This is a genomic window from Sessilibacter sp. MAH3 (genome assembly GCF_054658275.1).
In genome coordinates, this window is the sequence record NZ_BAAGIE010000010.1 from 60001 (window position 1) to 117099 (window position 57099).

Here is a 57099-nt window from a genome sequence, read left to right on the forward strand (position 1 = left end):
CTTCCCCGAGGTGAACCATTGAAGTTCCCGCAGGGTGATCCCGGTACACTTGGCAATCTCTGCTGGCGAATTGGGCCAGCACGCCACGAGGTTCTTGGCGATTTCGGCCGCGTTGTCATAGTCACTGTCGGCCCAGAAATTATCATCCTCGACGATATCCTCCGGTGCCTTCTCACCTGTCAGTAGCCAGGTACAGCCATCAAAGCCATCGTGGTTGAAATATCGGGGCTGATCGGGCGGCAGAGAGGTCTCCCAGGATGACAGCCATGGACCGGGTTCCCAGTCGAGTCCACCGGTCACTGTTGGCACCGGCACTTGCGCCGATAAGGTCAGCCACTGCTGGATTCTGTCTTCAATCTCGCGGCTGTTCACGCCTCTGTGACCATCACTGACACGAAAATCGTGGTCAACTTGAGCGTACCGGCAAAGGGCCTGGATGGACCCGGTAAGAGATCGGTCATTTCCGTCGTGCTTTCTCAGCAGCCACCGGCTGGAGTCCTGGGCTGAGCGCAGGGAAGCTGGAAGGGATTTCTCCCTGGCATCGGCGACCTCGACCCGGACTCCGATCTTTGCCATTTCCCCTCCCAGTCCAGGGCTGGCAGTCGCGAGGTGGCGGTTGATCCGCAGGATGTCGGGGTGGCCACGCAAGCCTTCGGCGTTACGCCACGCATCCAGGAGAACATCCCGGAAGGCCTGGGGTTGATCGACTGGTGTGAAGGTCATCCACCGAATGGGTAACCCGGCAACGGTCAATCCATAAAGTATGAGCGGGCTGAGCCCGTATCGCTCTGCATCCTTGATCTTGATCGGGTCCCCCACCGACACAATGCCATGCTCCGGATGATGGAAAAGGAACTTGGCAATCGAAACGTAGAAATGATGCTCTCTTGCTGATGGCTGCGTCTGTTGATTCATGCCCCCTCCTGGGGAAATGCGAGCTTCCCCGAGAACTATCGTAGGCCTCCCGCTCTGCCAACAGCCGGGCCAACAGCAGGGAGCTTGATAGTTCGGATCGATGATCTGGATTTCTACTGCAGGAGTTCATTCATCCTCTCCTGAAAATAGGCTGGGTATTTCTCCATCACCGCCATAGCTCCGTCCCGATCTTTTTTCAGCGCCTTCACGAGATCCTTCTTTTGGGTCGCTGCCAGGTTCAAGGATGCGGCGAGATCCTGAGAGATGACACGGTCCGAAAAGCCAAGCTCATAAAGGGCAATGGTGGTTTCCGTGGGCAGACCATATTTCAGTCGCTTTTGAAAAAGCTGCAGACGATTGATCAGGTCTCCGGTGCCATCTTGGGCAAGGGTTTCGATAAATTCAGACACAGCGCCTACAACAAGCGCTCCGTCATATGCGAGCGTCCCTTCGCAGACGTCGACGACATGGTCGATCTTGAACTCCCTCCGGCGGGTGCCCCATATCATCTTGGCTTTTCGCTTACGGATGATTTTCAGGAGATCGCTGAAGCGCTTTCCACTGATCCATCCATGTGAGATTTCTTTAAGCACCTCCGGTTTATCGAACTTGGTGAATATGCCACCGTTGATATGCCGGGTAAGCAATGGCCAGGCAAGATCGAGCACTTCTGTTTCATCAACAATCGGAAGTAGGCTGTCAGCGTTGGACTGAACCCATCCCTCAATGGCTTGGGCATCCTGAATTCCGTAAAGCGTCCTGCCGTAGATTTTGCGGCGAGCTGGATCGGTGATGTTTGCAGAGATGTTCCCAGCGAGAAGCTGAAACAACTCGCGGATATGCTCCTTTTTCTGATCATCAGCCAGGAAGAAAGCCAGCGTCCCTTCGGCCAGGCGGGTCACATCAGCTTCCGAAAGACCATCCTCGGATTCATCCCAATGGGACAGCAGAAAGCTCTCGATGGCACAGATGAGGCTGATTCTCCAGGCGACTTGCCGCTCGACACCGTCTCGTGAGAAATTTTTGTCTCCATGTTGTGCAGCTATCCCGGCAGCCAATTTGGCGACTTCATCAGGATCGTCGATATAGGCCTTGGCAAAATCCAGAGCCTCCATGGTGATGGTGTACTTCTCGTCATCGCTCTTGATGGGGTCAAAGATCGATAGAAGATTGCTGATGCATGGCTCAGAATTGCGCGGTTCCAGAAGCTCTTTCACCTGGTCCCAGCGCCATTTGTCGTTACGGGCCTTCCGCTTGTCAAAGATCACCGGATCGGCAAACAGGATGCTGCCTTCGGTATGCATCCCGGCTCGGCCCGCTCGGCCAATGAGGTTATGGAAATCGCGAACCTTGATGCGCTCCATGCCCTGGTAGACGCTGGTCACGATGAGGTATCGAATCGGAAGGTTTACTCCCTGCGCCAAAGTGGATGTACAAACGACGAATCGCACAAGGTCGTCACGCATGGCATGCTCCACAGCCAGCCGGATACCATGCGGTGTATTGCCATGATGGGAAAAAATCCCGTGTGCCGCGCTCTGAGACGCCGGGGCGTCAGCGCCAAGATTCTCGACATGCAGATGTGTCAGCCGCGCAACTTCCTGGGCGTCTGAAAAATCTGACGGCAAGGCCAACGGTGCGCCTCGCTCGATAATGTCGACGGCCTTTTCACAGACGCTGGCCGCTGTCGACTTCCGCCCGCAGAAAACAGCGATACTGCCATTCGGGACCAATTTCAGACCGAGGTAAAGTGCGATAGCCTGCCCGTCAGTCTTTTCAGGGAAAAAACGGTCCGTCCTTTCCCGCTTCTTCCTTCCGAGATTGAATCTTTCGATCACCCTCGGAACGAAAAACTCGCCTTGTTCGGCGTCACGGCTGTCGACGTACTCGATCTTTCCCAACTGATCGAGCCAGCTCGCGAATCCGACCGACCTGAAAGTCGGAATCAGGGTTGTGCCTTCGATGACATTGGGCACCCCGTTGAGCCATTCTCCAACAGCCTCGGCGTTGCTGATGACCGCTGAGATCAGCACCTTCTGAGTTCCTTCGGGAATCATGGAGCGCAGCGACGTCAGGAGCAGCTCGTATGTGATGCCTCGGGTGCCGCTGTCGAACTGGTGGCCTTCATCAAAAACCAGCAGGCCAACGTGGGCAGCCAGTTCCGGAGCATGCCGAAGGACGTAGAGTAGCTTCTCGGGGGTTACGACCAGGATTTGTTGGTGCCCCAGGAGTTCGGCAATCTCGAAGTCGGTCTGTAGGGCATCGGACAATTCATCCACCTTGGTGGGTTCGTTGTGGAATGCCTCCACAAGGCTGTTCTTGATCTCATGGCACAGCGCCCTGAACGGGGCGATGATGATGGCCAGAGACACGCGCTCGGCCAGAAACGCGCTTCGAAGGATCAATTCAGTTGCCTTCGTTTTGCCAGCGCTGGTGGGCATTTGAACGATGGCAGACTCGCCTTTAAGAACATCCGCCTTGCCCAAAAGGTGTTGGGCAGGCCACAGTTCCTTGATGAACGAATCCTTTTGCAGCGCGTGGAGCCATTTGTCTCGGGGCAGCCCGGAATATGACGGCAAAGCCTTCCAGGCAGAATTTTCGAGCTTTTTCCTCAGAACCGCCGCGATCACATCGCCAAACAGAAGCTGCCTGGGTGTGCCGAATTCATAGGCGGCGTCCCTCAGCTTCGTGGCGAGAACGAGAAGATTTTCTTCGCCATTTCCATCCTCGAAAAACTGGAGAATCCATTTTGAAATCCCGTCGATGAATCCGCCGAATGGTCCCTCAGCTCCATCAAAATAGGTTTCCAGATCGGCCTGCAGCAACCAGAGCAACAGGTCCTCCAAACTATCGCCATCCAAGTCCGGGCAGTCACCATCGATGCGCTTCGCCAATACCGACGCGCTTCCGGGAAGATCGCACAGGTAATAGGAGGCGGAGCCCAAAATCACGAGGTATGGATCAAGTGTCTCGTTCAGCTTTGACTGGAGGTAGGAGTCAAAAAAGCGGGCGGAAAACAGCAGATTGGTTCTCAGCTCCGAGAGGGAATCGGGATCTGGCTCGTTCCGGTTGATAGCAGCGGCAAGGTCGCCCAGCAAACCAATTGAGATAGTGAACAGCTTATTTGGATGTAGTGATAAATCTATCTCCTGATATTCTTCAGGTACATGGTACTCGATCATCTTAGCTTTTGATCGAGTAACACCCAAAAGACGATTGGATTTTCTATCAGGCCTCATCCGCAGCCCTCCGGTAGAGCTCGTGGACAAGGTCCATCATGTCGGGTCCCTTGATAACCAAGAGGACAAGGCTGTCGCCATTAGGATGAGGAAAGACCTCCTTGGATTTTGCTGACTTGGGAATTTTCCTGCAGTCTGCCGAAGCCAATTCTTCGGCGTCGAAACATTCATCTGAAATGATGGCTGCAGCGCCGTAGGTTTCCTTGTAGGGCATATCTACAGGGCTTTGAAATCTCTCGATCCTTTGAGCCTGTTCGATTTCCTTTTTTTCAAAGAGCTTTTGCTTGATGAAGTTCAGCGATTCATCGATTCGAATGTGATCCTTGGCTGAATCGTTGATGGCATCCTGCAGGCGGTTGATTTTAGAGGCGGAGAATTTTGTCTTGGATTCAAAGACAAACAACACGTCCTTGGTGGAGGCTTCGCCGTTTTGTTTATGAAATCGGAATCCAATGACATCGCTGCCCTTGGGCGATTCATCTCGAACAACCTTTGATGACCACCGTACCCTGGGTACCCAGTAACCGAGAAGCCATTGCAGGTAATCGGAAACCAGAATTTCCCCAAAATCTCCTGCTCTGATTCCTGGGCCGAGTTTGGATGTTCTGCAAGGGAACTTGATATTGGTCAGATAATCCGGTCGCGGACGTTTGCCCCGAAGGAAATCGATATCTGTATCCAGACAGTAATGATTCCGGAAGTGTTTCGCCCAGGCCGAAAGCACTTCCTCGTCGTTCTCATGACGGAACTCCCAGACCTCGACCTCCTTGCCATCAGCGGTCTTCAGTCGTTCGCCGGTGTCGACCAGCCATTTAGTGTGTTCCGAAGTCCAAGGCATTCACGTCCCATCCCTGATTTAGTTGCCCTTCAATTTCAACAGCTCATCGTCCAGTCCATAGCGAACCACGTCGATCCGGTCGCTGCGTTGGGAAACAAAATCACCGGTCATCACTGGGAGCTGAAATGGGAAGAATGCCGGGTTATTCAGGAGCAGGCCCAATGCGCCCTTGGCCTCCGGGGTGGCCAGGAGTGCGGATTCGAACATCAGGATGGCCAGGTTTGGCTCGGCAATGTTCACCGGGGCGGCTTTCTCATAGCAGCCTTTGGCCTCGGAATCCTTCAGGGCTCCCCAGGCGACAAAGGAACGGATGACAAATCTCGCATATCGGCTCACGGTTTGCCGGTCGCCGTACTGTTCCTTCAGGCGGTTGATGATCTGCGTCTGGGTCACCTGATCCTGCAAGGCCAGCAGACGGCCGGTCTGCCGGGCCACGTTGAACCAGAACGGATAGACCGCTGAGATCATCCCCCAGTGGACCGCCAGGGCCATGGACGGGTTCTCCCGCAGGAAGGCAAGCGAGGCATCCCGGAATGGAATCAACTCGGGGTCAGGAGAGACCCAGATCTTCATCAGGTTGTTGACCACAAAGGTCCGGGTCTGATCGCTGCGTTCGCCCTCGGAGCCGTTGCCTTTCCTATCAGCGAGGAACTCATGCAGCTCCTGGCGGATGGTTTTGGCGTCGAGCCCCGCCAGCAGCAGATTGGCTGCTTTCTGCATCCACTCGAAACGGATCGCCTGCTTGATGCCAATGGCTTCATGTCTTTTACCCATCACCGTGTTCTCCTTTCAAACTTCACAAGGGGCACGATGACTTCTTCGATGGCTACACCGCCGTGACCTACGATGGCATCTCCCGGATTCACGAATGCGTCGCGGCCACCGGCCACCAGGGGGAAATAATCTGCGGGCAACCCGACCGGCTGCCACTCGTGGGCAAACGGGAAGGCCCCAGCCACCTGAGCGCGGAGTTCCGGCGTTGGATAGACACGAACCCGTTCGCCGCGAGTTTCAGCAATCACACCTTCAGACGGGCGGCCTTTGCCTTCGCATTGGATGTTGCCGTGATCGGCCGTCAGCCAGACCTCATAGCCGTATTCCAACAGTTGGCCGACCAGAGCAGCCAGGAACCCGCCCTGGCACCACTGCTTGATCTGGTTGTGCATCCCGGCCGAGCCGAGCTGCATGCCGTGCATGATCTTGTCGACCTTGTCCACGACCAGCCCCACCACCTTGGTCTTCCCGGGGTGGATTGCGGAGTCGAGGACGCCCGCAGCATCACCGTCGCCAAGGCCGCGCTGGTAAGCGACGTCGAGACGGGACAGACCATGGCCTTCCCAGAACTGCTTCCAGAGCTTCTCTTCGCTGTTGGTCGAGTTGATGGATGACGGGAAATAGAGCGGCGGCTTGCCCGAGAAGATCGATTGCCTCGATACCGAGGTCAGCGTCGGAATCCAGGCGAAGGTCGCAGATTCGCGCATGACCAGATTGGCGTCCCGCTTTTGCAGAAGCTGGCGAATGGTCACCCACTGGTCCAGGGCCAGGCCATCGACCACGATCAGCGCAGCACGGCTACTACCAGAGTCCTCGATGTCCCGAGCCAGGCGGCGCGGCACGTGGTGGAGCATGGCCGGATTGGTCGGCGGAAGATTGATCAGGCTGGAGTAGTGATCGGCCAACCAACCGGCAAAGGTCGTGTTTAATGCATCGCCGATTTCCCTGAGACGGGTCTGATGCTCGGTGCTGTTGCCGCAATGAACCAGCGCAGAGAGTTCGGCCCATTTCAATGCGAAGGCTGTCCAGTCCGAGTAGCGCGCTTCCGCAGTGGGCAGATCCTTCTCGACAAGGTCAAACAGGCGGGAAATCCGCAGCTCGTCATCGTCCACGCCGGAGGTGGCGATGCCGCTTCGTACCCACGACCCGGCGTCCACTTCAATGTCCTTGGCCTCGACTGGGGTGAGCTTCCCCTCCAGGAACAAGTTGTCGATGTAGACCTTGATGTCCTGATGCTCGAACGGCAGACGGTCAGGGCCGGGATACTTGAGGCCGTATTCCGGCGAATCTTCCCGTACCTGATTGGCGCTGCCGAGCCTGGAAAGAAAGAGCGGCCAGCGTTCCTGCAAAAAGGCGAAGAAGGCCTCATCGTCCGGAACGATCTCGGAGAGCGGCCAGGCTTTGAACCCATCATGGCCTTTGAGAACCTGGATGAGCCGCTCGGCCAGCATCAGTGGAATTTGGAGCTTGCCGTAGTGCAGACGGAGCAAGGCGCGAAGCAGCTCCACCTCGTTGGCGATCAGTTCCGCCGCAATGCCGAACACATGTCGAAGAATGAAATCCTTGGTGGCGTTGTCGCCCATGCGATCCGGCGGCGACTTGCGCTGGGCTTCAAAAAGCGAATCCAGCAAGCTCCGGTCGAGCTTCTCGATGACCGGGTAGCTCAGATTGGGAAAGAGATCCCCCAGGTTGAATGAAAGCTTCCGGCCAGCCTTGAGCAGATCGTAAGGCAGGTACTCCAGCTCCGCATCCTGCAAGCGGAGGACCACCACCAGATCGGTGTGCTCACCCCGGTCCCAGATCGAGCGGTATTTGGACTCATAGGCGTATCTGAATTCGACCGGGTCACTGAACTCGATCAGGTCGAAGCCGCGCCCGCGAAGTTCCAAGGCCAGCTTTTCCTCGGTCAGCAGGCAATCCGGGTCTGCGACCAAGGTCAGTTTGCTGACGTTGGGTACAAGGTCGTTCAGGATGGCGTCTCGCCAACTACTCATTGAGCGCCTCCTTTGACGATCCGTAGCATCAGCAGCGGCCGGATTTCCGGCACGATCTGCCTTGCCGATTGCAGTTCATGCCGCCACTCGGATTCGTCCGCATCACAACGGGACAGTCTGAATTGCCGCACCTCCGGCAATCCAACCCGTTCGATGGCCTTGCGGCGCGAGGCAAAAGAGACGACTCCGCGTTCCTCCTCGCGAGCCACAGAGGCGAGATGCGCCTGCTGCAGGGCGTCGAACAGCTCCTGTCCGGCTTGTTCGGCAGCAATCTGCAAGCTCTCATGGGCGGTGATGGATTCATCCTGGCCGAGTGTGGTCTGCACCTGGGCTTCAGCAGTCTGCAGCGCATCCCAGATATGCCGAGCCGTGGGCAGAAACAGTTTGCCTTCCTCGCTCAAGAACACGCTGACATAGCCGCGCCGCACCATGGGGATGCGCAGGAGTTGTGTCTTCTGGTGCATTCCAGCCTGAAGGCGGATCTCAAAGAGCCCCCAGAGTCCGGAGATGCTGGCTGGCAGCCCGCTTACGCTAACACATGGCAAGGGCTGGCCAGCCGCGATCTGTGGCAGGTTCAGGGCCAGCCCACGGACACGGCTGTTTTCAAGATTGAGCAGGGTTGCGTCGGTCAGACGGTCCGCTTCCCGAGCATTGAACACGGCCTTGCGATGCTCCTGGCCGTCCGGCCAATTCAGATCCCACCAGGAGCGCTTGCGACTGGCCGCGCCGCCGTGAGAGTTGAGGTAGCCCACCGTCATCCGTTCCACCCAATGGGGCAGAGGATGGGAACGCAGACGCTCAGCCGCCTGCACATCCGGCTCTTCGGAGATGCCATAGATGGCGGAGGACTCGCGCACCTGCTGAATCTCATCGCGAAGCCGAGCCACCGTGTGATCGACGGAGGTTTCGATACCATCAGGATTGAGGATGGCCGAGGCGAACACATCCTCGAACAGCTCACCGGCTTGGGCGGAGTCGAGTACGTCGCCGGTCTTGTCGATGCCGAACTCGTCGAAGATTACCGAGAGCTTCTGCTCCAACACTTCGCGGACGCGGAACTCGACCGAGTCCTCAAACACGAAGTTGATTGCCCGCACCTTCTTGGGCTGTCCGATACGGTCCACACGCCCGATTCGCTGTTCCAGCCGCATCGGGTTCCAGGGGATGTCGTAGTTGATGATGACATGGGCGAACTGCAGGTTCAGACCCTCACCACCCGCGTCGGTGGAAACCAGCACACGGTGCGATTTGCGGAAGGCATCCTGGGCCTGCTTGCGTTCTTCCATATCCATGGAGCCGTTCAGGGTGACCACCGAGATCCCCCGGGCTTCCAGAAACTCCTTCAGCATCTGCTGGGTGGGCACGAACTCGGTGAAGATCAACACCTTCAGGTCCGGCTCGTTTTCCTCGGCCTGCAGTTCGTAGATCCACTCGATCAACGCCTCGGCCTTGGCGTCCGGTCCAGCTTGTTCGCAGCGAACCGCCGCATCGAGCAGGGTCTCGACATGGCTGCCTTCGCTCTGCAGAGCCGACACATGGGATTTCAGCAGCTCATCGAGCAGCTCCTGGCCGTCCATGTCGTAGAGTTCGGCCATTTCATCGTCTGGGCTTTCCGATCCCTCCGCGCCGTTTTCCAGCTCCGCCAGGCGCAGGCTGGCCTGCTGTTCGCCTTCCTTGAGCGCGGCAAGTCGCCGTTCCAGCGTGGTGCGGATCGCCTGGGTGCTGGAGACCACCAGACGCTGCATCAGGATCATCAGAAAGCCGATGTGGCGCTTCTTCTCGCGCAGGGCCTGGTTGTAACCCTCGCGCACGTAGTCGGTCACCGCTTCGTAAAGAAGCTGTTGCAGGTGATGACGGCTCTCCCAGGCCACCGGGGCCATCTGCGTGCGCCGGGGTTTGAAGAGCGGCTTGCCGTCGGCATCGATGGCCTTGCGCTTTTCGGTACGGATGACATACGGGGCCACCCGCTCACGGGAGACGCTGTCCATGTCCGGGAAGGCGTCATCATCCAGCAGGCTCATCAGGCGATGGAAGGCATCGGTCTTCCCCTGGTGGGGAGTCGCCGAAAGGAGCAGCACATAGGGCGCGGCCTCCGCCAGGCCTTTGCCGAGTTTGTAGCGGGCGACCTGATCGGTGCTGCCGCCCAGCCGGTGCGCTTCGTCCACCACCACCAGATCCCAACCGGCGGTTATCAGATCCTCGAACCGGCTGCGGTTGTATTCGGCGACGCGCTCGGCGGTCCAACCGCGCCGCTTGTCCATGGGTTTGACCGAATCCAGGGAGACGATGACCTGATCGAACATCGACCAGGCTGAGTTCCGGTGGTCCGCGCTCTTTCCAAATTGGGGGGCCAGACGTTGCAAGGTGCCGATGTCGTCGCCCAACACGAGCTGGAACTGCTCGTTGAAGTGGGTCTGCATTTCCGCCACCCACTGGGTAGCGATGCCTTTGGGAGAGACGACCAGGATTCGCCGAACCAGCCCGCGCAGCTTGAGCTCGCGCATGACCAAACCGGCCTCGATGGTCTTGCCGAGACCCACCTCATCGGCCAGCAGATAGCGCACGCGGTCTCCGGAAATGGCCCGGGACAAAGCGTGGATCTGGTGCGGCAGTGGGATGACGTTGGACTCCATGGGAGCCAGCAATACATGACCCTCGGTGGCGCTGGTGGAACCTTCGAGCACCTCCGCTACCTTGGCCGCTGCGGCCACATAGGCAATGCGTCCGGCCTCGATCTCCGGCTGCAAGTCGGCACTCAGCGGCCGCAAGGCGGAGCGGGGCACGCGCACCACCGCGTCCTGGTTCGGCAACCAGACACGGCACACCGTCTGCCCCCACAAGGTCTGTTCTTCGATGACCTTGCAGGCGCTGTTATGAACGGTGCTGTATTGCCAAACATCCTGCATCGGCATCATCCCGGAATTGAAAAATCGTTGTGATAAACCACGGACGCCAACTCGACTGTCCCGTCGGCGCACTCCCAGTAATGAAGATGGAATTCCCTATCGATATCTCGACGCTGCGCCTTGTCAGAGCCACGCATTCTTTGCGGATCATTTCCGCCTGGCCCTGTCCGAAGAGCGTGTACGGCGGGAAGATTATGTCCTTTGATAGTCTCAATGATTGATCGGAGAATCTTGGGCGGCACGGAGTCCCCTTGGTCGGCGCAAACCTGCTGGCACAACTCCCGGAATCTGGACCCAATGGCTGGAACAATCACGCCGCTCCAGTCAGGGGAACCACCTTGTGCAATCGTATTTTTGAACAGAGCGATTCGGACGGCTAGATCAATTCCAAGGTCGTCAGACGCGCCAACCAGAATGGCGGATTCATCGAGACAATCGATCAGGCCCCGAAAATCGTCACAGACCAACACATCGCCTTCAAAGAACTCGGGCGGGCACGGCAAAACCGGTATATCGTCCCTGGAATGTTCGAGCTCGTGAATATGGGCTCTTACCTGGATTACCTGTTTGGGCGCCTCTCTCAGTATGAGGGAATGGCCCCCAAGAGGTTGGGAGCAGTGCTTGCGTAGAACGGCGATCAACGTGATGCATCGGGCAAGATCGGACTGGAGACCGTCATGAGTTGTCAGCCGAATAACATCCGGATCTGTTTCCAGATGTTCTGACAAGACATCTTTGACCCGATAGTAGGTTTCAAAGGATGGAGTGATCGCCAGAAGCTGGTTGGCAATTCTCGCAACCGTATTGACGTCGTATTCTACTATGCCGTGGGCATTGAACAGTTCTCTGAGTTGATCTCTCAGTGGATACAATCCATCGGCAAAAAGGGACTCTGAAGCCCGCTCGCTCATGTAAATGGCTACCCAGGGCTCATCAAGCAACTTGCTCCAGTCCAGTAGCGTATCCACGTACTGGAAAGCATCATCCTTGGCGCAATCAACATGGGGAACAGCGAGCACGCCTGCGTCAATTGTTACGCTGGGCAGGCTATGCATCTTGATTCCTCCGGCTTGCTTTGCGCTTCATCGCCGCAGCTCTTAGGATTTCCTCGGCCTGCTGTTGGGACTGATCAAAGAATCCTTCCGGCCAGTCTGAGATGGCTCCGTACTCGTTTATCACCACCTCTCGGAAAGCCGACCCCTGCGACGGCTTTTCCACGAAATAAATCTTGGTCTGGCTGTTCAGCTCCTTCTCGGGTGTTGCCGCTGCAATTCGGAAGCGAAGGCGGTCGATGAAATACTCGCTGTGGGTTTCAACAATGCATTGCTTGTTGCACAGCGCCATCGAAAGGAAAAAGTCGCCGAGCAGGGTCTGTACCTTCGGATGAAGGTGCAACTCCGGCTGTTCAAAAACGAGTGTAGAGTCCGTGTCGGCGAGAAGGCACATGACGAGGATCGGCAGAACCTGGCTGACACCTACACCCACATGCGTGAGGTCATGCGTGCTATCCGAATTGGAAAGCCCCACCTTCAGCTCGTGCCCCAATTTACCCTGGTCTCGGCTTTTGACTGAGCTGGCGACTCCCAGATATTGGAGCCAATCGATAACCGCTGCTTCGAGTGTCCGGGTAACGGTCTTGCGGTCAATTACCGGGTCTTTGAAATTTGCCGACGGGATGTAGCGGATCTTCTTGCTCTTGTGCAGTTCAAGAATAGAAGCTGTGTGTTCTCCGCGTAAGCCTACGTCATGTGGGTCCGCTGCTGGCGCGAGCGGATACAGCGGTTTGGGAGCATCCCTTAATGGGCCGAGGTATTTCAAAGACGAGGCGAAGAAATTATCCAGATACCAGGTAGCTTCCGTTATCAAGCGAGGTGGCCTGGCTTGGACAAAGGCATGGGTCTCGGGCTTCTCTGCCGTTGATGCCTTCATGGATTGGTGGATGCGGTCAAAAAGATCCTCGCGCTCACGCAGGACCTGCTGAACCTTCAGGCGCTCTTCGCGCGGGAGGCTGCGCAACCTTTCATACCAAGACCTGAATGTAAGCGTATCGGCCTCGGAACCGAAGAGTGACTCTTGCCGATATTTATCCTTGAAAGTCTGGTCGAAATCAATTGTGCCTTCGAGGACTTCGCGCAACACCGCAATGATCTCTTCGGAAAGAAGGATATCTCTTCCCATGTTGCGCCGTAAGCCAATGGCACGACGACCATCGTCTTGAAGAGCCATGGTAATGGCATTGGCGTCCTCTTCGATGGTATCGATGGCGTAGACAATTCTCTCGGGAAGAAAGTGTCGAAGCATGCAGCCGATTGGCTTGGCAGAGCGAAAGTCATCCTTCACCTCAGCCATGGAGCCATCGTCCAGCTCAACAGCGTAAGCCAAACTGGCGCGTAGCTGATCGTCGATTTCACTGGCGCTGTCAGCGCCTTCAATCTCGGAGATGGCCTTGGTGGAATGATGGATCGATATATCGGCTTTCTGATCCACGTTGTCCTCGTCTCTGGATATGCAGGACAACTGGGTTGCAAAAAGCCGAGGTTGGATTTGGAACAAATCACGCTGGGAGCTCGAAGCATCAGCGTCGAACGAAATCTCACAAGCGATTTCCTGAAGCTGATTGGATCGCGGTCCATAGTAGATAGCACCACGAGGCGCAAACTGAGACCGCCTGCCTATTGCAGCGTCCTGATCTGGAAGCGGCCGACAGGTACATTTGATGGTAATCTGGTCCGATGCGCCACCATTGGATTTCAGGTCGTCAAACTGGCCCAGGCTCGTGAGAGCACCGTTCAATACGACAGATCTTGATCCAACTTTATGGGCCAAGGTCTGTGCTACGAGAAGGACGGATTGGATGAATGTGCTCTTCCCGCTGCTGTTTGCGCCAGCGAAGATCGTAAGCGGGCCGAGGTCCAGCTCGGTCTCCTCACGAATCGATTTAAAGTTGAAGACCTTCCATTTGGTGATCATGGGCTATTCCCCTCCCATTCTTGTTACTGCCTGGTCGTACCACATGAGCAGCTTCGGATCTTCTTCCAGGACGTTGTTGGGGATCTTGTCGGCCACGGCGACGATGACGGCGTAGTCGCGCTCCTGCCAGGCTTTCTTGAATCCGGCGCGGACAGCTTCCAGGCGGAAGACCTTGAGCTTCTTTTTGACCTCTTTGTATTCCTCGAACTCTTTGAGCAGAGCCTTCTCGCGCAGCTTCTCCAGGTCGCCCGCCTTGTTCGGATCGGGCACGTACCAGCGGTCGCGGGCTTTGGTCACCAGCGCCGGGTCATCCTTGGGTAGGTTGCGCAGTTCCTTCCAGTTGGTGGAGAGGTAGGCGTGGATCTGCTCGGGCACCGGGCCTTTGCCGTCGTAGCGCAAGAAGTTCTGCTCTAGTAATGTCGACAACTCTAGAGGTTCTTCATTTTTGCTCCATCCGCCAACCTCTTTCATAAATTGAGGATTGATATCTTGGAACGTTTGTGTTCGCTCTTTTAATAGTCGACGCAACCACTGTATGGCAGAAGCTTCATCTACAACAAAAAGGGAGAGCTGCTCTATTCCCTTTGTATGCATCTTTTTCCGGTCATAAATTGCAACCTGATCTTCCAAAAAATACATTCCGTCTCGCTCTGGGTATCTATTCGATAACCCTTGATAAAATTCAGCAGCAGAGATTGGCACAGATATGCCTCTCTGGACGTGGAATGCGACCATGCGGTCAAACAAGAGATGAGGTTGCCTTTCCGGAATTATTTCCGTTGCACCTTTGCTCGAAACAAAAGATGGCAACTGTCCTAAATGCATGCGAACGAAATCCCATACAGACTCCTCGCTTCCCGCATGTATTTTGACGTTTCTTTCAGTGTGGAAATCGGGTTTATATGCCGAAATTACAAGGTCTTTATTTACAGATCCAGAACGGTTCACAACATTGTAGGTGCCTTGTTTTTTGTCTAATACGCGAACATCTGCAACAGTGAATCCAGCCTGCCAAAGAGCTTCCTGTATGGCCATCCATACACTGTTTTGAGAGTTATGAAACTCAACGGTTACCCATTTGGATGGTTTAAGTACCCGATATGCCTCTGCGAATGCCCCCTTCATGAGGTCCTTGTAAAAGGATAGGTCTTTTCCGTGCACATAATTCAACACACAATCGCGTTCGATTTTAGTACCGACACGGAACCAGGATTCATTGAAGAAATTCAGTTCAGCATATTGAAGCGATTCACCAAACGGTGGATCTGTGAAGATATAATCAACGCTATTTTCTGGAAGTGTTTTGAGTCCGGCATTTGATTGACACTGTACTATAGAATGCTGCTTGCGTGTCGACCTGGACAGGCGTTTAATAGCTGTTATTTTGCGTTCCAAAACATCAAAAAAATTCTTTTCAACTTGTAGTGAAGGAACGTAAAGAGTCCCAGACTGAGCCCCTTTTCCCGTACCATCGCGAAAACGTTCACGCCTCGAAATTAAAGTCATTATCGATGACAAGAGGTAACGGAACTCTTTTCTAATCGCGCTACTCTCGCTTGTTCTGCTCCAAAAATGGCTGAAAAGATGTAGCGCACGAGGTGTAAACATTTGGGAAACATACGATATGCCGCTTCCAGTCTTGACCTTACGTGTTTGTCGGCCATGAGGGAATTCATTGGCAGGATACCAATGGCTCAGCAAGGACTTTGAATCTTCAATGTTCTTTAAATCAAAGGAAGTTGGGCGATATCTTTTTTGTTTTCCACTAAACTTGCAACTCACCTCAACTAGATCACATTTTGACTCTTTAACGATTTCACCAGTTGGAAGTAATGTTGAAGTCCAAACCCGCTCGAGCTTGTCCTTCGATAGGTCGGCGTTGCATGAAGGGCAAGGAAATTTGTCAACCAACTTATATGTGGATTTATCCACAGCTAATTCGAACAGGGATTCTTCGTGGGAGCACTCTGGGCAAGTGAAAACTTCTGACCAAATGTAAAAATCAGCTATGCCGAATTTTCCAGTTTCAGGGTCCTGGGTTTTGTATAAATACTCCAGTTCCTTCCTTATCGATTTGAATAGCTTTTCAATCTCATAGATATGATCATCGAATGAAGATAGCGAGTTGTAGTTCGAGGCAACGAAGCTAGCCAAAGGAGAAAGGTCATTTAAAACGGCATTGCGCTTTCCGAAAGCCGAGAACTCAGTCCAAATTTTACGGCCACTCTCATCTGCTTCTTCCTGCAAAACAGTCCCGTTTTGTTTCACTTGGTATCCAAGTGACTTCACCATCTCGCGGTCGCCACACATCTGCGCAGCCACACCTGTCATTCCGGTGCCGCAAAAACCGTCGAACACAATGTCACCCGGCTGCGTATAGTGGAGGATGTAACGCATGATGGCCTTGTGAGGCACCTTGGTGTGGTAGGAATGCGCGTTGTAGATCGGGTCGTTTTTCCCCTCGCTCACGTCGGCCGCAAAAGGTTCGCGGTGATAGTGGTAGCCCTCCGGCTGCTCAGGTTTCTGCGCTTCCCATTCGGCGATGAAGTCGGCAATCCACGGGTTCGGGCAGGTGGTGTAGTACGGCGGATCGCTCAGGTTCAGGATGTCCTCGTCGCTGCCGATGGGAAAGCCCTCGATCTTGCGGAACTCCGGGTCCTGCAGCTTCTTGCGCAGCTCCTCGATAAAGTGGGCGCGGCGGGCCTCGTCGTTCTCGAACGTCATGCCGAGACAAGTCACCGGGCCGGAGGGCTTCTGCGGCTCTTCAAGCAGCGAGTCGAACAAACTGGTTTCTTTCATCTTCATAATCCTTGCTGGCGTCTTGTTTCTCAGCTTGGTCACTTCGTGGGTGACCAAACTCGGCGGAGTTGGTCACTCGCTTAGTCACTCTTATTCCATGACGATCCGCACCTTGGCCGGGTCCTTGCCCTTGGTGAGCTGATCGATGTACTCCTCAAAGCGTTTCTTCATCTCCGCCGGAGTGGCCGGACCGTCGGTGACCTGCAGGGCCTGCTGCAGCTCCTGCGCCTTGACGGTGACCTTGACCAGGCCGGAGAGCACTTCCTTCAGGGCGTGGACAAAGTTGCTGTCCAGCGGCACCGGCAGTTCCTTCGACTTGATGAAAGCCTCCAGCGGTTCGCGGTCGTCGATCTTCAGCAGATCCATATTGGCCTGGGTGATCGGGTCCTCCAGATTGCTGAGGATGGTGGAGGTCCAGGCCGCCACCATGGCGTCGAGCTGGGCGTCCATCTGGTCGATCATCTGCGAGCCTGCCGCCGCGCCGGTTTCCACCGAAGGCCGGAATCCGCAATGCGGGCAGATCGGCGAGGCGTCGAGGTTTTGCTCGGTCAGGGCAAAGCAGCTCTTCAGCCCGGCCAGGCGGTTCTGGTAATCAGTGAGCTGCTGCCGGGGCATCAGGTCGATACCGGCCAATTTGAGCAGGGTTTGCAGCCGCTGATCGTTGAGCAGGCCCGCCTTGCGCTTGTCATCGTTCACGCCCAACCGAGCCTTGGTGTGCAGACCGATGTAGGCGACGGTGTAATCCTTCTTCAGCTTTTGCAGCTTGGCCCCGATGGACTGGGACTGGCTGGCCAGCTCGGTCAGGTCGGCCTGTTTGAGGGTATCCAGCACGTCCTGCCGGGTGGTCTTCATGCGATCCACCCAGTCATGCTCGGCAGGCAGCACCGCCTCGGCGGTGGAGAGCCAAGACGCCGTCGGGCTGTGGTCCATGATGAACTCGCGCAGGGCATCCAGCTCATCGAGCGCCTTCACGGCCTTTTCGTGGGCCAGCACTTCGGGAGCGCTGTAGCGGAAGTTTTTCAGCTTACCCGGCGAGGAGTAGGCCTGGAGCGATTCAAAGAAGCCCTTGGCCTCATCCAGCCCGCTGGCCTGGCTGGCCAGGTCGGTGCCCGCAAGCAGATCCAGGCCCCAGAAGGAGAGCCCTTCGCGCAGGGTCTGCTGGGTCATGACGATGCGTTTGACGATCTTGCCCACCGCCTGCTGCAGGTTCTGCACCGGCTCGTCCTTGCCCTGGGTGACGAGCTGGGCCATGCCCGGCGTCATGCCGAGCAGTTCGAACAGCGCCTTGAGCGCGGGCAGGTTCCATTCCTTGGGCTGTTCCAGGTGCTTGAAGCGGACCAGCTCGTCCATGCCGGTCGCGGCCAGTTGCTGCAACCCGGTGGCGTCGAATTTCTTGCCCGGGATGGCGAGGACGATGTCGCCGGAGTAGACCAGCGCCGCCACCAGGACACTCACCCATTCCGGCTCCAGACGGGAACCGCCCGGGTTCATGTATTCCAGCCCGTGGTCGTCCTGGATGATCTCGCTGCGGTTGACCACCTGGCCGTGCCCCTTGGCCTTGACGGCATCGAGGATGAACTTGGTGTACTTCGACTTGTAGGGGTCGATCTTCTCGCCGTCGAGCAGCTCCAGGGCGTCCAGCACGGCGGTGGCCTGCTTGGTACGGTTCTGCCCGGCGATGGCTCGTAGGGCGTCCTGCGCGGCCTGGGCGCGGTTGTTGCCGGTGATCAGCACCGAAAAGAACGGATAGTCCGGGGCCTGGTTCTCGAAGTTCGGGGCCAGGCAGACCCCGGCGATGGTGTTGACCAGGTCGCGGAAATTGATGGTCTCGTGGGGCGACAGACCGGACAGGTCGCGGATCGATTTGCCCTTGGCCCATTCGGTCATGGACTTGGCGCGGCCCTGATAGGTGACTTCGAAGGCATCGCTCATGTGCTTTTGCAGCCACTGGACCAGCTTCTTCAGGAAGCCGTTGGCCTTCGATTCATAGGTGGCCTTGGCGTGGCCCGATGAGGTGGCGGCAAGGTCCAGGGCGGCCGCGTAGCTCTTCAGCGCGGTCTGGAATTCCTCGTCGGTGCCTTTCAGGCGGAAGAAGACCTCGTCGTTGACCTTGTCGTCCTTGAAGCGCGGCGGATCGTTGGGCTGGATGAAGTAGAGGTAAAAGTCCCGCTGCGGCACGGCGGTGGAGCGTTCGTTGGGAGCGCCGAAAAAGAGGTAGCCGGTGCGGGCAGCCTTGTGTTCCTGCCAGACCAGTTCGTGCTGCCAGATCTTGTAACCGGTCACGTAGGTGGCGTCCTGGCACTCCATGACCCGCTTGAGCGCCTCGTAATAGAAGCGGTCGAGCTGAGCCTGGCCCAGGCTTTCGGCCCGCTTGTCGATCAGGGCATCGAAGTCGTCGGTCTTCTTCAGGTCGAGATAGAACTGGCGGTTGTCGGCATTGAAGGAGATGAACTGGCCGCTGACCGTTTTATGGATCTCGCGCAGGACCGTTTCCACATGGGTTTGCAGGTCCTTGTCCGGCTCGTCGCTGCCCAGCTCGGCGATCAGCGGATCGAACAGGCAGAGGCGGTCGCGCAGCTCCTCGGCGGAAGCGCCCATGGGGGCATAGATGTCGCCGGTGGTCAGGCGGTGGACGGACAGCGCATGGATCAGGCGCAGCGCCATCGGCTTGTACTGCTTGCGGGTGATGGCGTTCTCGATGCGGGATTCCAGCACCTGGCTGCAATCGATGACCGCCCGGATCTCGGGAATGGCGCGGAACGAGGCGTTCTGCTTGAGCGTGTTCCAGTAGCTGTCGAAAGCGATCAGGCCGGGCTCGTCCTGTGGCACGTCCTTGCCGAGGATGCCTTTCATGCCCATGGACAGGGTCTTGAGCACCTCGCGCTTTTCCACCACGGTGACGCGTTCGAAGGTGTCGATGTAATCGGGATGCACCGGGAAGAGCCGGACGAACTCGTCCATGCGCTCGTTGAGCCCGCCGTAGTATTTAGCAAAGGGCATCAGGTAGTCGCGGATCTTGGCCTGTTGCTCGGTTGTCTTCTTGAGCAGACGCTCGGCGACGACGAATTTCACATCGCTGCGGGCAATGAGGATCTGCTCGAAGCGGTCCTTCACCCGGCGGATGCTGTCGGCGACAAAAGCGAAGCGCGGGCTGTCGAAAATGGCTTCCTGGACACCGGCCATGAAACGGAAGCGCAGATCCTTGCAGACCTCGCCGACCTCGCGGAGAAAGTTCAGGTCGAGGATCAGCTCCTGATCCTTGCGGGTACGCAGGTAGTCGAGCAGCTCGTCGACCACCAGTAGCAGGCCGTGTTCCGGAAAGACCTCGCCGAACTTGGCCATCATGTCCTCGAAGGCCCGTTTGTGGCTGGTGATGGTGCCCGCCTCGGGGAACACATACTCCACACCGAGTTTTTCGAGATGCTCTTCCAGTTCGGCCACCAGGATATCGCGCAGGGACATGGTGGTGGCTCCGATCTCGGTACGGATGACCTTGAACCGACCGGCGATCTGAGAGGCTGCATCGCGGACACCGGCGTGGTTCAGCCCTTCCAGCAGGGAGGCATCTGCGGCAAGACTGGAGACCACCGACATCAAGTGCGACTTACCGGTGCCGTAGTTACCGACGACCAGCAGGCCTTTGTTGTCAACCGGCTGGTCGAACTGCATCTGAGGAATGACAAGCTGGGTGAGCCGTTCGGCCATTTCCTCGGAAATGACATAGGTGTTCACGAGGGTGTGCGCGGCGCTCGATTTGTCCGCGTCACGCAACTGAACGACCGACTCAATCGGGTCGAATTGGATAAGGTCTCCGTATTTCATGCTTGTCCTGCCTCTCTATTGTTTTTTGCCGAATCGACCGTGGCCGTGCCATCCATGCCCACAATCAGCGCATCGACCGAGTCATAGCTGCGGTACTCGGGATGGCCGGTTTCGGCGTACAAAAGCCTCCCGGAATTCACGATTCCGTTCCACGAAGCCACCACGGCCCGGTTTCTTGAAATGGACTGCAGCAGCCGCAAGGGGTCCTGCTGGAGATCCTTGTCGAAGAGGATCTCGAGATTATCCAGCACCACGGGTGACTGAGCCTGGTCCGCGATCTGATCAAGGATGCCCGGCAGCCGCAGTGACCGTTGCTTGGCTGTCAGCTCCAGTAGCTCGCCGGAGAGCGCCAGATTGACGTTAACAACGGACGAGCCGAACTCCTCGGCAATATCCCGAAGGACGCCGGTCTTGCCGGAACCGGTCTCACCCACCAGCAGTACCAGGCGGTGGTATAAGCCTTCGGCTGCCTGGAGGGATCGTTTTATCTTGTCGTGAATCGGTTCGGCCATGGTCGCTCCTTACTGCTCGGTGTCCGGCTTATCGGATTTGTCAGCCGCACCGCCGGAACGGACCCATTCGTCCACTTCGTCTTGTTTAAACATCCAGCGACGGCCGACGCGATGACCGGGCATAGCCCGTTGTTCGATCCACTTGTAGACCGTCTCGTTGCTTACATTCAGATATTTGCAAATGTCATCGACCGTCAGCCATCTCTCATCCATAGCCTTCGTCCTTCGTTCATCATGTTTTCGGTAAAAGCCCGAAGGTCTCCGGGAAACCCGAAATCCGGACACAGTGCCGCAAATTAACCCCCACAAATTACATTGGCGGATTACCAAAATCAAGCGTTTTGTGCCGATTAGTGCCGAATTTTCCAAAAAACGGCCTGATTGTCGTTGGCGATCCGCTCGCCGTTTTGAGGCGCACGCATGATGTAAATCCATACGGCACATGGGGTTGCGCCTTGCAGTGAAGCCACCATCACCCGCTGGTACATGCTGTGCCCGCCGGGCCGGAAGCCTTCCAGCCGGTCGATGGGCAGCAGGTCGCGTTGCGGGTCGGTGAAGGTCACCAGCTCTCCGTGGATCAGATCCCAGTCCCCGGTCGGGCGTCCGAAGCGCGGCGTGCCGATCTCCTGCTGCCTGCGGGCGTCGGCCAATGGATCAACGCTGCCCCGGGCCAGGATCAGGCATTCCGGAACCTCGATGGCCGGGAAACCGGCGTGGAGATGGTAGAGCCTGCCCCAGACCACAGCCGGTTCGATGCTGCGGGCCTGGGAGCAGAAGCGTTGATGATTCCAGTAGCCCCGTTTCAGGGTGCCGTAGACGAAGAGCCGGAGGATGGTCTCGGGAGTGTCCTCCGGGTTTGTGTTCAGCTTCGCGGTGTCTCCAATGTTCATGCATTCACTCCTTCTGGCAGTGTCCCTTTGCGCTCCTGGGGTATGAAGCGGAATTCGATGTTTTCGATGGCCCGCACATCCTCTTGGCGGATGGTGAGCATGGTCATGGGCGGCACTTCCAGCTCGCGCCAGCCCTTCTCGTTGTCCACGGCAAAGTCGATGAAGGCGTCGTCCGAGGCGTAGAGAACCACCCGGTGCTGGCGGTGGATGCGCAGGCAGAGCGGCTTGTTGCCCTTGAGCACGGTGATGGTGCCGGGGTCGAGCTTTGATGCCAGCACGGCGCTCATCTGGCCGCGACAGAGGGCGAGCGCCTTCTTCAGGCCGTCCTGGTCGATGGGGCCTTCGGGCGCGAAACGGTCGGCCAAGCGGAAGATCAGCTCGCTGTCCACCTCGGCGTAGCGCGGCAGCCCGAGACGGCGGAACAGATAATCGGCGTTGTAGATGGTGCCGTTGTGGGTGCCGATGACGATCCCGGCCCGGATGGGATGGTTGTTGCGGTTGTTGAACTCGTTGCCCCGGGTGCGCCAGCGGGTATGCCCCATGAGGATGGTGGTCTCGTTGTCGACCTGCCCGAGCAGCTCCTGGAAAGGCTTCTCGTACACCAGCTCGTGCGCCCGCTTCGGCCGCTTGAAGATCCGGTGGCTGCCGTCGGTCTTGAGCCAGGCCAGACCGGAGGCGTGCGGGCCGCGCTCCTCGCTGTGCAGCAGCATGCGGATGAAGACCTCGCGCAGGTAATCCCGCTCGTCGGGCCGTCTGCGCTTGCGGCCGAAGATGATGCCTACTTGTCCGCACATGGAGCCGGGTCCTCCTTGCCGCCGAAGTTCTTGCCGAGCGGTCTCGTTCCTTCGAGGACGAAGGCCGCGTATTCACGCCGGTGGTCCGCCAGCCACTCGGCCACCTCCGGATAACCCATCTCGGCGGTCAGGCGGGCCACCTCCGGGTGGTCGAGCATGTTGGTGAGCCCGGAGAGCCGCACCGCTTCCAGGGCTTCGAGGAAGCGCCCCGGCCAGGGATCGCTGGCCTTGTCGTCGGGCAGAAACTCGATCAGGCCGTGCCGGGCCAGGCGGGTGAGAAACTCGGCGGCCGCAGCGGCGGGGTCCTCCGGCAGAGGCTGGGTCGGCCCGCCTTCGATGCCGGAGAGCACCTCGGTCATGTAGTCCCGGGGCGCTCGGCTGGCGGTGAACGGCGTCTGGCCGCGCATCAACTCGACAACTTCGAGGCAGTCGGCGGCCTGGATGGTTTCCCCGCTGCCGGGGATCGGTTCGCCGTCCAGCGTTGTGGAGCGGATCAGAATCTTCATGGGGCACCTCCTTAAACAGTGAGGCCGGGAACTTGCCCGGCCTCGTTGGTGAGAGTGGTGGTTTCGGTTTCGTCCGGAAGGACGTTCTCCGGTTTGGGCCGTCCGTTCTTGAAGGCGGCGTCGCCGGGCATGTTGGCCATCAGATGCTTGCGGGCGGTCTTGAACTCGTCGCCGATTAGGCCGAGGTGGAGCAGGAAGACCCGGAAGTCGTACTTGGCGCTTTGTGGATCGAAATCCCGCTTGCGGCTGGAGGCTGCCCGGCCGTTGAGCGCCTTGGCTGCAACCGCGAGGCAGAACTGCAGGTAGGCCTTGATCCGCCCCGCGTGAAGGGTCGCCTCGAACCAGCGGAACTCCACCGTGCCCCGGTACCAGACGTTGTGCAGGTTGACCCCGTGGTAGCGGCTGTTGTCGTAGTGCTGGGGCTGGCGGTTGTGGTAGCCGTACCAGATGCGGTTGAGCTGGTCCTTGGTACGGGGGCGATGCTGTTCGATGCGCTGGATCAGCTCGTCGCTGACCGGCCGGGTGTAGCGGTTGAGCCGGTCGCGGCTGATGCCGAGGGCGTGGAGGATCAGCGGCTCCTGCTTGTAGACGATCTTGGCCAGGTTACCCAGGTGCCTGCCGTCGAAAGGCGCGGCGTCGATATGGATGTGGATGCCGCACTGGCTGTTGATCTTGCCCCCGGCGCGGCGGATGGCCCGGACCGCCTCCTGCAGTTGCGGGATGTCGTCGTAGCCGAGCACCGGGCTGACCACCTCGGCCCGCAGATGGGCCGGGACGCTGGTCAGGGAAGCGTCCCCCACCACCTTCCAGACGCGGCCGCGCAGGTCCTCGACCTCCCAGGGGTCATAGCTGCTGGGGATGCCGACATGGCGGACCGTGCCGCCCACCACCGAGTGGATAGCCCAGGCGATCTGTTCCCGTGTGCGTTTTACGGTCTCGATCTCGATCCCGTAATGGATCTCTTTCAGGTTCATGCGTGCCTCCGTCGTTCATGGTGCTTATAAGTCGTTGTCTGGCAAGGCTTTTTAGCCTCTGCTTACACCATGAATGAATGCTTCTTTCCGGACACAAATCAAGTAGAAGAACAGCCGAAGCCGACATTTAACACGTTTATTTTCAATGACTTGCGAACTTGGCCGGATTGGGCGGCGCACGGGCAGCAGAAACCCCGGAACGGGCTGGCCGTATCCGGGGTTTCTGGGTTGGCGGTGGCAGTAAGCCGGTCAGCCGGAGGCGGTATCAGAGGTGATCAGGCTGGCGTGCAGCTCGAGGTTGCGCGACTCGTCGGCCCGCATCCGCGCCAGCAGCGCCGTGAAGGCCTCCGCTTCGTCGGCCGGGAGCTTTGACGCCCGTTCCAGCCGCGCCAGGCGCTGGTGCAGATTTTCCAGCAGGCCCAGGGCGTGGTCGCGGATCAGGCCGTCGCGCTTCTCCTGCGGCGTGGGGATGAACTCGGTCAGGCCGCCTTTGCGTCGAACGATCATGGCCGTGCCTCCTTAGCTCAGGGTCGCACCCAGCGAATGGATACGCGGGTAGATCAGCGGCGTGCCGGTCATCTCGGCCTTGTAACGGACCTTGTTGCCGGTGTTGTCGGTGAAGGTTCGCACCAGGGTGTACTCGGTCCAGTTCTCGTCGATGGGCCGGGTGTCCTGGATGGTCATCGCCTCCCAGGTCAGGCCGCCGTCGTTGCTGGCGAACCATTGCAGGGTGGTGCCGCTGGGGATTTGCATCTGCACGTAGGCCTTGGTCGATTCCACCCCCTGGGTCAGCTCGTTCTCGCGGGTCAGGTAGGCCCCGGTGGTCTTGTTAAGGTAGCCCACCAGGTTGACGTCGCGGTAGTTGATGGCCGGGGTGTCGTTGGCAAGCGAGCTACTCAGGCGCACGCGGATCTGGACCCGGGTGGCGAGGTTGGGCAGCCGTTCCTCCTCGGCGGGAACCAGGGCGTCCCAGGTCACGCCGCCGTCGGTGGAGTATTCCCAGTCGAGTCCGGTGCCCTGTGGGATGGCCGAGTATTCGTCGAGGTTGATGTCGGAGAACTGCACGCCGGTGATCGGCTGGAAGCGGATCATCCCCTCGGCCTGGAAGTTGTAGCCGTAGATCTTCATCGCCAGGTCGGAGCCGTTGAGCGGCGTCCAGGTCTCGGCGTTGGAGCTCTCCAGCAGCACACCTTCCATGTAGGTCTGGCGGGTGATGATGCCCCAGCGGCCCATCTTGCCCAGGGTGGCGGTGCGCACCTTGTAGTTGGTGCTGTTGGTCAGCAGCACCACGGCGTAGCTGGTATTGGCCTCGGCGTAGAACGGGTCATCGAAGCGAATGCGGGTCTCGCCGCTCAGGCTGATCTCGTTCGGGGCCAGCACCTTTTCGGCGAACACCACGCCGTTGGGCAGACCGGTGGTGACGCCGCGAATCTGCACCGTGACCGGGATGCTCGGGTCCCTGGCGGTGAACTGCAGTCCGATGCTGGAGATCACCTGGTTTTGGGTGAAGCTGAAGGTTTGGGCCAGCGGGTCACGGGGCACGAAGATGGTCTGGGTGCGCCAGACCACCTGCACCACGGGCACGCGGATGATGCGGTTCTCGATGATGCGCTCGATGCGGGTGATGACCAGCGGATCGTTGATCTGCAGGCTGGCCCGGGCCGAGTAGACGCCGTCGGCCATCTCCACGATGCGGTTGCCGTTGCGGGCGTTGGTCGGAATGGTGAAGGAGGCGCTGACCCGACCGGCCTCGTCGCTGATCAGGTTGCTGGCCATCACCTGGCCGTCGCAGCGCAGCACGATGCCGGACTTGCTCGGGGTGAAGTTGATGCCGGTGACGGCGATCCCGGTCTGGCCGCGCCGCCCGAGGTTGGGCGTGATCTGCAGCATGGCCGGGGGCTTGTCGAACACGGCGTAGGGGTTGATGTTCCGCTCCTCGGACCAGTCGTTCTGTTCCACCAGCACGGTCTCGTTGCCCGGCAGCAGCGCCAGGCTGCCGAAGAAGCTCGCGTTGCTGCCCGCCTGATCGACCGAGAGCACCGTGGAGTGAGGAATGCGGTCCGGCGCGACGAAGCGGGCGATCTCGTTGACCCGGGCGTCCCATTCGGCGTGGTAGATGTCCGACTGGGCGGTGTTCGAGAAGTCGTCCGAGTAGATGCCTTTCTTGGTCTGGGCGTCCCGGTTCTGCAGCTCGTTGTTCATCTGGTACTGGGCATCGTTGTACTTCAGATCCTCGACGTCCTGGATGATGTCGTGGATCTGGTCCATGGTGATGCGGGTCAGGCCGAAATTGCGGATCTCCATGTCGGTGGAGTTGGGCGGGCAGTCGATACTGCACAGCCCCAGGGCGTTTTCCGGCACGATGGGCAGCTTCGGGAAATCCGCCGGAGCCCCTTCGAGCCGCTTGATCTCGGTGGTGGTGGCGTAAACGATGTCGCGGCGGCCGAGGTAATAGTCGTAGTCCAGGCTGCAGTTGGAACCGTTCACCGGCTGGTCGCCGAGGCTGCCGCGCCCGAAGTTGATCACGTTGAGATTGCCCAGCTCGAGCTGAACCGGCGACATGGTGAGTCCGGCCGTGTTGGTGGCCGGAGGCGAAGCGGTGCCGATCTCCTCGACGCCGTCGTCGATGTAGGAGAGCGCCTCGCTGCCCAGCTCCATCAGGCGCTTGTAGTCGGTGCGTGCGCCGTTGGTGGCGGCCCGGTAGACGCGATAGCCGGTCGCGCCGCTGACCGGCAGCCAGGAGAGCTTGTTCATCTCCCCGGCTGCGGTGGCCCGGGCGATGACCGCAGCGGCGTTGAAGGCCGTCTCGCCGGTGACGTTGTAGGCGGTCACCAGATAGAAGTAGTTTCCGGCCGCCGGATGGTTGGCCTGCCCAAACCAGCCGCTGTCCACGTAGTCGGTGCCCTTGACCATCTGCTTGGTGTAGGTCCAGCGCACCGTGTAGGTGGTGCCGATGGCCGGTTCGTTGCCAGAGCCGAGCCAGTCGACATGGTTGCCGGACTGCTGCCAGTCCACGCCCTCCTGGAAGATGGTCGCCCCCTGGCTGACCTCGAGGATGTCCACCACGGGATTGGGATCGAGCAGGTCTTCGCCGCCGCCCACCGAACCGCGAGTGACGTTGCGGGTGATCTCGACGATGGCTTCCACCTGGGTCGTCTCCTTGAGCGGCGTGGAGTTGACCGGATAGCGGCGCTTGTTGATGTCGAAGGTCTTCTGCTCGCCGCGCACCGACTTGGTGGCGATGGATTTGGGCACCAGGGTCGAGGTGGGCAGATCGCGCTGATGCCGGAAGCCCTGGATGTAGGCGCGTCCGGCGTTGGTGATCGCCTCCACGCTGTCGTCGTCGACGCCGCCGATGAAGGTGTCGAAGCCCCGCACCAGATAGCTTCCGGCCTGGTCGAAGGTGCGCTCGGCCAGGTTCTGAATCAGTGAGTTGAGACCCTCGGCGGCGGCGAAGGAGAGCTGGTCCTCGGTGATCGAGGAGACGGTGATCCGGCTGCCCGGCAGCGTGCCCAATAGATCCCGCAGATAGAGGTTGGATTTCTCCTGCACCGTGGGCGTGACATCGCCGCTCTCGCGTTCGAATTTGTAGATCGGAATCACCCGGCGCTCGGTCACGTTGTTGGGCAGCGTCTGGCCGCTGGTGTCCGTCGCCTTGAGGGAGAGCGCCCATTTTTCCCGCTCGGCGGTAGGCTCGCCGGTGGCCGGATTGATCAGGGCCGGGTCCTGGGTGTAGCCGTAGTTGTACTTCAGCAGCTCCACATAGACGTAATCGGCCCCGCTGGTGGTGGCCGGGTCATAGGTCAGGGTCGCGCCGCTCACCTGTTCCAGATGGCCGTCGATGTAGACCACGCCCGGGGCCAGGGTCAGGACGTTGGCGGCCGCGCTGACCTCGAGGCCCATGATGATGGAGCCTTCCTTGAACAGGATGTCGGCGATCTTGCGCCGCTCCAGGTTGATGATGTCCTGCTGCTCGTTGAGTTCGGAATCCAGCAGGTCGCGATCCTGATGGTAGCGGATGCGCTTGTAGTTCTTGGTCGGGTCGAATGTCTCGCGTGAGATGCTCATGATTGAATCCTCCAGTTAGATCTTGATGATCCCGACCAGCTCCACGCGGGTGTCGGAAATCTTGTTGAAGTCGGGAATGTTCTTCACCTCGTAAAGGTAACCCGGGCGCAGCACCTCGCCGGTCGGATTGGTGTCCTGATGGAACTCGCCGCCCATGGCGAGATCCCCGGTGACGCTTTCCACGAACTGCACGTCGCCGCCGAAGAAGCCGTATTCGCGGATGGTGATGCCGTTGGCCTCGGCCTCGTCGAAGCGGAAGAAGACACCGATGGTGTTGGTCTCCTCGCCGGTTTCGAGGTAGCGCACGCCGTTGACCAACAGCGCCCCTTCGGCGTCCTCCTTGAGAAAGGTCCGCTTGTAGTAGCGCTTGCGGGCGCGTTCGTTTCTGAGCCCGGTCTGACCGATGTCCGGCGCGGGCGGATTCTGCGGGTCGGTAAAGCTGGCATCCCCGTCGCCGATGGCGCAGTGGGTGATGCCGTCCACGGCCTGGCCGAGGAGGAGTTTGGCCGTCAGTATCCGGCCGGTTTTGACGATGAGTCCCAGTGCCATTGCTGTTCTCCTTTAGGTCTGAATTTCGTGGTCTTGATCGATGAGCACCGCGAACAGGATCTGGCGCGTGTCGGCCAGCAGCCCGGCCGGGATCGCGATGCGCTGAACGGTGTCGGAGCGGCTGATGTGTGCGCCGGATGTCCGGACGCTGGTGTCGATACTCCGCAGCCAGGGGCGCGTCACCCGCACCGCCGCGTCAACATCGACGCCCAGACGGGCATGGACGACGAGCCACAGGTCGGCGCTCCGGTTCAGGCGGTTGTTCACGCGAAGCGCGAGGTCGGATCGACGTTCGAGCCGATGGGCGACCCGCATTGCGCTGTCGGCCCGAACCATCACCGTGCGCCTGGCAGGTGCCCCGGAAAACAGCTCGAAAAGCGCTCCGGGTTGCGCCGCTCCAATGGCGAGCAGTTCCGGCCGCCGTGTGCCTCTGCGGGTGGTGATGGATGCCAGTTGTCCCTTATGCACGGCCACGGCGAATCCTCCCGCTGAGCTTGAGCGCCTGGCCCCGGTTCATGGACATAAGCGTTTCCGGACGACGCTGGCCGGTGATCGTGCTGATGGGTTTGAGCTTTCCGCTATGTGTTGCCATGGGGTTATTCCTTCACCGCGCACCAGCCGCCGGTGGTCAGGTTGAACACGCGGTAGCTGTCAGCTCCGATTTGAATGGTGTCTTCCGAGGCGACGTTGCCGCCGCCCACGGAGAAGATCTCGATGAGTTCGCCGCGCAGTTCCTGGTAGGCGGCGGAACCGGACATCGAGGCGAGCCAGGGAAAGAGGATGGTGGTGCCGTAGCGCATCTCCGGATCGGTTTCACCCTGGAGCCCGCCATTTGCCGCGCCGCAGCGGCCCTGCTGGCCGGAGGCGGAGGTCCAGCCATCGAACTTGTTCACGGCGTAGAAGGTGCCCGGCGCGTTGTAGTAACTGTTGACGACCGGCTGCGGGTCCTCGCCGATCTTTGCCCCCGAGGCGTAATCCCGAACGAGGGCCTCCACAGTAATGGTGTTCGGCGTGGCTGCGGTGTCGATGGCGCTCACCCGCACGCGTTCGATGCCCGCGTCGTCCTTGATCACGTAGTCTTGTCCGGGTGTAACTACGGTAGCGTCGTTGACCTGAAGCACCACGCCGCTTCCGGAGGTGACCGCCGCCTGCGTGAGCGCGACGGCCCCGGACCAGAAGCGTTTCAGCAAGCCGCTATAATGGCCGTAGTAGGTGGAGACGAGCTTGGTCACCACGAAAACGTGATCCAGGTCGGCGAACAGCCAGAAGATGAAGTCGGCGCTGTCCTCCACCCGCAGATAGGTGTAACTGGTGTGCGAAGCCTCGTTGATGCCGGTGTGGGTGGCCGCGTCCCAATACTGGAATGCCGCGACGTGAATCCGCCCGGAGGTGGTGCTGATACGGAACTGCAGATAGACGTCCTCGGCTCCGGATTCTCCGAGCGACTTGAAAACGAAATACGGCTGCGGGTCGGCCGACTGATCGTCGTGCAGGGTCCAGCCGGTGGTGGTCACCAGAAAGGTCCGCAGTTGATTGAGCAGGTCGAGCCGACCGTGAGCGAGTCCTTGAATGCTGTGGTATGCCATGGCGGCCTCCTTAGAGAATCGGGTTTTCCGTGCCGGTCAGGCGCAGCTTGATGTCGAGTTTGTTTTGCACCGGCGTGCCCGGGAGCACGGTGCAGCGCCGCCAGAAAGACAGCGTCTGCTGGAAGGCCTTGTCGCCGAGATTCAGCGGTGCGCCCTGGGTGGCGGTGTCGAGTTCGGCCTGGGTCAGGGCCAGGCGGTACCAGACCGCTTCGTCGGTGCCGGTTTCATCGATGGGATCGAGCACCAGCCCGGTGTAGTCGTAGCCTGAATAGACGGTCGTCCCGGCGTCGTGCGCGGTCGGAGCGGTGTTGGCCACGCCCCGCTGCACAGTGAGATTGGCGGTGCCGCCGCTTTCGACGAGCATCTGCTCGCCGTCGATGATGATGAGTTCGCCGTCGGCAAAGCGCGGTTCGGCCAGGGCGATGGATGTCTGCGCTGCGTCGATGGCCGAGGCGAGGCCCGTCTGCTCGTTGGCGACGTAGAGTTGCCGATCCTTGATGTCGCCGTCGGTGCCGTTGTAGCTCTCGGCCTCGGGGCGGCTGAAATCCCCCTCGGAAATCTGCTGGGTCAGCGCTTCGTCAAGATAGAGATGTATGGCCATGGGTTCTCCTTCAGGTGGGCCACTGGGTGGCGCGATAGTTGTTGGTGGCGGCCTCGAACCCGGCCTGCGTCGGCGCGTGCAGATCCTGCTGACGGAACAGCCAGCGGTAGGAAGGCCGCGACCAGCGGAATCCGGCCTGGTTGAGGCGCATGCGGCTGACGCGCATGGGGCGGGTCCGATCCACGGAGAGACGCAGGCCGGTGGTGTTGAGCGGGCTCGCGCCCAGCTTCATGGTCTCGACTCGATGGCGCTGGAGAAAGCCCGTGTCCACATAGACTTCAAGCGAAGCCCGTTCGCCGGTCAGATTCGCATTGCTCAGATACCGGGTGTTCAGGGTGTTCGCGTTGAGCCGGAACACAGGCCCTCTCCGCCGCCATCGGTCGATCCGGTCGACGGCCAGGGTGACGTCAGCGTCGCAGCCAGCGGTGGAGGCGAACAGCAGATTGCTGATGCCGCCCTGGTTGGCGGTGAGGTCGAGACCGGCGTTGAGCCTGGCGCGGCCGAGCTGGAAGCAGAGGCGGTGCCGGGATTCCAAGGGCAGGCGCAGGTCGTACTTGGCCTCCGCCCGCTCGACCGATTCCGCCTGCGTATCGAAGAAGAAATCCTTCTGCCGGAAGCAGTAGCGCAGCGCGGTCTCGCCATGGGTCAGCGGCTTGCGGTTGAGATGGCTCTCACCCAGCCCGAAGCCGCTTTCCAGCACATCGCCTTCGAAATCGCGGCCGGTGTAGATGGGCGTGCAGAAGGAAACCCGATCCTCGCCCACGCGGGTGTACGGTTAATTGTGGCTCGCCCAACTCTATACTCTGAACCCGATCCTCGCCCACGCGGGTGTACGGCAGCCGCCAGTCGTTGAGGGCCTTGTGGTTCAGGCGCATCCGGTTCTGGCGGCCGTGAAAACGGGAGACCTTCACGGCGGCCCGATCGATCTCCGGGATCATCTCCGTGGTGCTGGTGAGCTGCAGCAACTCCCAGGCCCTCTGCTTGTTGGTCAGGTGACGACAGGAACCGAGCGAGGAACGTCCGAGGACGAAGGTTTCGTCGAGAAACGCCAGCACGATCCGGCGCACGGCATTGGCATGCCCGAAGTCGAGCATCGCGCCGCCTTCGATCCATTCCAGGAGGAACTGGAGCCAGAAACAGCGCGTGCCCGCCGGGTGATGAAACACCAGGGCGTCGCGCAGCCCCTCGGTCTGGTTGAGACACAGCACGCGAAACACGCCGAGGCTGAACACCAGCCCGGGCAGCTTGGCGCTGCTGAGTTTTGAGCGGGCATTGAGACGCAGCGCCGAGCGGAAGGTCTCCTGCAGTTCCCCCTGCCAGCCGAGCGTGTTGAAATCGCGTTCAATGGCCGGGATGGTGCCCTTGCGGCGATAGATTTCGACCGCCTCCCGCACGCGGCGGCGCTGGCAGTCCGGCGAACAGGTGCCGTCCACTTCGAGGCCGACCAGTCTCGCCAGCAGCGGCAAGAAGCGTTCGTCGCAATGATCGACGTCGAAGATGGTCGGGAAGTCGTCGATGGCCTGCTTGAGCTCGTCGAGCGTTCCGGCGGGAAGGCTCAGAAAGGTGCGCAGGTCACCGGCCTCGTCATTGTGCTCGTAAAGCGGCGGCAGCAGGCCGAGCAGATTGTCCTTGAACCAATCCGACATCAACCGGCCCTCCGCAGATCGAGGTTGACACTGCCGAGAACCGGGATTTCGCCGTGGCGCAGCTCGATGTCCTGCTGGGGCGCGTAGAGATGCATGTGGCTGACGCCACGCACGCCATCGATCAGGGCGACGAGGTCGGAGAAGTGAATGGTCTGCCCGAAGGAGACCCGGTCGAAGGAAAATAAATCGGTGAGCGCGGCTTCGATGCGGCTGCGCACGTTTTCCAGCGGTTCACCAGGCCAGATGTAGACCTCGGCGTCGATGGAAACGGGCCGGTAGATCGGGTCAAACAGGTTGATCTCGACCGTGATGACCTTGCGGCGCTCGAGAAACTCCGCGAGGTCCCGTTTGAGCAGCGCCGAGGGCATGCCGCCGCCATTGGGGGCGATGGCCAGTTGGACGTTGTAATAGCGGATGTTCTGACAGGCATTGGTGTCGAGCACCTTGGCCTTGGCGACGCCAGGGTAACCTTCGGCGAGCACCTGGTAATCCTCCAGGGTGACGGCCTTCCAGAGACTGCGCAGCTCCGCCGGTGCCTGTCGGCGAGCGTGTTCGAGGGCTTCCCGCGAAGCGCCGCCAGTGGCGGGCACCGGGTTGGTGACGGTCAGGGAGACCTGGCCGCCGTTCAGGTAGACCGGGCTCAGCAGTTGGGTGATCCGGTTCGGGCCGAGATTTCCCTGGTCCCCGATGGTCTGCAGATAGCTGACGGCGATGGAGCTTCCCTGAGCGGGTACAGCGCCGCTTTGGCCGTCGCCGAAAATCAGGGTGGAGATGTCGAGGGCGTCCAGGTCGGCCATGAAATGGCGGCTGTCGGCCAGGCTGTCCTGGAAGTGATCGACCTCGCTCCAGGCGTCGTCCCCCACCGTAACGGTGATGGTGCCCTGGGCGATGACGTCGCCGGTCAGGCGGATGCGCTGGAATGGCAGCCCCGTCGACGTGAAGGTCTCGGTGCGGCGCACGCCTTGCCGGGCCGGAATATCCACCGAGAGCACGCCTCGCGGTAGCAGGCCGTCCTCGACCGTCTCGAAATCCGCCTCGCCGTCACTCAGCAAGGCGCGGCAGGCCGTCCCCGCCGGAATGGTCAGATCCTTGCCGAGCGGGGCGGAGAGCCGGAAACGCAGCGTGGTGGTGGAGGCCACCGGTGAATCCAGCCGGTAGCCGATGAGCTTGCAGAGGTTGATGACGTTCTGCCGCTGGCGGGCCGTGGGCAGGAAAGCCTCCGCCGCCTGGGCATCCAGGTAGTAGGCCAGCATATCGCCCACGCCGCAGAACAGATCGAGCAGGACGACGCCGAGATCGGAGTGGTTGAAATCGGTCCAGCGGTCGGTGAGCTGCGGGATCTTCGCCAACAGCTCCTGGCGGATCGATTCGTAATCCTTGTTGATGTATCCGATGCTTGCGCGGCCCATGGTCTCTCCGGTTTTCGGCGGTTATGCGAGAGCGCCTGATGCTCTCGCCACGCCGGTTACTTACCGGAAGGGGCCTGGATGTGTCGGAGGCGAGAGGCCTCAGAGCGGGCCGCGCAGTTGCCAGACGGGATTGGGCTGTCCGGAGGTGTTGTTGAGGTAGTGGGATTCCTTCTTGCCCTCGAAATAGAATAGACCGATGCGGCCCGGCTCCAGGGTGGTGATCCGGTGAACGGTGCCAGCGGTGTTGTCTTCCGCCTGACTCTGGGTGTCGAAGCCCAGACCGCTCGCGGCCAGATAGAGGGCGTGCTCGGCCTGGGGCGCTTCCGTTTCAGGCGCTCCCTCGAAGACCAGGTAATGGCCGTGATTGTCACCCGGATCGCTAACGATCCATTTGCCGTTGCGGTCCTGAAAGGCTCCCTCGATGTAGGCGATCTCGTATTCTCCGGCTGGCCAGATGAAGGAATCGTCCGGATCGGGACTCATTTCGGCCGCGTCGAACCAGAGCAGATTGAACAGTGAGCGCACGTCCGGCGACAGGCGCACGTTGCGCACCGGCGGTGGTTCCGGCTCGGGTTCCGGCTGGGGATAGCTGGGCGCGGGATTGTTCGGGTCTTCTCTGTAGAAGGGATAGACCAGGTTGCCGTCCACCTGGCTCTGGATCACCCGGTAGGCGATATGTACCAGCAGCAGGTTGCCGTCGATGTTCAGCGGCCTGTCGTCGAAGCGCACCTCCGTGATGATCACCCGCTTTTCCCAGCGCTTGATGGCGTCGATCACGTAATGGCGCAGCAGGCCCTTGAGCACCTCGTCGTTCTGTTCGAACACCAGATCCTTCAGCCTGGAGCCGAACTCCGGATTCATGAACCGTTCGCCGATCCGGGTGCCGAGGATCTGCAGGATGCTTTCGCGGATGTGTTCGTGCTCCCGCGAGGTGGCGGCCGAGATCTGGGTGCCGCCGGATACCGACTGAAACCGGAACGGGTAGCGCAATCCCTTGCCGAGAAAGTCATAGCTCATCAGGTACGCTCCTCGCAGTCGATGCCACACTGTCCCGAGCAGCCATTTTCCGAAGTGTCGTCGTCGATAGCTTCTCCCTGGAAACGGATCACCAGATCCAGGCCGCTCTTGAGCCCCAGGTGAATGGTTCCGTCCGCCTCGATCAGCCCGCCGTGGCCGGACTGGCCGCACTGGAATCCTTTGGCTCCCCCGGAAAGCAGACGGACGGCGATGGTTTCGCCGATGCCCTCGATGCGGCCGATGCCGATGATGTCGATTGGTCCGGCCGGGTTGATCAGGGTGATGAACCGCTCCCGGTGATCGACGTCGAGACGGATGCCCTCGGGCAGATCCACCGCGAAGCGTTCCGCGCTCATGGCGGTCGGATCGATCCCGGCGGGCAGTCCGCTGATACCGGCTGCCTCCTGGGTCGCGCTCAGATAGGACTCGACCAGGGTGTAAAGGCGTCCCGGGGCGACCTCGACGGCCGTGCCGGGTCCGGGGGTGACGACCTGCTGCTCCCCGGCGTCGATGACGCAGATTCGCTGATCGTCAGTGGTCCGCAGGATCATGCCGTCGGGCAAGGTGAAGAGCCGGTTGCCGTCCGGCAGATCCCGGGGTTCGGTGCCCGCAGGCAGTTCGACGAAGGGATAGAAATCGGGCTCCGGCTCGACCTGTACTTGATCCAGATACTCCTGCGTCCTGGCCTGCTGGGCCTCCAGATAGGCCTGGGCCTGGCCGCGCATCGCCTCCGAGGCGGCGTGACCGGCCTCCAGCAACGTGCGGATGCCGGAAAGCTCCTCACGGATGCCGGACAGGTGATCGCAGAGCGCCCGCAGCACATACTGCTGCTCGCCGGAATCGGTCTGCTCGATAGTGGCCTGCAAGTCGGCGGGTTCTTCGGAAATCATCGACAACCTCCATTACATGCCGACATTGGCGGGTTGGGATTGATAGCTCATGGCGTTGACCGCCGTCACTGTTCCGGTCGCGCCGTCGATTTCGAACACGGTCCAGACCGTGCCGGGGGCGTTGGGAACGTTGAAGGTCTGCTCACGGCCATCGCTCAAGAACACCTTCACCGATGCTCCGGACTGCGCCAGGCCGGTGCTCGGATTGGCGTTGCGGTTGGTGTAGTCGTGGACCGCGTAGCGGTAGACGCCGGGGATGAGCCGATGGATGGTGATGGTCTCCGGCCCGTAGGAACTGGTGTCGTCCACGTCCAATTCCGCCGCCTCGTTTTCGATGGTGTGGGAATAGAACACATGGAACCTGCCGCCGGATGGCGTCGGTCCGGTGAGATGGGAATCGAGATCCCTGGGGTTCAGGCCCCACTGCAACACGATGCGGGCGACCTGGCCGTCGAGCTCGGGCGAGAGAACGATCTGGATGTCGCCGGAGGTGTTGGGGTCAGCGTTCACCCAGCCGTGCCAGGCGATGTATCCCGGCGCGGTGACCTCCACGTAATAGAACCCCTCGGGTACGGACAGCTCGAACCCGCCATAGGCGTTGGCGAAGGTCTGGTACGCCGTCGGGCCGGTTTCCGAGCGGCGGAATTCGATCAGCGCGTTTCCGACACCGCTGGTATTGAGGGCGTTGACCACCATGCCGCTGAGGAAGACCGTGGCTCCGCTGGCAAAGTCCGGGTGGTCGGCGAACCAGGACGGATCGCGGACCTCCACCAGTACATGGCGGAGGCTGTCCAGGACCGAGGATCGCCAGACCATGAGCACGGCGTTGCCGATGGTCCAGCCGCAGCGAATGACGCCATCCGGCCCGATCTCCGCGACCTCCGGGTTGCTGGAGGCAAAGACCGGGACGTTCACGTCGCCGCGCAGGGAGAGCGGAATCCGTTGCTCGAACTCGCCAGCGGATAGGCGGATGGAGCGAGGCTGTACCTCCCAGTGGTTATAGCCTGGCGCGGTATCCGTCATGAAGGAACCTCCACCGGTGCGGAGACGCCGCCACCATAGACCTCTACCTGAACGTGCCGCAGGCTGAGACGCTCGGGCGAATCCCAGACCAGAATCATGGCCGCTCCGGAACCGAAGCCGCATTCGACATTGCCGTCCTCATCGACACTGGCCACGTCGGGATTGGACGATTCGAACACCGGTGTTTCGGGTAGGCCACGGATCGAGAGCGGAATGCGCTGAACGAATGGGGATCGCGAGACGCGGATCAGCTTCGGGAAAACATCCCAGTAGTGCGGTTCCTGCGGTTGTTCGAGATTGTTCATGGCGTCCCCCTCAGTTGTCGATGGTGTCGGGACTGCCGGTAACGATGATGGCTCCGCAGGCGGTGATGTCGCCGATGCGGGCGTTGGGCAATCCTTCGGTGATGGTGTCGAAGCTGCCGGTCACGATGGGTGTCACGCCATGCCCCGGGATGGGACAGACGTGCAGGTCCCCCATGCGGGCCACCGGCATGCCGTTGTCCAGCGTTCGGCTTGCCCCGGTGATGATGACGCCGCCGTGACTGCTGATGTCGCCGAGTCGCGCCTGGGAGCTCATGGGTTCACCTTCAGCAGCAGATGGATCAGAAAGCCGACGAGTCCACCGATGGTGCTGCCGATGGTCAACACCAGGCCGACGATCTTCCACATGGTCTCGGTCCCCATCTTGGAGCCGACCCGGGCGTGCAGCCGGTCGATCTCCTCGGCGTGCCGGTGCAGATCGGAATAGATCGAGCGGACCAGCACCTCGACGTTTTCCTTGTCCGATTTCTTCTCGATTTCACGCTCGATCTTCTCGAGGCGGTCCTGGATTTCCCGGCGGTGGCTTTCGAGAATGCTGCGGAATTCCTCCCGCCAATGATCGAAGGTCCGGGCCAGCAATTCCTCGCTGGCCGAGAGTCCGGAGGGCGTTGTTGTTCTTTCTCCCATGCAATGCTTCCTTCAGGTGTTGATCAAGACAGTGTTCGTCGAGCGAATGATGATGTTTCCGGCCACCCCATCCATGAACACGAGGCTGCCGGACTTGTCGGTGGCGCTGATGCTCTCCTGGCCGGGCGCGGCGTTCATGCGCACCACCTGACCGGCCTTGTCGGTGAGCCGGATCTGTTCGGCGGCGGCGGTGGAATCGATCAGGATTTCCTGAGTGCCGTTGAGCCCCCAGATGTGAACCTTTTCCCGGCCCTTGGTGGTATCGATGAGGATCTTCTGCCAGCGGGAGCGGCCTTTGTCGCACGAGAGGATGTGGACCTTCTCCTTGTCCTGCCAGGCTTCGAGGATCACCTGCTGACGGCAGAGGTCGGTGAGCTGGATGCGGGCGCGGGAGCCGACGATCTGCGAGGCGATGTCGAGCTGGTCGCCTTTCTCGGCGTCCTTCGTGCCGCGCCGCAGGGCGTTGCCGCTCTGCATCTCCGGCTTCACCTTCCCTTCCATGGTGAGGATCTGCCCGGCGCGGTCGATGATCCGCAGCAGCTCGTCGCCGTCGCGGTCATCGGCCAGAATGGTGTGGCCGGTCTCGGTCTTGAGCAGGACCTTGAGGCGCGGGCAGTAATACGGCGGATGGCCGTGGTACTTCTTGTGTTCGAGATCGTCGTGCCGGTTGGCCTGATGCTCGACTTTGTCCTCACAGTCATGGCAGAAGGCATTCGCGCAGGTGCGCTTGGATTCCTCGGGTTGCTCGCCGGGATTGCTCTTGGCCAGCCAGACCCCGGTCCAGATCGGATACTGGACTACGCCGCCCTCGAACTCGGCCCAAACCGAGGCCCCTTCCTCGGGGACCAGGAACATGCCGGTGTCGTCGTTGCCGCCGTAGGGGAAACAGGGCGCGGCCCATTCGGACCAGTTCTCCCGCCCGCTGCCGAGCACGGCGGGGATTTCCAGCCGGACCCGGCCAAGGCGTTCGGGGTCGTTGTTGTCGCGCACGAAGGCCCGGTACTTGCCGTACCAGCGGTTGCGGTAGCGCTCCTCGGATTGACGGTCGCGGGTTTCAAGCATGCTCCGCCTCCCGCTTTCGACTGGCGTTCCAGGCCAGCCAGCCGCCCAGTCGAACCGCCCAATACATGACCTGCCTTTTCCACAGAGGCACGCCCAGGGCCGCCATCAGTTCGAGAAAGACGCGGTCGGCCGCAAGCCGCGAAACCTTGCCGGTGTGGTAGAGATAGTCGTGAACGACGGCCGCCGGGGAATATCGTCCCCAGGGCGGCACCACGCGCCAGAACAGGCGCGGCACCGAGGCGAAGTCGGTCTCGAACCCGGCGGGCACTTCGATGATGCGGCCAGCGCCGGTGCGGACACGGAACGGCTGGGTCAGCCTCGCGGTCATTCCATTGGGCAGGATCTCCACCCGAAGCGGCCCGGAGAGCCCCAGTGCAGTGCCGGAAAACAGGGTCTTGGTTTGGGCGCTCATGACCGCCACCTCGCCTTGCCCGACTGGCGCACGTCGAGATGGACCCAGGAGGCGTAGACGCCGATGCCGCCTTCGCGGAAGAGTGGAATCTCCTCGGCGATGACCGCCAGTTCTTCAGGCGAAACGCCAGCGGGACAGCTCACGTCCGCCGCCATGCCCAGCGTGTGAAAACTCTGCTCCGCGCCGCCCACCGCCTTGTTGTGCCGGTTGCAGCGAAAGCCGCTGGTGATGGACAGCGGTTTGCCGATGCGGTCGCGCAGCGTCTGCAGGGCGTCGACCAGGTCGGGATGGACCGCAGCCGAATGGCCGCAGCAGTTTTTGCCCTTGCAGGCGAATTCCGAACGGTTGAAATTCTTACTGAGATCACCCATTGCCGCCTCCTTGTGTGACCGCGCCGGAATCCGCGTCGATGGTCACCATGGCTGGCGGCTCGTTTTGCGGCGTAGGCGGGGCCTCCTTGTCGTTGGGTTTGCCCTGGGACTCGGCGGACTTGTCGCCCGCGCCCTTGCCGAGGGCGTTCTTCTTGAGTTTGAGTTCGCAGAGATAGCCTGCGCCGCTGATGCTGTGGCGGACCGAGTGGCAGTAGTAGATGCCGGAAAACTTCCGGCCCACGCCCTTGATCTCGACGTTCTTCTTGGCGCGTAGCTGGGGAATGCCGATGGTGGCGGCGTCCGCCTCGACCTGGCGCAGCTCGGCCTCGCGGAACTTGCCCTCGGCGCTGTCCTGGGCGGGCTCCTGGCGCGGCTCTTCGTGAAAGCCTTCGGAACGGTCGAAGTTGGGCACGATCTGCCCCGTCTCCTGTTCCTTGAAGCTGCCTTCGCCGGTGTTGCCGTCGACCAGATAGGTCTGCTTGCCCAGGGCCGTCCGCTCGGGCGTGGTGGCGTTGTTGGCCTTGTGCTCGACCACGTCCTTCTTGCGCGGGTCGACGCCGACCGTCTTGGTCTCGACACCCGCGCCCTTGGCTCCCTGGGATTGGGTGCTGGGGCGGAACGAGCGCAACAGGCCCTTGGTGTCGGTGAAATATTCGAGGGTCAGAAGCGGCGTCTGGTCGAGCTCGCGGGGATGGAAATGGAGTTCGTCGTCCTGGATGTAGAAGACATAGCCGCTCACGCCGTCGCCATCGCGGTCGCGGGCCTTTTCTGCCAGCTGCTTGAGGAACTGGGCATCCGAGATGTTGCTCTGGGTGACGCGGAGATGGATTCCCTTGGTGGCCGTGACCACCGGCGTGAGGCCGTTGGCGGCGGCGATTTGTTCGGCGATTTCCGAATAGAGGATGCCGGGAGCAGGTTTTTGCCAGACCTTCTGGTTTTCCTTGCCCGCCAGTTTGAAGCCCTTGTCGTAGGCCTTGATGCGGATGGTCGGATCACCGTTTTCCGGAAAATCGTAATCGATGTCCTTGATGACCGTCTTCTTGCGCGGGGAGAGGTTTCCCACGTAGCCGAAGCGGGCCACGATCTCGTTGCCTTCCTGGAACAGCGGATCGTCGACGAACTGCAGGTTGCGGTCGGTCACCGACAGTTCGAGGACATCCAACTCCTCCTCGTTGTCGGTGAAAACGAACGAGGTGATCTCCTGGGTGATGTCCTTCGAGAGGTCTTGCCCCTCGATCTGAATCAGAAATGTCGGTTTGAAGGTATCCAGATCCATGCGTATCTCCGGCGGTTCGCAGTTCCCTGCTTACTTACCGGAAGGCATGGCGAGGTGTCGGACGCTTCAGTCGAGCAGGCGCATCTGGACGTGTTCGCGGGAGGGAATGCGCAGCGCCAGACCCGGCTCGAGCGCCAACGGGAAAAAGAGGTCGTTGTAGTCGCAGATGATCCACCAGAGCCGGGCATCACCCAGATAGCGGTGCGCGAGCAGATCCAGACGGTCGCCCTCGACCACGATGTGCAGGCGGTCGTCGTGTCTGGGGGTGGTGTCGATGCACTGGCGCATGCCGAGGGAGGTGCCGTCGCTGTCCCGGTAAAGAACGCAGCGGGCGTATCGGGAATTGCGGCCGATCATGAGCGCACCTCCGACCAGTTGATGGAACGGTCCACATATTCCTCGAGGACGATGTCCACCTCGGCCCGTTGCGGCAGCAGGTTGTCCCGGTCGAACAGGCCGAAGAAACGCGCCTTCACCTGCCGGACGATGCAGGTCACGCCGGGGTAGAGATCGCCGAAAATGAGCAGTACGCGGTGCGGTGCGTTCTTGAGCATGGTTCCGGCGTGCTCCGGATATTGCAGCGAGCGGAGCCAGTCGACCTTCTGTTTGACCGGCCCCTTGAACAGCTCGACCTTGAAGGCAATCCGGCGCGGTTCCCCGGCGACGTACTGGTAGCGCGGGTGGCTCATGCCGGGGATCTTGATCGTCGCGTAGTCGGTCGACTTCTCGTCGCTGATGGAGTTGGGGTTGTACTGGAATTCGAGCCGCTCCCCCGTGTCGGCGTCCACCAGATATCCCTTGATGGGCTGTTGATCCCAGGCCATTGCTTACACCTCGGCGATCTCGAGGATCGGCTTGCCCAGTTGTTCGGCCCGGTCGAGTTCCTGCCGCATGCCGCTGGAAATGCCGTTGCCGGTGAACGCCCACACCTCGTCGCAACATTCCATGTAGGCCAGGCCGCAGGCGATGCCAGTCTCCCGCTGCTCGGGAACGCTGTCATCGGTGAATGTTGGATACAACAGGTGCGGCGCGAACGGCGCGTGACCGTTTCTCATGACCCGTCGGCAAAGCGCCTCGGCGACCTTCACGTTTCGGGCTATGTCACCCGCGAACGGGCTGCAGACAAAGATGCGTTTCATCGGTTCTCTCAAAGTGTTTCGTAGTTTCTGATCTTCCGCTCCCGAAGATCCTTGTAGACGGCCTCGGCCACCTTCCGGCCATCGATGTTGGTGGTCACGCTCAGTTCCACCGGGCGGTCGGCCAGACCATCGAGGCGCGAGAGCAGCGATTCCAGCAGTTCGCGCAGACCCGGACCGGCGTCCTCTCCCCGCAGGGGTGTCGCGGGAGCGGTGCGGGCCGGAGTAATCAACCGTTCGGAAGGCACCGTCTCGGCGAGTCCCGATTGCAGGGGCTTCGCTATCGGAGTCGGCGCGGCCGTTATGGGCCTCTCGATCCCGGCCGGAGCGGGAGAGGCACTTCCGATTTCCGGTGCCGGTTCCATCGCCAACGGCTGGATATAGCTCTTACTTACCGGCTCGACGGCCGCCGCGACGGTCTGCACGGTACCGTTCATCGGTTGCGGGGGTGGCGCGGCCGTGGCCATGACCGGCTGGAGCATCAGCATGGCGCTCAGGGCCTTGGGCACCAGGCGCTCGTCCAGACGCGGCACGAGACTGAGCACGCTTTCGATGATGCGTTGCCCAATCGATTCGGCGGGCGGCGCAGCTCCGAGCGGTTGCTTGTGCTCGGCCACCTGCGGAATAGGGGTCTGGACTCCCAGCATGGCGCGAGCGGAGGACAGCAAACCGTTGGCGATCCCGGCGCTGCGATCCTTGATCGCCTGAATGCCCGCGCTCGCGCCGCTGGAAAGCCTTTGCCAGAGGGATTGCCCCTCGGTACCGGCACTGGCAAAGATTCGGCCCACAGCCCCGGGGACGGCCGACAGCGTGGCAACGATCCGGTCGCGAACATTGACGGCTCCCGTGGTCAGCGCGTCCCAGGCATTGACCTGGGGCGGCTTGATCGCCAGCTCGGGCGTGCCGCCAAACAGGGATTGTTTGAGACCGCCGAAGATGGCACCGGCCTTGGCCGCGACGGTTTGTGCGCCGGAGGTCAACCCATCCCAGAGTTTTCCAGCCATCTGGAAGGGAGCCGAGGCGGCGTCCATGAGGTTGCCGCCCGCCGTCTTGATCTGCTGCCAGGCTCCCGCAGCGGCCGAGAGAATCCCGCGAGCGGCGAAGCCGAACACTTTCGCTGGCAGCGTCTGGGTAAGGCTCATGCCGTCGGCGAGGGTCTTGAGCAGCGCGGAGCCGGAGGCGGTCAGGCTGGCGAGCGGCCCCTCGCGGGCGTCGGAAAACGGCAGCAGATTGCGCAGCTTGCCCAAGGCGTTCTTGAGCATGGTGAAGGGATAGGTCACCGCCGACCAGATCCCTTCACCCAGGGTGATCAGTAGCTTCTTGCCCGCCTCGAAAAAGGTGGTGTCCCCGGCGAAGAAGGAGCGCACGGTGGCAAACAGATCCCGCAGGGTGCTGATGATCGGCAGATTCAAAATCGCCTGGCCGATCTGCCCGGCGGCGTCGGCCACCAGGCGTCCGATGGAGGTGAAGATGCCGGAAATGAAATTCCAGACGCCAACCACCACATCCCGCGCCCATCGGAACGGGGTGGCAAGAAAATCGTAGACAGCGCCGCCGATGGCCTTGAGACCGTCCAGCAGGGAGATGTCGCCGGTCAGCACCTGCCAGACGGAATAGACGATCTTCCCGGCGGCCATGAAGGCCTCGCCGATCATGCGCACGGGTAGCAGGAACTTGTAGATGAACTTGGCCGCTCCGACCAGGGACCCGACGATGATCTTGCCGACCCAGACCACGCTGCGCACCACCACCGCCAGGGCTCGGACGATGAGCGACAGGTTCCAGGCCACGATCTTCAGCGCGAATGCCAGCCCCTGCAGAAGCACACCGGCGACGGTGCCGATAACCGTGCCGAAGGTGCGCCAGGACGACCCGTCGGTGGCGCTGGCGGCCACGCCGAAGATCTCCACCACCGAAAAGACCGCGCTGGCCAGCGCCGCATAGGCGCTCATCAGGGTGCGGACGGTCGGTTCGAGGATGGCGCGGATGCGGCCAAAGGCATGGGAAAACGCGCCCCACAATCCAGCCAGGGCCTCACGAACGCGGTAATAGGCCTTGAAGACGGTGACCACGAAGCCCAGCAGTCCGGCGGATTCGAGCTTATGGGCCAGTTCGGCCGACATCTGCCCGACGCCGCCGCTGAGCGAGCCCACCAGCTCCCTGATCCCCCGGAAGACCAGCGAGACCTTGTTCCAGGCCCCGGTGATGACATCCTGGATGCCGCCGAAATTGGTTTCCCAGGCGCGTTTGAGCAAATACACCGAGAGGATCACGCCAGCGATAATCGCGGTGACGGGCAGAAAATAGGTCGCGACCGCCGAACCCACTCCGGCGAGCGCGGCGCTGATGGCCACGAATCCGGCCTTGATGGCGGGCAGCATGAGTCCCACCATGCCTACGGCGGCGGTGACGGCTCCGGCCACGACCAGAATGGTGCCGAGAGCCATGGACAGCCCCAGGACCACCCGGGTCACGCCCGGCATCGATTTAGCCATGCGTTGCAGAAACAGAATGAAGCGGGAGACGCCGTTGATCACCGGCGTCACCACCGGTAGCAGAGTGCGTCCCAGGATTTCGCTGAGGTTGGCCACCTGCTGGCGCAGGAGCAGGAACCGGGCTCCGATGTCCTGGTTCATGGCGTCGGCCATCTGTTCAGTGACCGCCGTGCCGGTCTTCATGGCCCGGCCCACCGACTGGATATTGCCTTCGAGGCTCTCCATGCCCGCCGACATCTGCAGCAGGAACTTGACAGCCTCGTCGGAGCCGAAGGCCTTCTTCAGCTTCACCTGGGCGGCGGCGTTGGAGAGATCGGGAAACTGGCGCTTGATCTCCTGCAGGATGGGAACCACGCCCTTGAGACGTCCGCTGGTGTCGGTGAAGGACAGGCCAAGCTCGTCACCGGCCTCGGCCGCCTTCATGATGAACGCCTTGTACAACGTGCCCGCCTCGGAGCCGGGCATGGTGGTCTGGAGCTGGCCGAGCACGGCGAGCTGCTCGTTCAGGGGAATGTTGCTCGCGGCCGCCACCGCACCGATGTTCTTGATGGCGTCGGCCATCTGGGTGCCGTTGGTCTTGAACGAGGCCACGGTCTGCGCCATGGCTCCGGAAAAGGCGGTCGCCCATTCCATGTCGTTCATGTCGGCCATGATGGGCTTGAAGATCCCGTAGGCCGTGGTGAAGGTGCCGACCATCTCCTGGGTGGTGGCCTTGGTCGCCTTGGCCGTCATGGCGGCCATGGAGGTAAAGACGCCCACCGCCTCGTCGCTGAGGTTGGACAGGGCCGATTTCACATCGTAGGTGGCGGTGATGAACGCCGCCTTGTCGGCACCGGACCACTGGTTGGTGAAGGATTCTGCGGCGTCCTCGATGGCCCGGAGGTCCTGCACGCCGAGGGACGCCAGCTCCCCCATAGCCTTCTGGGTCGCGGCGGTGGAGGCGACCAAGGCGGCGGGCACGGCCATCAGGGCCAGTCCCGCCCCCAGCATCATGGTGCCTTGCTGGATGCGGTCCAGGTTGCGGGTCATCCGCTCGCTGGCATCCGCCACGGTGGAATCGAGGTCCATCATGGAGCCACGGATGCGCTGCGCGTTCTGCGAGAACGCATCCTTCATCGATACCACTATGCCCAGTCCGAGATCGCCGTTCATCTATCGCCGTTCCGTTTGCTCACGTTCAAAATCAAGCTGCCGCTCGAGGGCCTCGACGAACTGTCGCCGGACCCTGAGCGGCAGCGAGCGGGTTTCCGACCAGCCCCAGTGCAGTCCGCCGTAAGCGAGAAAGAATGCGTCGCTTACAAGCGAACTCCGGGGAACAAAAAAGCCGGTTCTGCCTCCAGACGGGTGCGGATCTTGGTGCCGCAGCCATCGCATTCGGTTTCGACCGAGGTGTCGATTCCCGCGTCGACCCGCGACATCTCCTGTCGCAGCGCGTTGCGGTCGCGCATCGGCATTTCCGCCAGGCTCTTCTTGGAGGGAGCCTTGCCGTCGATGTCGAGGATGCGAATGAGCATGGCAGAGGAGATGTTGGGCTCGCGCAGGCTGGCCAAGCGTTTTTCCTTGTGGCCGTCGAGATATCCGAAGCGGACGGCTTTCTTGGAGCCGGGCAGCTTGAAGGCGAACTCCCGCTCCTCGCCGTAGGGGGTGACCTTGAGATCCTCGAGATTGACGGTCACGAAGTTGGTCATGCGGCAGGCGCTGTTCGGGCAGCTCAGCTCCAGCTCCACCTCGTCGCCGAGGGAGATCTGGCGCAGGCGGACCAGGGCGAACAGCCGGTCACCCGAGAGCAGGTTCATCACCTCGGAAAGATCGGGATCGGTCTTCTCGCCAAGCCGGACGAAACAGTTGCGGAGCACCTGGTTGATCGCCTCTCCGGAGCGGATCAGGCGCTGGTTGGTGAGCAGTTCTTCCTCGGCCCCGGTCATTTCCCGGAGCTCGAGTTCAGTGCCGCTTGGCAGTTCAAAGCTGTACATGGTCGATCCTCCGGTTTAGGTCCAGTATTGGAAGCAGATGGTGAGCTTCTCGATGGTGTTCTCGGTGTTGCCGCCCTCGAGTTCGTCGTATTCGAGCGCCTTCACCCAGGCCCCGTGCAGGGTCCAGCGGCGGGTCTCGTTGCCGGTGCGGTCGTAGCGGACAACATCGATGTCGCGCATGTAGTCGGCCGGAAGACCGCCGGTGACGGCGTTCACGTCCACCTGTTTCTTGATCCATTCGCGGGCCGCCTCGTCGGAGCCGTCCTGCAGGTTGCCTTTCTCGAGGGTGATGTCCTCGAACTTGACCCGACCCGCCACCTTCTGGTCGAACATCGAACCAGCCGGGGCAAAGGCCACTTCCTCGAATTCTGTTTTGGGCTCCTGTCCCTTGTGGAACAGGGCCACGTCGAAGCCGTTTACCTCGATGGCGAACTGCCAATTCTGGTAAAGGCTCTTGGGCATGTTTCCGCTTCTCATAGCCGTGTTCTCCCGTTAGATGATTTCTTTGAAGTCCGCGCCGGTGCTGGTCAGGATGAAGTTCAGCTCGATGAACTCCGCCGTCTTGGTCGGCTTGACGAACACGCGGGCCACCATTTCGTTGCGGTCGATGACCGCCGGGGTATTGGTCTCCTCGTCGCACTGGAATGCGAAGTCGTAGAGGCCACCCTTGTCCTTGATGTCCTGCAGGAAGGGGTTGATCAGGCGGCCGAGGGCACGCCAGGTCTGGGGATGGTTCGGCTCGAACACCACGAAGCGGGAGGATTCCGAGATGGCTTCCTCCATGAACATCATCAGGCGGCGGACGTTGATGCGGTCCACGGCCGAGGGCTGGCTTTGCAGCGTCTTCTGGCCCCAGATGTTGATACCGGTGTCGGGGAACACGGCGATGACGTTGACCCCTTCCGGATAGAGCACATCGCGCTCGCCACGGCTGGTCTTGTAGGCCAAAGAGAGCGTGTTGAAGATGCGGCCACGGTCGATACCGGCGGGCGCGTTCCAGACGTTGGTCTTCTGGTCGCTGCGGGCGATGCAGCCCGCCACCGCGCCGCAGGGCGGCACCAGCTTCTTGCGCGAGTTGATCGGGTCGCTGATCTCCAGCCAGGGGTAGTAGAGCGCCGCGTAGGAGGAATTGAAGGCCGCGTGGCTGTACATCCCTTGGCCCTTGCGGAAGTCGACCGCCTCGAGCGGCTCCAGGTGCATGGGCGTGTCGGCGATGAACAGCAGATCCTTGCGCCCCTCGGCATAGGCGATTCCGGCGTTGATCACCGGCACCGTGGTGACACCGGGGACCATCAGCAGGTTCAAAGCGTCGATCTCGTCAAAGCCATAGAGGCCGGTATGCTGCGAGGGATCGCCGATGAAATCGGCATCGGCCAGATCGATCAACCCGTTGTTGCCGCCGATGAGCGTGAACACGCCCAATGCCGGACGGTCGCCAGGCGTTCCCGTTGCTGCGTCCAGATCCTGGACCAGGATGAAATCCGAGCGGTCGTTGATCGCCAGCTCCACATGGTTCGGCAGCGTCTCGTCCATGCTCAGATCCTTGAACACCTCGACCACATCGCCTTTGTGCCGGACCACCAGGTTGAAATGGTTGGCCGGGTCAAGGGAGCCGTCTTCGATGGAGACGGAGAGCCGGTCGCCCCAGACGCCTTCGTTCACGGCCTCGATCCGCAGGGCGTCGGCGGGCGTCGCCTCCCGGTTCTGCAGCACGATGGAAGACTTGAGCGCCGTCAGTGTGTCCCGGTCGGTGGGATCGGTCAGATGGGCGATGCGGGTGACATTGAGGACCGAGCCGCCGTTGTCGAAAAATGCCCGGGCGGCGTAGGCCAGATAGCTCTCGTTGATATAGGAGCCGAAACGGTTGATGAACTGTTCCCAGCTCGTCACCAGCACGGGCTTGTTGATCGGGCCTTTCTCGGCAACTCCGACCATGGCGGCCGACGAGGTCGAGATCTGCTTCACATAGAAACTGAAGTCCGTTTCCCGGGTGTAAATCCCGGGCGATAGATAGGTCGGCATGGTTATTTCCTCCGCTTGCTGGTGGTCTTGCCCTCATCGGTTCCGGCGTCCTCAGTCGCCGTGGGCTTTTCCGGTTCCGGTTCCGCGCCGCCGGTCAGGTCGGTGATGCGCACCAGGCCGCGTTTTCCGGCGGTCTTGATCTCGGCGGAGAGGTCCTTGCGGGCGATGCTCTTGCGCTCTCGCGGCCCGAGGTGGAGGGTTCCCTGGCCGGAGAGGTTGAACGTCAGGGGTTGGAACTGCAGGTTTCTGATCTCGATCACGGTTGTTCTCCTTTACGGTTGAATGGTTCGTTGCTCTGTCACGTCGCCGTGAAACTGGAAGGTCCGGTCCCGGATCAGCCGACCGTCGCGCAGGTCGCCGTCGTACACCGGGCAGGATTCGATACGGATGCGTCCGGAGCTTTGCCGGAGGTTGGAGAGGTTCACCCGGGCCAGACCGCCCAGAGGAACCAGTTCGGTGAGGTTCAGGCTGCCCTGGTCGGTGATTGCGATCTCCGGGTGAAGCTGAAGGAACCGCGATACCGACTCGTGAAAATCGAGTAGTTCGGCTTCCCGGTCCACGGTCACCACCAGGTCGAAATCGAGGTGATAGAGCCGGGGAAACCGGCACTCCTCGAAACTCAGCTCCGCGACATTCTTCTCGAACAGGCGGCTCTGGCTGCGGCGGAAACGGTCTTCCGTCAGCTTCGGCCCCTGGAGGATGACGCTGGGTGTGCGCTGGACCTCGAACAGGTCATCCGGGAACACCAGCACGGTGTCCGGGTGGATGACCTGCTTGGCCAGGCGGATCAGTGTTTCTGTGACGGTCTGTATGGTGCTCAAAGGACGCCTCCGTTTTCTGCCTGGTTACTTACCGGAAGCGCTGGCGATGTGTCGGAGGCTCAAAGCGCGGAGCGGATCGCCTCGCGATAGTTCTGGAGAATCTGTTCGCGGTACTTCTCCATCACCGGATGCAGAAAGGGTCTGGCGGGGATGATGATGGTCGCGCCGTTCGGATGTTTGATGGTGGCCCCGTACTCCATGACGGCACCAATGTTCACCATGTCTTCCCCGTCCTTGTTGACGGTGCCGCGCAGCAGACCGACGAACGCCTTGTCGGCCATGATCTTCTGGGTGATGGCGTTGACGAGAAAGCCTGTGTCGATGAGCGCCTTGCTGGAACCTTTGCGCTCGATGGTGCTTGCGGCGAGTTTCACGAAGGCCTGTCCGCCCGGGGCCTGGGAGCGAATCCCCCGCTGGATCTCGCGCACCAGAAAAAGGGCGTTGCGGATCGTGGCCTGACGCAGGGCCGTGGCCAGGCGCGGCCCCATGCCGGTGGTCAGCTTGGCGCGGGCCTTGTCCCAGTCACCGGTCCGCCTAACGCCCATTGAGCTTCACCAGTTGCAGGTTCTTGTGAGTGACGGTGCCGAAGAAGTGTTCTACTTCCACACTCTGTATGCGATAGGTTTCCCTGTCGGCGGCCAGGCGGTCTTCACCCTGGACGTCGGCATCCGGAAGGACGCAGGCGAGCGCGTCGATCTTGCCGCTCAGCTCCTCCGGCGGGGTTTCGTTCAGTTCGAGGGGGATGACGGAAACTTCCGCGTATTCGGCATCGTCGGTGCCGTAGAGCCGCTCGCCGGGAACCACGCGCAGGACGCGTGCTGTCTGGCCCGAGGAGAGGATCAGCCGGGCGACGTCGGCCACGGCTTCGGCGCGTTCCCGCTCATTCAACAACATCGAGATCGATCCCTTGTTCGTAGATGACCGGCGTAAGGCCGCTCGGGGTCAGGATGTAGGCTTCCTGATCGAGCTGGGTGGCCGGACGCAGCTCGGTGAGCCGCTGCCGGTAGTCGGCGAGCAGATCGGCCTCGAGCTTGGCCCAGTGGCCGGGCTGGCCGGTTTTGTCCACCCGCTTGTCGCCGCTGGAAAAGGAAAAGGCGTTGGCGGTGGCCGAACGCATGACCTGGCAGGCGTGGATCTGCGCCATGATCACCAGGAGCTCGCGGACCTCGCCGGTGGGATCAGGGGTAATCTCTCCGGCCGTGATCGTCAGCGATTGGTCGAGGTCACGGCCGACCCGGAAAACGGCTTTCCGGACGCATCTCTCCAGGGTCTGATCCTCGAAGAGAGATGCGCCCGGATCGGACAGGTCGAGCCGCAGGTCGGCGATCAGGTCACTCAGCAGCACCTTGCAGGCCCTCCAGACGGCTCTTGAGCGCGTCGATCACCGTGCGGCGTTTCTCGGTGTCCATGTAGCCTTTGAGGGTTTCCGGATTGGCTTCCTCGTTGACCTTGGAGATGGCGTCGGTGGCGGAGAGTTTGCTCAGGTCCACCGGTTCCGCGTCCTGGTCGGGCTCTGGAGAAGCGACCGGTTCCTGCTTCGGTTTGTCGGCCATGGCCAGGCGACCATTCTTGAGAGCCGCCTGGATCTGCTTGGTGAGGCGTTCCACCTCGACCACCTGGCCGGGCTTGAGTTTCAGCCCGGCGTCAGGGATCACCAGAACGCCGGGACGGATGTTCTTGATTCGATTCATCTCACATCACCTCCCGGATTACGGAACCAGTTTGACCTTGGCCATGATGTCGGGGCGAGTAATGCCCTGACCGATCTCGGACCACACCAGCCAGCCGGTCTTGAAGCGGGTCTTCTGATCGATGGACTCCGTCTTCAGGTTCTCGCGCACTGGCATCTTTCCGACCTCTTCATCCGGGACGATGATGATCTCGTCCAGCGGCATGGAGGCGGTCAACAGAATGCCGCCGGTGCCGTAGTTCTTGATGACACCCTTCTGGCGCAGCTCGAGCTTGGTCTGGGGATCGAGGTTCCAGCCGCGCATGTCGTTGAAACGGCGGCCGCGCATGACGATGTACTTCACCGACAGCTCCAGGTCCTCGATGATCGAGATGGCCTCGTTCAGTGCATCCTCGGTGAGCAGGTCGCCGGTGACCTCGATGGTGTTGGCCGCCGGGATGGCCGAGGAGAGCACCGAGATGGTGCGGCGGTCCATCTCCTTGCGGATGGCGTCGGCGGCGCTGGTCTGAATGTCCATCAGCGTGCCGATGTTGCCGTTTTTGAGGACGGAAACGTCCACCATCGGGTTGGAGTGGATGCGGTTGGTGGGGAACTCGACCTCGTCCTTGCCCACCTCCTGCTCCTGGGCGTCGCCGTCCTTGCTGATCCAGTGGGCTTTGACGGTCGGTTTCTTCTGGTAGACCGGACGTTCGCCCTTGGGCAACGTGTGCTTGGTGAGCAGCAGCGAGGAGATCTCCTTGCGCTTGATCTCTTGTTCGATGGGCGCGGCGATGGCGGCGGCAAGCGCCCGCATGCCTTCGGGCGACTCGAGAGCCTCGCTCATGAGCCGCGCCATGGTTTCCATGTATTCCTGGGAATGGATCTTCAACTGATTGGTTTTCATGTGCGTTGGCTCCTTGGGTTAGACGAGCAGGCGGAATTTGAGGACGCCGCTCTGTACGGAAATGGCGTGGGCGACGACGTGCTCTCCGGCCGCGACGCCGTTGGTCAGGCGACCGCTCGCCGAAACTTTCAGGTCGTCTCCGGCGACGACGGTCCCTTCGAAGGCGTCGGTCTCGTAAACGCCGCCGTCGCAGTAGATGCCGGGCATTTCGCCACCGGCGTAATCCTTGATCAGGATGCCGAAGGAGCGTTTGGTGGGATCGGTGTTGACGGCGAACAGGTCGTCGCCGACCACGCGGACCACCTGGCCGAGCTGGCCGTCGCCCTGGATGTGGCCGTCGCCATAGGCGAGGCTGCGGTGACACGGATTGATGAATGACATGGTGTTTCCTCCTTATGCGTTGATTTGCGAGTGTTCGGGAGAGTCCTCGCCGACACGGTTGCGGTAAGCGGCCATGAACCCGTCGCGCAGACGGTCCTCGAGCGACACCTTGCGGTCGTCCACATCGTGGGGCCTGACACCGGCGTCGCTGCGCAGCGGGGTTTCCGTCGATGCCTTGGCGGCGGGCTTGCCGCCCTGGTCGCTGTCAGCGGGTTTCTCTTCCTTGTCCTTGTCCGCCTTGGCCGATTTGGGCAGGCGCTCGTAAGCGGCCTCGGTGGCGGCGAAGGCTTCGTCGGACAGTTCGGCCAGGCGTTTCAGCTCGGCTTCCCGGTCCTCATCGGACGCAAAGGAGAGACCCTGCTTCTCCAGCCGGGTGAGCAGTTTCTTGGCGCGGGAGCGGCAAGCGGCCGCCTTTTGTTCGGCTTCCAGTTCCTGGACGCGTTTCTGCAGCTCGGCCACCTGGGCTTTGAGCTGCCGGTTTTCCTTTTCCAGGTCGGAAACGCGGGCAGGATCGCCTTCCTGTTGGGCCGGTTTCTTCTTGGCCGCTTCGACGGCCGGTTCATCGGTAGGTTTGGTTTTGTCTTCCATCGTGGAATCTCCTTCGGGTTGGGATTGGTCGGGCTGGCTCTGAAGGGACGCCACCTGCAGAATCCTGGCGTTCTCGTCCGCGCCTTTGCGGTCGAGCAGTCCCAGTCCGGTGAAAGTGACGCCGTGCAGAATCTCGAAAACGGGTTGACCGTTGAAATCACGGCCCTTGAATTTGCGCAGGTGGGTGCAGTAGTCGGCCTTGTTCTGGAAGCGCTTGTGGCAGACCGAGCATTCGCCCTCCTGGTAGTCGCATTCCATGGAAACCTGGGAGATGATCCCGCGCTTCATCAGCTTGTAGGCCAGCCGGGCGGCTGGGGTGTCGTGGACGTACAGCTCGCCGACGCATTCCACGCGGCCGCCGTTGTCGTCCTCCAGGTAGTCGGCGGCGACGATGCCACCGACGATGTCGTTGAACTCCTGCGAATGCTGCAGATCGACCTTCTTGTTCACGGCCGTCATGTGCCGACCGGACAACTCCTCGGCGGTGAAGTGGTCGCCGTTCTTGTTGGTCCCGGTGCGGCAGAGCACGAAGCTGAACTGGGGGTCGCCCGCCGAGCCGACATCCATAGCCTCGGTCGCGAGGCGTTCACCATCGCCCAGCCGGATGTCCACTGGAATGCTGGTGTGGAAGTTCGCGGCGGCGGCCATCGGAACGGGTTTCTCCTCCCGCTCGGCGCTGGCCTTGGCCCCGGGAGCGCAGACGAACAGACGCTCCTTGGCGTTGGAAGCCTCGCCGTGCTTTGAGGTTATGGCGTAGTGGTGATCCTTGGATTTCATCCGGCTCTGCTTTCCGAAGGAGCCGATGATCCGCTTCATCTCCTGCTCGTTGGGATAGGCGTGATCGCGGTAGGAGATCAGCCAGTGCGGGATGTGCTTGGCGTTGCCGAGAAAGGTCTGGAAGAACTCGCTGGCATTGGCCTTGGTGACGGTCTTGTGGTCGGTCTCGTAATACTTGACCTTGGTGTCGGCCTTGATTTCGAGCCCTTCCCAATAGGTCATGAGCCCCTCCACGAAGTGGTAGGCCCGCTCGTAGTTGGTGGTCGAAAACTCGGTGGCGTAGGGCGGATCGAAGTAGGCCAGATCCGCCTTGGCTTTCGGCAGCAGTTCGTTGATGTCCTGCCGGTATGCCTTGTTTTCCTTGTCGTTGTCGAAGATCAGGGCGTTGATGCGCTGCAGGTTCTTGCGCAAGCGATCCTTGAACTCGTCGGGGGTGTCCTGGCGGCGGCCATAATCGGTGGACGACGAGAAGTGGCCAAAGCCACCCTTGCCGCTCATGCAGGTCTTGCCGAGGCCGAACAGGGCGATGTCTTTCTTGAAGCCGGAGAGCTTGTCGCAGTTGGCGCGGATGGTGTCGATCAGCGCATGGACGCCCTTGGCGAAGAAGATGCCCTTGAAGTTGTCCTGAACGAAGCTGCCCGCCTTGGCGTTGTCGGCCAGGAGCGCCTCGATCTCGTCCTCGCTCAGGCGAACCGAGTTGTTCTCGATGATCGCCTTGGCGGCGTGGTGGCAGTAGCGGAGCCGGTCGTTGGCGATGACCTGGAGGCCCTTGGTCTTGTACATGTAGGCCACGACCGCAGACCCCGAAAAGGCATCCAGCACGGTGCCAGTGCCCTCCGGGGTATGCTTCCAGATCCAGTCGACGAGCTTCTGCTTACTGCCGATGTAGTTGGTGATGTACTTGGGGCGCTTCTCGGGAGGGAGCTCTTCAGGAGCGGACTGTTCGGCGGCCTCGGTCCCGAGCGTGTCGGGATCGAGAGTCAGCGCCGCATCGGCATCCAGTAGAAACGCCAGCCTTTCCAGGTCTGTGGCGAACAGTTCCATCAACGTCTCCGGTCAGTTTGCTGTGCTCTCCGCGACCTGCGGGGAGCGTTCAGCGATTACTTACCGGAAGCGTCGGCGATGTGTCGGAGGTTGACGGCGAATTTCAGCGGGCGGGATTCAGCCGGGCCAGAACGGCCTTGCCGCAGGCGTCGAGGGAGGGGTATTCGCCGGTCTCGGTGATCTCGGAAAAGACCCCGTCGTAGGGAGAGCGGGACAGCCGGTGGTATTCGAGAAAATCCGCCGGAAGCGAGGTGGCCCCGGCCTCGACCAGACGGTTGACCACCCAGACGGCTTCGTCCTTGCGGTCGGCAAGCCCGTTCGGCCCCCGGTCGAGGTAATACATCTCCACATCCAGGCCGGGTCCCGGCCCCTGAACCCAGACGCCCACGGGCACGTATTCCGGGACGGTGGCTTGCCGGTCGGCGAGTATCGAGTCGATCATATAGCGCAGTTTCATGACCAGTCCTCCGCGATCCGGAGATGTTCGACCAGAAGCTGGGCGTCGATCCGGCGGAATCTCTCGGCGTTTTTCTGGCGGTAGGCGATCCAGCGTTGCCAGTCCGCCGCGAGTTCGGGCTCCGAGACCGGCTCGATCATTTCGACATGGTGAATGCGGCCCAGGTCGTCGGTCAGATCGACAATCAGCCACCCTTCGGCCTTCTTACCGTCATGTTCGGCTGTCAGGGTGTCTTCGACCCGGACATCCACCACCTTGATGGTGTGGGCGTGCTGGAAGCCCTCGTCGTAACCGAGCGCCTTCCACAACAGCCAGAAATCGGTGCGCAGATGGTTGCCAGCAGCGTCGAAATGGGGTGCGATCCGGGTGACGGTGAAGCTGTCCACCAGGGTATCCAGAAAGAGATCCCCGGATTCTCTGACGGTCATGCGGCTGCCCCGGCTGTTGAACCAGTGCAGCGATTCCTGCAGCCGCCGTTTTTCCTGTTCGATAAAGTCCTTCATGGTCATTGTTTGCGTTTGCTCCAGCTTTGCGGGGTATGGACGATGTCCTCCACCTTGCGCCCGTCGGGCAGTTTCTTGATGCCACGCCGGGTGAAACTCTGGATGATCTCCCGGCGTTCGTTGTCGCTTCTGGCCACGATGAACTCGATGTTGTCCAGCAGCGTCACCGAGTATTTGAAGATGGTTTCGTTGCCATGGCGCTGCGAGAACCGCTTCCAATCATCGATACTGGCTCCCCGGTTGCGCTGCACGTAGTCGTCGATCACCTTGCCGTAGGCGTCATGGTCATAGCTGATGGCGTCCATGCGCCGCAGCATCTGTTTCTTGAAGTAGAGGGCCGGTGAGGCGTCGCTGGCCGGTTGCTTCTTGATTCGGGTGAAGAAATAGCTCGCGCCGCCGGTCTGCATGTCGGCCACCGGGGACATTCCGCCCGGAGCCACGCCCATGCGCATCTTCTCGACCGTGCTGACCATGGCTCCGTTGTTTTCCATGATCAAGTCGATGAAGCTGGACATGCTCTCACCGTTGGTCAGATCGTGGACCAGCGAATAGCCCTTCATCTGTTTTTCCAGGTCCTCCTCGGTGATGTCGAACCGGAACTGGTGCCGGTATCCGCCCTTGGCGTCGCGGTCCAGAAAGCCCGCCTGGTATTCGCCCAGCGGGTTGTACCCGGAAAGCTGGGTGATGTCCTGGACACCCAGTTCCTTTTGCCAATAGCCGCGCAGGGCCTGGACCCGCTCGGTGGTGCTGGCGTTGCGGTCGTCGAGGGATTTCTGTAGCCGCTTGAAGTCGGCGCTTTTGTCGGTCTTGCGGATGTAGGCGAGCTTTTCGAGATACATCTGCTCCGCGTTTTCCGCCGTGGCCACCCGGGTGTCGATGCCGAGCTGTTCGAGCTTTTCCAGCATCGCCTCGACCCGTCCGGGGGTAGCGTCGCCGTCCAGGATCATTTCCAGCTCGCCGCGCTGGGCATAGAGGTTGGTGTCCGACCAGGGGCGATAGCGGACCCGGGTGCCGTCCTCGAAGGTGACGGTGTACTGGTGTCCGTCCTGCATGCGGGAGTTGTGATTGAACAGCGCCCGATTGTCGATGTCGTCGGCCTCTACAGTGATGGTGCCGGAACCGATCCTGCGCTTGGTGTGGGTCACCTTGCCGCGTTCCACCTTGAACGGCGGTTTTTCCTTGGGTTTCTGCGCGTCGAGCTTGGGCAGATACTGCTCGAAAACGCCATTGGTGGCCCGGTCCCAATCGACGGACTCCTCAATCTCCTTCACCCATTTCAGATAGTGGTCCGCCATCTCCTTGACCTTGGGGTCGGCGCTCTTTTGCAGGGTCTCCAGTTTCTTGCGCAGGCGCAGGGCCTTGTCGATCTTGGTCCGGTTGTACTTGCCGTCGCCCACGTGGAAGTTGACGTTTTTGACGGCGTCCAGAATCGTCGGAAAGAAGTTGTCTTCGACCAGCGGTTGTCCCTTTTCACCGGCCGCCGTCTGCACATACCTGCGCAGCACCTCGTCGATGCGGCGGTCGGTATCCGGCCGG

55 protein-coding genes (2 of these 55 cut by a window edge) are annotated in these 57099 nt (G+C 60.8%); all 55 read right to left on the reverse strand.

Annotated features, from left to right (window positions below):
* Nucleotides 1-915, reverse strand: partial view of a hypothetical protein gene (locus ACYQ2C_RS08030; protein WP_460101492.1) — the 5' portion only. 471 nt of this gene lie to the left of the window's left edge; only the first 915 of its 1386 coding nucleotides appear in the window; the start codon lies at nt 913-915; its stop codon lies beyond the left edge, outside the window.
* Nucleotides 916-1028: 113 nt separating this feature from the next.
* Nucleotides 1029-4097, reverse strand: a complete 3069-nt coding sequence (locus tag ACYQ2C_RS08035) for a DEAD/DEAH box helicase (protein ID WP_460101490.1) — start codon at nt 4095-4097, stop codon at nt 1029-1031.
* 46 nt (nt 4098-4143) lie between these two features.
* Nucleotides 4144-4992 (reverse strand): Hachiman antiphage defense system protein HamA, encoded by an 849-nt coding sequence (locus tag ACYQ2C_RS08040; protein WP_460101488.1) that lies wholly within the window; start codon nt 4990-4992, stop codon nt 4144-4146.
* Nucleotides 4993-5010: 18 nt separating this feature from the next.
* Complete coding sequence (locus ACYQ2C_RS08045) at nt 5011-5766, reverse strand: hypothetical protein (protein ID WP_460101486.1); 756 nt, start codon at nt 5764-5766, stop codon at nt 5011-5013.
* Nucleotides 5766-7760 carry a BREX-3 system phosphatase PglZ gene (gene pglZ / locus ACYQ2C_RS08050; RefSeq protein WP_460101484.1) on the reverse strand — a complete coding sequence of 665 codons (1995 nt, stop codon included), beginning with the start codon at nt 7758-7760 and terminating at the stop codon, nt 5766-5768. The genes ACYQ2C_RS08045 and pglZ overlap by 1 nt, the downstream gene beginning before the upstream one ends.
* Nucleotides 7757-10666 carry a DEAD/DEAH box helicase gene (locus ACYQ2C_RS08055; RefSeq protein ID WP_460101481.1) on the reverse strand — a complete coding sequence of 970 codons (2910 nt, stop codon included), beginning with the start codon at nt 10664-10666 and terminating at the stop codon, nt 7757-7759. The genes pglZ and ACYQ2C_RS08055 overlap by 4 nt, the downstream gene beginning before the upstream one ends.
* A 5-nt stretch (nt 10667-10671) precedes the next feature.
* Entirely contained in the window at nt 10672-11721 is a 1050-nt protein-coding gene (locus tag ACYQ2C_RS08060; protein ID WP_460101479.1) for a hypothetical protein, read from the reverse strand.
* On the reverse strand, nt 11714-13636 hold the full coding sequence (locus ACYQ2C_RS08065) for an AAA family ATPase (protein WP_460101477.1): 1923 nt from the start codon (nt 13634-13636) through the stop codon (nt 11714-11716). Before ACYQ2C_RS08065 ends, ACYQ2C_RS08060 begins: the two co-directional genes overlap by 8 nt.
* Nucleotides 13637-13639: 3 nt before the next feature.
* A complete protein-coding gene (locus tag ACYQ2C_RS08070) occupies nt 13640-16435 on the reverse strand; it encodes a DNA methyltransferase (protein ID WP_460101475.1) in 2796 nt (931 codons plus the stop codon).
* Nucleotides 16401-16523: a hypothetical protein gene (locus tag ACYQ2C_RS08075; protein ID WP_460101473.1), complete on the reverse strand. Its 123-nt coding sequence runs from the start codon at nt 16521-16523 to the stop codon at nt 16401-16403. The genes ACYQ2C_RS08070 and ACYQ2C_RS08075 overlap by 35 nt, the downstream gene beginning before the upstream one ends.
* A gap of 2 nt (nt 16524-16525) precedes the next feature.
* Nucleotides 16526-20257: a DUF6079 family protein gene (locus ACYQ2C_RS08080; protein ID WP_460101471.1), complete on the reverse strand. Its 3732-nt coding sequence runs from the start codon at nt 20255-20257 to the stop codon at nt 16526-16528.
* The gene (gene brxF, locus ACYQ2C_RS08085; protein ID WP_213726443.1) at nt 20254-20769 is read right to left on the reverse strand and encodes a BREX-3 system P-loop-containing protein BrxF; all 516 of its coding nucleotides are present in this window, start codon (nt 20767-20769) and stop codon (nt 20254-20256) included. Before brxF ends, ACYQ2C_RS08080 begins: the two co-directional genes overlap by 4 nt.
* Before the next feature lie 9 nt (nt 20770-20778).
* Nucleotides 20779-20982, reverse strand: a complete 204-nt coding sequence (locus tag ACYQ2C_RS08090) for a helix-turn-helix domain-containing protein (RefSeq protein WP_011927933.1) — start codon at nt 20980-20982, stop codon at nt 20779-20781.
* 137 nt (nt 20983-21119) lie between these two features.
* On the reverse strand, nt 21120-21659 hold the full coding sequence (locus tag ACYQ2C_RS08095; RefSeq protein WP_460101468.1) for a gamma-glutamylcyclotransferase family protein: 540 nt from the start codon (nt 21657-21659) through the stop codon (nt 21120-21122).
* On the reverse strand, nt 21656-22453 hold the full coding sequence (locus tag ACYQ2C_RS08100) for a hypothetical protein (RefSeq protein WP_460101466.1): 798 nt from the start codon (nt 22451-22453) through the stop codon (nt 21656-21658). The genes ACYQ2C_RS08095 and ACYQ2C_RS08100 overlap by 4 nt, the downstream gene beginning before the upstream one ends.
* Nucleotides 22438-22959, reverse strand: coding sequence for a DUF5049 domain-containing protein (locus ACYQ2C_RS08105; protein WP_460101464.1), 522 nt, complete (start codon nt 22957-22959; stop codon nt 22438-22440). Before ACYQ2C_RS08105 ends, ACYQ2C_RS08100 begins: the two co-directional genes overlap by 16 nt.
* An 11-nt stretch (nt 22960-22970) precedes the next feature.
* Nucleotides 22971-23933: an amidoligase family protein gene (locus ACYQ2C_RS08110; RefSeq protein ID WP_460101462.1), complete on the reverse strand. Its 963-nt coding sequence runs from the start codon at nt 23931-23933 to the stop codon at nt 22971-22973.
* 249 nt (nt 23934-24182) lie between these two features.
* Entirely contained in the window at nt 24183-24440 is a 258-nt protein-coding gene (locus tag ACYQ2C_RS08115; protein WP_097010730.1) for a VrlD, read from the reverse strand.
* A gap of 12 nt (nt 24441-24452) precedes the next feature.
* Nucleotides 24453-28001 carry a DUF4815 domain-containing protein gene (locus ACYQ2C_RS08120; RefSeq protein WP_460101460.1) on the reverse strand — a complete coding sequence of 1183 codons (3549 nt, stop codon included), beginning with the start codon at nt 27999-28001 and terminating at the stop codon, nt 24453-24455.
* 15 nt (nt 28002-28016) lie between these two features.
* A complete protein-coding gene (locus ACYQ2C_RS08125) occupies nt 28017-28550 on the reverse strand; it encodes a hypothetical protein (protein WP_460101458.1) in 534 nt (177 codons plus the stop codon).
* Between the two features lie 12 nt (nt 28551-28562).
* Nucleotides 28563-29024 carry a hypothetical protein gene (locus tag ACYQ2C_RS08130; RefSeq protein WP_460101456.1) on the reverse strand — a complete coding sequence of 154 codons (462 nt, stop codon included), beginning with the start codon at nt 29022-29024 and terminating at the stop codon, nt 28563-28565.
* A 122-nt stretch (nt 29025-29146) separates the two neighbouring features.
* Nucleotides 29147-30136: a hypothetical protein gene (locus tag ACYQ2C_RS08135; protein WP_460101454.1), complete on the reverse strand. Its 990-nt coding sequence runs from the start codon at nt 30134-30136 to the stop codon at nt 29147-29149.
* A gap of 10 nt (nt 30137-30146) precedes the next feature.
* On the reverse strand, nt 30147-30737 hold the full coding sequence (locus ACYQ2C_RS08140) for a hypothetical protein (protein ID WP_460101452.1): 591 nt from the start codon (nt 30735-30737) through the stop codon (nt 30147-30149).
* 10 nt (nt 30738-30747) lie between these two features.
* Nucleotides 30748-31437, reverse strand: coding sequence for a hypothetical protein (locus tag ACYQ2C_RS08145; protein ID WP_460101450.1), 690 nt, complete (start codon nt 31435-31437; stop codon nt 30748-30750).
* The gene (locus ACYQ2C_RS08150; protein WP_460101448.1) at nt 31409-32383 is read right to left on the reverse strand and encodes a phage tail protein; all 975 of its coding nucleotides are present in this window, start codon (nt 32381-32383) and stop codon (nt 31409-31411) included. The genes ACYQ2C_RS08145 and ACYQ2C_RS08150 overlap by 29 nt, the downstream gene beginning before the upstream one ends.
* A complete protein-coding gene (locus ACYQ2C_RS08155) occupies nt 32383-33792 on the reverse strand; it encodes a baseplate J/gp47 family protein (RefSeq protein ID WP_460101446.1) in 1410 nt (469 codons plus the stop codon). The genes ACYQ2C_RS08150 and ACYQ2C_RS08155 overlap by 1 nt, the downstream gene beginning before the upstream one ends.
* A gap of 99 nt (nt 33793-33891) precedes the next feature.
* Nucleotides 33892-34809, reverse strand: coding sequence for a GPW/gp25 family protein (locus tag ACYQ2C_RS08160; protein ID WP_460101444.1), 918 nt, complete (start codon nt 34807-34809; stop codon nt 33892-33894).
* Nucleotides 34809-35699, reverse strand: coding sequence for a hypothetical protein (locus tag ACYQ2C_RS08165; RefSeq protein WP_460101442.1), 891 nt, complete (start codon nt 35697-35699; stop codon nt 34809-34811). Before ACYQ2C_RS08165 ends, ACYQ2C_RS08160 begins: the two co-directional genes overlap by 1 nt.
* A 12-nt stretch (nt 35700-35711) precedes the next feature.
* Nucleotides 35712-36722 carry a hypothetical protein gene (locus ACYQ2C_RS08170; RefSeq protein ID WP_460101440.1) on the reverse strand — a complete coding sequence of 337 codons (1011 nt, stop codon included), beginning with the start codon at nt 36720-36722 and terminating at the stop codon, nt 35712-35714.
* The gene (locus ACYQ2C_RS08175) at nt 36719-37027 is read right to left on the reverse strand and encodes a hypothetical protein (protein ID WP_460101438.1); all 309 of its coding nucleotides are present in this window, start codon (nt 37025-37027) and stop codon (nt 36719-36721) included. The genes ACYQ2C_RS08170 and ACYQ2C_RS08175 overlap by 4 nt, the downstream gene beginning before the upstream one ends.
* A 10-nt stretch (nt 37028-37037) precedes the next feature.
* A complete protein-coding gene (locus ACYQ2C_RS08180) occupies nt 37038-37301 on the reverse strand; it encodes a PAAR domain-containing protein (RefSeq protein WP_011366988.1) in 264 nt (87 codons plus the stop codon).
* Nucleotides 37298-37672 carry a hypothetical protein gene (locus ACYQ2C_RS08185; RefSeq protein ID WP_015721232.1) on the reverse strand — a complete coding sequence of 125 codons (375 nt, stop codon included), beginning with the start codon at nt 37670-37672 and terminating at the stop codon, nt 37298-37300. The genes ACYQ2C_RS08180 and ACYQ2C_RS08185 overlap by 4 nt, the downstream gene beginning before the upstream one ends.
* Nucleotides 37673-37684: 12 nt before the next feature.
* Nucleotides 37685-38734, reverse strand: coding sequence for a phage baseplate assembly protein V (locus ACYQ2C_RS08190; protein WP_460101435.1), 1050 nt, complete (start codon nt 38732-38734; stop codon nt 37685-37687).
* Nucleotides 38727-39146 (reverse strand): DUF1353 domain-containing protein, encoded by a 420-nt coding sequence (locus ACYQ2C_RS08195; RefSeq protein ID WP_279521144.1) that lies wholly within the window; start codon nt 39144-39146, stop codon nt 38727-38729. Before ACYQ2C_RS08195 ends, ACYQ2C_RS08190 begins: the two co-directional genes overlap by 8 nt.
* A complete protein-coding gene (locus tag ACYQ2C_RS08200) occupies nt 39143-39517 on the reverse strand; it encodes a YcbK family protein (RefSeq protein WP_022993007.1) in 375 nt (124 codons plus the stop codon). Before ACYQ2C_RS08200 ends, ACYQ2C_RS08195 begins: the two co-directional genes overlap by 4 nt.
* Entirely contained in the window at nt 39510-40793 is a 1284-nt protein-coding gene (locus ACYQ2C_RS08205) for a phage late control D family protein (RefSeq protein WP_460101432.1), read from the reverse strand. The genes ACYQ2C_RS08200 and ACYQ2C_RS08205 overlap by 8 nt, the downstream gene beginning before the upstream one ends.
* Nucleotides 40794-40859: 66 nt before the next feature.
* Nucleotides 40860-41150: a LysM peptidoglycan-binding domain-containing protein gene (locus ACYQ2C_RS08210; RefSeq protein ID WP_460101430.1), complete on the reverse strand. Its 291-nt coding sequence runs from the start codon at nt 41148-41150 to the stop codon at nt 40860-40862.
* Nucleotides 41147-41617, reverse strand: coding sequence for a CIS tube protein (locus ACYQ2C_RS08215; RefSeq protein ID WP_011366981.1), 471 nt, complete (start codon nt 41615-41617; stop codon nt 41147-41149). Before ACYQ2C_RS08215 ends, ACYQ2C_RS08210 begins: the two co-directional genes overlap by 4 nt.
* Before the next feature lie 3 nt (nt 41618-41620).
* Nucleotides 41621-41932 (reverse strand): DUF7768 domain-containing protein, encoded by a 312-nt coding sequence (locus tag ACYQ2C_RS08220; RefSeq protein WP_460101427.1) that lies wholly within the window; start codon nt 41930-41932, stop codon nt 41621-41623.
* 8 nt (nt 41933-41940) lie between these two features.
* Nucleotides 41941-45576, reverse strand: a complete 3636-nt coding sequence (locus ACYQ2C_RS08225) for a phage tail tape measure protein (RefSeq protein ID WP_460101425.1) — start codon at nt 45574-45576, stop codon at nt 41941-41943.
* 143 nt (nt 45577-45719) lie between these two features.
* Nucleotides 45720-46397, reverse strand: coding sequence for a T4 family baseplate hub assembly chaperone (locus ACYQ2C_RS08230; protein ID WP_460101423.1), 678 nt, complete (start codon nt 46395-46397; stop codon nt 45720-45722).
* Between the two features lie 15 nt (nt 46398-46412).
* A complete protein-coding gene (locus tag ACYQ2C_RS08235; protein WP_011366977.1) occupies nt 46413-46874 on the reverse strand; it encodes a phage tail protein in 462 nt (153 codons plus the stop codon).
* A 15-nt stretch (nt 46875-46889) separates the two neighbouring features.
* Nucleotides 46890-48419 carry a phage tail sheath C-terminal domain-containing protein gene (locus tag ACYQ2C_RS08240; protein ID WP_460101421.1) on the reverse strand — a complete coding sequence of 510 codons (1530 nt, stop codon included), beginning with the start codon at nt 48417-48419 and terminating at the stop codon, nt 46890-46892.
* A gap of 2 nt (nt 48420-48421) precedes the next feature.
* Nucleotides 48422-48679, reverse strand: coding sequence for a hypothetical protein (locus ACYQ2C_RS08245; protein ID WP_460101419.1), 258 nt, complete (start codon nt 48677-48679; stop codon nt 48422-48424).
* Nucleotides 48680-48691: 12 nt separating this feature from the next.
* A complete protein-coding gene (locus tag ACYQ2C_RS08250; RefSeq protein ID WP_460101417.1) occupies nt 48692-49240 on the reverse strand; it encodes a hypothetical protein in 549 nt (182 codons plus the stop codon).
* 59 nt (nt 49241-49299) lie between these two features.
* Nucleotides 49300-49785: a phage virion morphogenesis protein gene (locus tag ACYQ2C_RS08255; protein WP_460101415.1), complete on the reverse strand. Its 486-nt coding sequence runs from the start codon at nt 49783-49785 to the stop codon at nt 49300-49302.
* Complete coding sequence (locus ACYQ2C_RS08260; RefSeq protein ID WP_460101413.1) at nt 49775-50134, reverse strand: hypothetical protein; 360 nt, start codon at nt 50132-50134, stop codon at nt 49775-49777. Before ACYQ2C_RS08260 ends, ACYQ2C_RS08255 begins: the two co-directional genes overlap by 11 nt.
* Nucleotides 50121-50585, reverse strand: coding sequence for a hypothetical protein (locus ACYQ2C_RS08265; RefSeq protein WP_015721246.1), 465 nt, complete (start codon nt 50583-50585; stop codon nt 50121-50123). The genes ACYQ2C_RS08260 and ACYQ2C_RS08265 overlap by 14 nt, the downstream gene beginning before the upstream one ends.
* Nucleotides 50572-50931, reverse strand: coding sequence for a hypothetical protein (locus tag ACYQ2C_RS08270; protein WP_011700597.1), 360 nt, complete (start codon nt 50929-50931; stop codon nt 50572-50574). The genes ACYQ2C_RS08265 and ACYQ2C_RS08270 overlap by 14 nt, the downstream gene beginning before the upstream one ends.
* An 18-nt stretch (nt 50932-50949) precedes the next feature.
* The gene (locus ACYQ2C_RS08275; RefSeq protein ID WP_022992997.1) at nt 50950-51813 is read right to left on the reverse strand and encodes an HK97-fold major capsid protein; all 864 of its coding nucleotides are present in this window, start codon (nt 51811-51813) and stop codon (nt 50950-50952) included.
* Between the two features lie 18 nt (nt 51814-51831).
* Nucleotides 51832-52194 (reverse strand): hypothetical protein, encoded by a 363-nt coding sequence (locus tag ACYQ2C_RS08280; protein WP_027182227.1) that lies wholly within the window; start codon nt 52192-52194, stop codon nt 51832-51834.
* A 12-nt stretch (nt 52195-52206) separates the two neighbouring features.
* Entirely contained in the window at nt 52207-54603 is a 2397-nt protein-coding gene (locus ACYQ2C_RS08285; protein WP_460101409.1) for a DNA adenine methylase, read from the reverse strand.
* A gap of 103 nt (nt 54604-54706) precedes the next feature.
* Nucleotides 54707-55060, reverse strand: a complete 354-nt coding sequence (locus tag ACYQ2C_RS08290; protein ID WP_460101407.1) for a hypothetical protein — start codon at nt 55058-55060, stop codon at nt 54707-54709.
* Nucleotides 55057-55569 carry a hypothetical protein gene (locus ACYQ2C_RS08295; protein ID WP_460101405.1) on the reverse strand — a complete coding sequence of 171 codons (513 nt, stop codon included), beginning with the start codon at nt 55567-55569 and terminating at the stop codon, nt 55057-55059. Before ACYQ2C_RS08295 ends, ACYQ2C_RS08290 begins: the two co-directional genes overlap by 4 nt.
* Nucleotides 55566-57099, reverse strand: partial view of a phage head morphogenesis protein gene (locus tag ACYQ2C_RS08300; RefSeq protein ID WP_460101403.1) — the 3' portion only. The gene runs 3056 nt beyond the window's last position; 1534 of the gene's 4590 nt are visible here — the last part of the coding sequence; the start codon falls outside the window, past its right edge; its stop codon occupies nt 55566-55568. Before ACYQ2C_RS08300 ends, ACYQ2C_RS08295 begins: the two co-directional genes overlap by 4 nt.

Coding starts and splice junctions, on each gene's coding strand:
- ACYQ2C_RS08175 (WP_460101438.1), bottom strand. CDS start 37,027: ATGAACAATCTCGAACAACCGCAGGAACCGCACTACTGGGATGTTTTC.
- ACYQ2C_RS08055 (WP_460101481.1), bottom strand. CDS start 10,666: ATGCAGGATGTTTGGCAATACAGCACCGTTCATAACAGCGCCTGCAAG.
- ACYQ2C_RS08200 (WP_022993007.1), bottom strand. CDS start 39,517: ATGGGTGATCTCAGTAAGAATTTCAACCGTTCGGAATTCGCCTGCAAG.
- brxF (WP_213726443.1), bottom strand. CDS start 20,769: ATGGCCGAACCGATTCACGACAAGATAAAACGATCCCTCCAGGCAGCC.
- ACYQ2C_RS08150 (WP_460101448.1), bottom strand. CDS start 32,383: ATGTCGGATTGGTTCAAGGACAATCTGCTCGGCCTGCTGCCGCCGCTT.
- ACYQ2C_RS08280 (WP_027182227.1), bottom strand. CDS start 52,194: ATGTCATTCATCAATCCGTGTCACCGCAGCCTCGCCTATGGCGACGGC.
- ACYQ2C_RS08090 (WP_011927933.1), bottom strand. CDS start 20,982: ATGGATGAGAGATGGCTGACGGTCGATGACATTTGCAAATATCTGAAT.
- ACYQ2C_RS08240 (WP_460101421.1), bottom strand. CDS start 48,419: ATGCCGACCTATCTATCGCCCGGGATTTACACCCGGGAAACGGACTTC.
- ACYQ2C_RS08060 (WP_460101479.1), bottom strand. CDS start 11,721: ATGCATAGCCTGCCCAGCGTAACAATTGACGCAGGCGTGCTCGCTGTT.
- ACYQ2C_RS08230 (WP_460101423.1), bottom strand. CDS start 46,397: ATGTACAGCTTTGAACTGCCAAGCGGCACTGAACTCGAGCTCCGGGAA.
- ACYQ2C_RS08105 (WP_460101464.1), bottom strand. CDS start 22,959: ATGAAGATTCTGATCCGCTCCACAACGCTGGACGGCGAACCGATCCCC.
- ACYQ2C_RS08170 (WP_460101440.1), bottom strand. CDS start 36,722: ATGACGGATACCGCGCCAGGCTATAACCACTGGGAGGTACAGCCTCGC.
- ACYQ2C_RS08195 (WP_279521144.1), bottom strand. CDS start 39,146: ATGAGCGCCCAAACCAAGACCCTGTTTTCCGGCACTGCACTGGGGCTC.
- ACYQ2C_RS08095 (WP_460101468.1), bottom strand. CDS start 21,659: ATGAACATTGGAGACACCGCGAAGCTGAACACAAACCCGGAGGACACT.
- ACYQ2C_RS08290 (WP_460101407.1), bottom strand. CDS start 55,060: ATGAAACTGCGCTATATGATCGACTCGATACTCGCCGACCGGCAAGCC.
- ACYQ2C_RS08065 (WP_460101477.1), bottom strand. CDS start 13,636: ATGATCACCAAATGGAAGGTCTTCAACTTTAAATCGATTCGTGAGGAG.
- ACYQ2C_RS08100 (WP_460101466.1), bottom strand. CDS start 22,453: ATGTGCGGACAAGTAGGCATCATCTTCGGCCGCAAGCGCAGACGGCCC.
- ACYQ2C_RS08220 (WP_460101427.1), bottom strand. CDS start 41,932: ATGAAACGCATCTTTGTCTGCAGCCCGTTCGCGGGTGACATAGCCCGA.
- ACYQ2C_RS08080 (WP_460101471.1), bottom strand. CDS start 20,257: ATGAAATACGGAGACCTTATCCAATTCGACCCGATTGAGTCGGTCGTT.
- ACYQ2C_RS08115 (WP_097010730.1), bottom strand. CDS start 24,440: ATGATCGTTCGACGCAAAGGCGGCCTGACCGAGTTCATCCCCACGCCG.
- ACYQ2C_RS08260 (WP_460101413.1), bottom strand. CDS start 50,134: ATGTTGTTGAATGAGCGGGAACGCGCCGAAGCCGTGGCCGACGTCGCC.
- ACYQ2C_RS08255 (WP_460101415.1), bottom strand. CDS start 49,785: ATGGGCGTTAGGCGGACCGGTGACTGGGACAAGGCCCGCGCCAAGCTG.
- ACYQ2C_RS08210 (WP_460101430.1), bottom strand. CDS start 41,150: ATGATCGGCCGCAATTCCCGATACGCCCGCTGCGTTCTTTACCGGGAC.
- ACYQ2C_RS08070 (WP_460101475.1), bottom strand. CDS start 16,435: ATGAAAGAAACCAGTTTGTTCGACTCGCTGCTTGAAGAGCCGCAGAAG.
- ACYQ2C_RS08225 (WP_460101425.1), bottom strand. CDS start 45,576: ATGAACGGCGATCTCGGACTGGGCATAGTGGTATCGATGAAGGATGCG.
- ACYQ2C_RS08205 (WP_460101432.1), bottom strand. CDS start 40,793: ATGGATCTGGATACCTTCAAACCGACATTTCTGATTCAGATCGAGGGG.
- ACYQ2C_RS08110 (WP_460101462.1), bottom strand. CDS start 23,933: ATGAACCTGAAAGAGATCCATTACGGGATCGAGATCGAGACCGTAAAA.
- ACYQ2C_RS08120 (WP_460101460.1), bottom strand. CDS start 28,001: ATGAGCATCTCACGCGAGACATTCGACCCGACCAAGAACTACAAGCGC.
- ACYQ2C_RS08160 (WP_460101444.1), bottom strand. CDS start 34,809: ATGAGCTATGACTTTCTCGGCAAGGGATTGCGCTACCCGTTCCGGTTT.
- pglZ (WP_460101484.1), bottom strand. CDS start 7,760: ATGAGTAGTTGGCGAGACGCCATCCTGAACGACCTTGTACCCAACGTC.
- ACYQ2C_RS08275 (WP_022992997.1), bottom strand. CDS start 51,813: ATGAAAACCAATCAGTTGAAGATCCATTCCCAGGAATACATGGAAACC.
- ACYQ2C_RS08035 (WP_460101490.1), bottom strand. CDS start 4,097: ATGATCGAGTACCATGTACCTGAAGAATATCAGGAGATAGATTTATCA.
- ACYQ2C_RS08215 (WP_011366981.1), bottom strand. CDS start 41,617: ATGGCCTGGGATCAACAGCCCATCAAGGGATATCTGGTGGACGCCGAC.
- ACYQ2C_RS08295 (WP_460101405.1), bottom strand. CDS start 55,569: ATGACCATGAAGGACTTTATCGAACAGGAAAAACGGCGGCTGCAGGAA.
- ACYQ2C_RS08235 (WP_011366977.1), bottom strand. CDS start 46,874: ATGAGAAGCGGAAACATGCCCAAGAGCCTTTACCAGAATTGGCAGTTC.
- ACYQ2C_RS08135 (WP_460101454.1), bottom strand. CDS start 30,136: ATGGCATACCACAGCATTCAAGGACTCGCTCACGGTCGGCTCGACCTG.
- ACYQ2C_RS08190 (WP_460101435.1), bottom strand. CDS start 38,734: ATGCTTGAAACCCGCGACCGTCAATCCGAGGAGCGCTACCGCAACCGC.
- ACYQ2C_RS08270 (WP_011700597.1), bottom strand. CDS start 50,931: ATGAATCGAATCAAGAACATCCGTCCCGGCGTTCTGGTGATCCCTGAC.
- ACYQ2C_RS08040 (WP_460101488.1), bottom strand. CDS start 4,992: ATGCCTTGGACTTCGGAACACACTAAATGGCTGGTCGACACCGGCGAA.
- ACYQ2C_RS08155 (WP_460101446.1), bottom strand. CDS start 33,792: ATGGGCCGCGCAAGCATCGGATACATCAACAAGGATTACGAATCGATC.
- ACYQ2C_RS08165 (WP_460101442.1), bottom strand. CDS start 35,699: ATGATTTCCGAAGAACCCGCCGACTTGCAGGCCACTATCGAGCAGACC.
- ACYQ2C_RS08285 (WP_460101409.1), bottom strand. CDS start 54,603: ATGGAACTGTTCGCCACAGACCTGGAAAGGCTGGCGTTTCTACTGGAT.
- ACYQ2C_RS08185 (WP_015721232.1), bottom strand. CDS start 37,672: ATGGGAGAAAGAACAACAACGCCCTCCGGACTCTCGGCCAGCGAGGAA.
- ACYQ2C_RS08125 (WP_460101458.1), bottom strand. CDS start 28,550: ATGGCACTGGGACTCATCGTCAAAACCGGCCGGATACTGACGGCCAAA.
- ACYQ2C_RS08140 (WP_460101452.1), bottom strand. CDS start 30,737: ATGGCCATACATCTCTATCTTGACGAAGCGCTGACCCAGCAGATTTCC.
- ACYQ2C_RS08180 (WP_011366988.1), bottom strand. CDS start 37,301: ATGAGCTCCCAGGCGCGACTCGGCGACATCAGCAGTCACGGCGGCGTC.
- ACYQ2C_RS08045 (WP_460101486.1), bottom strand. CDS start 5,766: ATGGGTAAAAGACATGAAGCCATTGGCATCAAGCAGGCGATCCGTTTC.